Consider the following 54,383-nt stretch of genomic DNA (forward strand, 5'->3'; position numbering starts at 1 on the left):
GGGCCCTGGGGTCGGGGACTTGGGACAAGGCCTCGCGTAGGGTCATGCCCCCTCTTTACCCCAAGGCCGCACATCGGTCAAGTCTGTTCTAGCTCCTTGGGGTTGGGCGACCGAGGAGGGAGTATCATAGGTTCCTACTTTCTGCCATTATAGCAATCTATATGTGTCTTGCCAAGTTAGTTTCCTAGGGGTGGCCCCACCTCCAAGAGCCCTTCTGGACGTATGTGAAGGTAGTGGGTCCGGGTGTCGTGGCCCGAGAGGCGGCACCCGTCTATCCGCAGGAAGCGCACCACCTCCCCCAAGGGCACCCGGTAGAGCTTGGCCTGGGCGGGGTTCATCACCAGGAGCTTGGCCAGGACCACGGTGGCGTCCAAGATGTGGCTCACCGCATAGCCGCCGGCGGCCTCGGCGGAAAGCTCTTCGTGGCCGGAGCGTTTCTGACTGACCATGACGGCGGTGAGGTCGTGGCGTTTGCTGAAGGCGTACACCTGCCGCACCACCTGCCGGGCGGCGATCTCCTTGGCCTCGTAAAGCCCGGTGAGGGAGTCCACCACCAGGTGGCGGGCGTTTTGGGCAAGGCCTTCCTCGAGGGTGGCGAAAAGGGCCTGGAGGTCCTCGCGAAGGGCGGTATAGGTGGCGGCATCGGCGATGAGCACGTTCTCCAGGACCTTTTCCTTAAGCCCCATGGCCCTGGCCCGGAGCTTCAAGCCCTGAACCAAGAGAGGGGCTGGGGTTTCCGTGGTGACGAAGAGCACGGCCTCGCCCCGTTCCGCCTGTTTAAGGGCGAACTGTTCGGCCAAAAGGCTCTTCCCCGTGTCGGAAACCCCGGTGACGTGCACCGCCGCCCCTTGGGGAAAGCCCCCTAGGGGTTTGGGTTTGAGGGTGGTGGGGTCTAGGGTGAAGAAAAGCTCGTCCAGGCCCTTTACCCCCGTGGGCACCCCTTTGAGCGGGGGGGCTTTGGCGGCAAGCTCCGAGGCGCTTTGCAGTTTGGGCTTCTGCATGCCCTCATTTTCCCCCGAGATGGTGTGTAATGAGGGCATGGCCGAGGTGGAGAGCTTCGCCCTGGACCACACCAAGGTCCAGGCTCCTTATGTGCGCCTAGCGGGCAGGAAGCCCTTGGCAGGCGGGGTGGTGGAGAAGTACGACCTGCGGTTCGCTCAGCCCAACCGGGAAACCATTCCCACCGCCAGCCTCCACACCCTGGAGCACCTCCTGGCCGGGTACCTGCGGGACCACCTGGAAGGGGTCATTGACCTTTCCCCCATGGGGTGCCGGACGGGGTTTTACCTGGTGGCGGAAGGCCCCTTGGACGAGGAGCGGGTCTTGGTGGCCTTGGAGAGGGCCCTGCGCGACGTCTTGCTCCACCAGGGGCCCATTCCCGGGGCGAGCTTTAGGGAGTGCGGCAACTACCGGGACCACGACCTGGAAGGGGCTAAGGCTTGGGCGGAAAGGGTCCTGAAGGCGGGGCTTCGGGTGCAGCCCACGGTTCCCTTGGAGGGGCGGTGACGGCCTTCTTCGCCGCCGAGCCCGAGGAGGCGGGGGCCATCCGGGAGGCCCTGGGGGCGGGGGTGCTCCTGGAAGCCCCCTTTCCCCTTTACCGGGGCGAGGGGGTTTTGGTGGCGGAAACGGGCGTGGGCAAGGTGGCGGCGGCCATGGCCGTGGCCCACGTTCTCACCCGCTTCGCTCCCAAGGAGAGCTTCTTCCTGGGGGTGGCGGGGGCCTTGGACCCCGGGCTTAGGGCCCTGGACCTCCTTTTGGCGGAGCGGGCGGTGCAGTGGGATGTGGACCTCACCCCCTTTGGCCGGGCCCCGGGGGAGACCGCCCTGGGGGTGCGCTTTTTCCCCTCGGACCCCCACCTTTTAGAGCGGGCGGAAGGGGCGGCCTTGGCCCTGGGCCTGCCCTCGAGGCGGGGGGTGGTGGCTACGGGGGACCGGTTTCTGGCGGACCGGAAGGAGGCGGAAAGGCTTCGCGCCCTCCACGGGGCCCACGCCGTGGAGATGGAAGGGGCGGCTGCCCTCATGGTGGCCTACCGGTTCCGCCACCCCATGGCCTTGGTGCGGGCGGTGACGGACGGGGCGGGGGAGGGGGCGGAAGGGGACTTCCAGGCCTTTTTGCGGGAGGCCTCGAGGCGGCTCGGCCTCCTGGCCCGGGCCCTCGTATACTAAGAGGGGGGTTCCAATGCAAATCCGCCTCTTCACGGGTAACGCCCACCCGGGCTTGGCCCAAAGGATCGCCGAGGCCCTAGGCGTGCCTTTGGGCAAGGCCCTGGTGGACCGCTTCCCCGACGGGGAGATCCGGGTGCGGCTATTGGAGAGCGTCCGGGGGGACGACGTCTACCTCATCCAACCCACCTGTCCCCCGGTGAACGAGCACCTCATGGAACTCCTCCTCCTGGCGGACGCCGCAAGGCGGAGCTCCGCCGGCCGCATCAACGCCGTCATCCCCTACTTCGGCTACGCCCGCCAGGACAAGCAGACGGAAGGGCGCGAGCCCGTGAGCGCCAAGCTGGTGGCGGGGCTTTTGGAGCGGGTGGGGGTCCACCGGGTCATCGCCATAGACCTCCACGCCCCCCAGATCCAGGGCTTCTTTGACATCCCCGTGGACCACCTCTCCGCCGTGCGCCTCTTCGCCCGCTACCTGCAGGAAAAGGGGTATGCGGAAAACGCCGTGGTGGTCTCCCCCGACGCTGGCCGGGCGGAGGAGGCCAGGCGGCTTGCCGAGCGGCTTGGGCTACCCTTGGCCATGCTGGCCAAGCGCCGCCACGGGCCCAAGGAAACCTCCGTCACCTACGTCATCGGGGACGTGGAGGGGAAAAGGCCCCTCGTCATTGACGATATCGTCTCCACCGGCGGGACCATCCGGCGGGGGGTGGAGGCGCTTCTCCAGGCGGGGGCTTTGCCCGAGGTGGTGGTCATGGCCACCCACCCGGTCCTGGTGGGGGAGGCCCGGGAAAACCTAGCCCACCCCGCCATCCGGGAGGTGGTCTTCACGGACACCATCCCCCTCAGGGACGGGGGCTACACCGTGCTTTCCACCGCCGAGCTCCTCGCCCAAGCCATCCGCCACGTCCACACCAACCAATCGGTGAGTGCCCTCATCTAGGGGGATGTGGTAAGCTTTCCTTTGTGCGCCCCTTGGGGGGCAGGGTTTTGCGTGCGAGGAGGAGCCATGGAGTACCGCCTAAAGGCCTATTACCGGGAGGGGGAGAAGCCCGCCGCGCTAAGGCGCGCGGGGAAGCTCCCCGGGGTCATGTACAACAAGAGCCTGAACCAGAAGGTCTACGTGGAACTGGGGGAGTTTGACAAGGTCTTCCGTCAGGCCTCCATCCACCACGTGATTGTCCTGGAGCTTCCTGACGGCAAGGAGCTGCCCACCTTGGTGCGCCAGGTGAACCTGGACAAGCGCCGCCGCCGTCCGGAGCACGTGGACTTTTACGTCCTCTCCGACGAGCCCGTGGAGATGTACGTGCCCCTTCGCTTCGTGGGTACGCCCCAAGGGGTGCGGGAAGGCGGGGTGCTCCAGGAGGTGCACCGGGACATCCTGGTGCGGGTTTCCCCCCGCAACATCCCCGAGTACATTGAGGTGGACGTTTCCGGCCTCGGCATCGGGGATAGCCTTCACGCCGCCGATTTGAAGCTGCCCGAGGGGGTAAAGCTCGCCATCTCCCCCGAGGAGACCATCGCTGCCGTGGTGCCCCCCGAGGACGTGGAGCGCCTGGCGGCCAAGGCGGCGGAGGCCCCCGCCGAGCCCGAGGTCATCAAGAAGGGCAAGAAGGAGGAGGAGGAGGCCTAGCCTCCCCCCTTGGGGGCGGGGGGCTTGGGCTCCCCGCTTTCTTTTAGGGCCATGTTCTTGGTGGTGGGGCAGGGCAACCCGGGGGAGCGCTACGCCCATACCCGGCACAACGTGGGCTTCATGGTCTTGGACCGGCTGGGCCTATCCTTTCGCAAGAAGGGGGAGGCCCTTTTGGCCGAGGCGGAGGTGGGGGGAGAGCGGGGCTTTTTTCTGAAACCCCTCACCTACTACAACCTCACGGGCCAGGCGGTGGCCCCCTTGGCCCGCTTTTACAAAATCCCCCCAGAGCGCATCCTGGTGGTCCACGACGAGATGGACCTCCCGTTGGGCCGCCTGCGCCTAAAGGCGGGGGGAAGCCCCGCCGGGAACCGGGGGGTGGCCTCCATCGCCGAGGCCCTGGGCACCTTGGCCTTTCACCGCCTAAGGGTGGGCATCGGCAAGCCCCCCGCCAAGGAGCTAGGGGCGGCCTACGTGCTTTCCCCCTTCGCCCCCGAGGAGCTTCCCCTCTTGGAAAGGGTGCTGGAGGCGGCCAAGGAGGCGGTGCTCTGCTGGGCAGAGAGGGGGCTTCTCCCCTGCGCCGACCGCTTTAACGGCCTGGACCTGCGGGAAAACCGCTAAGCTTGGGGTATGGCCGAGCCCACCGTTTTGCTCCTCGCCGGGGGACAAAGCCCGGAGCACGAGGTTTCCCTGCTTTCCGCCGAGGGCGTCCTTCGCCACATGCCCTTTCCCACGGAGCTTGCCGTCATCGCCAAGGATGGGCGCTGGCTTTTGGGGAAGGAGGCGGAGGCCGCCCTGGAGGCTAAGGTGGCGCCCGAGGGCCGCTATCCCTTTCCGCCTCCCCTGGACTGGGACCGGTACCAGGTGGTCTTTCCCCTCCTCCACGGCCGCTTCGGGGAGGACGGGACGGTGCAGGGCTTTTTGGAGCTCTTGGGCAAGCCCTATGTGGGGGCGGGGGTGGCGGCGAGCGCCCTTTGCATGGATAAGGATTTGTCCAAGCGGGTCCTGGCCCAGGCGGGCATCCCTGTGGTCCCCTGGGTGGCCCTTTACCGGGGGGAGAGGCCTTTTATCCCCTTTGAGCCGCCCTTTTTCGTGAAGCCCGCCAACACCGGCTCCAGCATCGGCATCGCCCGGGTGGAGGACTACGCCCACCTGGAAGAGGCCTTGGCGGAAGCCTTCCGCCACGACGTCAAGGCGGTGGTGGAAAAGGCTCTGGAAGGGGTGCGGGAGCTGGAGGTGGGCGTTTTGGGGAACCTCCTGGGCGAGGCGAGCCCCGTGGGGGAGGTGCGCTACCAGGCCCCCTTTTACGACTACGAGACCAAGTACACCCCGGGCCGGGCGGAGCTTTTGATCCCCGCCCCTTTGGACCCGGGAACCCAGGAAACGGTGCAGGAGCTGGCCCTAAAGGCCTACCGCCTCCTCGGCATCCGGGGCATGGCCCGGGTGGACTTCTTCCTGGCGGATGGGGAGCTTTACCTGAACGAGGTGAACACCATTCCCGGCTTCACGCCCACCAGCATGTACCCCAGGCTCTTTGAGGCGGGCGGGTTGCCTTACCCCGAACTCCTTCGGCGGCTGGTGGCGCTGGCCTTGGCCTAAGCGTTTGCCCCCTTTCCTGTAAACTACGGGCATAAGGAAAGGGGGCGTTTCATGGACATTTTGGAGCGGCTTGGCCTAAAGGGGCGGCGGGTTCTCCTCTTGCACCACGACGACCTGGGGCTAACCCACGCCCAGAACGCCGCCTTTTTCGCCCTAGGCCTGCCCACGGGGAGCGTGATGGTTCCGGGGGCCTGGGCCTCCCAGGTGCGGGGGGTGGACCTAGGGGTCCACCTCACCCTCACCAGCGAGTGGGCGGCACCCCGCCTCCGCCCCCTGACGGGGGGGGAGAGCCTTAGGGACGAGGCGGGCTACTTTCCGGCCACCCTCGAGGACCTCTGGCGGCGGGCCCGGGCGGAGGAGGTGGAAAGGGAGCTTCGGGCGCAGATTGAAGCGGCCAAGAGGCTCTTTTCCCCCACCCACCTGGACAGCCACCAAGGGGCGGTGCTCCGGCCCGACCTGGCGGAGATCTACCTGCGCCTGGCCGAGGCGCATGGCCTGGTGCCCTTGGTGCCGGATGGCCTCGAGGGCCTTGGGGTACCTGAGGCTTTTCTCCCCGAGCTGGAGCGGCTTTTGGCGGAATCCCCCTACCCCAAGGTGCGCTTCCTGGACGCCTACGGCGCCCCCCCCGAGGAGCGCCTTGGTTTTTACCTGAACCTGGCCCACCTGCCTCCTGGGCTTTACTACCTGGTGCACCACAGCGCCCTTCCCACCCCCGAAGGCCGGGCCCTTCCCGACTGGCCTAGCCGGGAGGCGGACTACTTCGCCCTCGCCCACCCCGAGGTGCGGCGGGTCCTGGCGGAGTTTCATCCCCTTACCTGGGCGGCGGTGCGGGAGGTCTTATGAAGCCTTGGCGCTATGCGGCGGGGCAGCTCGGCCTTACCCTGGTTTCCGAGAGCTTCGGCACCTATTTGGCCTTCTTTTACCTGGAGCGGCTTGGGCTTTCCGCCGCCTTCTACGCCCTGGCCCGGGGGGTGTACGCCCTTTGGGATGCCATCAACGACCCCCTCTTTGGCCACCTTTCCGACCGGACCAAGACCCCCTGGGGCCGGCGGCGTCCTTGGCTTTGGGTGGGCGTTCCCCTCTTCCTGTTGGCCTACCTCTTGGTCTTTTGGGTGCCGGGCTGGGCCAAAAGCCCCGGGGTGCTCCCCTACTACTTCGCCTTCGCCATCTTTCTCTACGAAACGCTGGCCACCGTGGTCTGGACCAACTACGGGGCGCTTTTCCCCGAGGTGTTTCGGGGCTTGGGCGAGCGGGCCCAGGCCGCCGCCTGGAAGCGGGGGACGGAGCTTTTCGGCCTCATTTTCGGCATCGCCCTCGCCCCCTTGGTCTACGCCCAAGTGGGCTTTGGCGGCATGGCCCTCCTCTTCGCCCTCCTGGCGGCGCTGGCCTTTACCCTTTTCCTGAGGGGCGTGGAGGAAGACCCTAGGGCGGGGAGTCCCCTTGGGCTTTGGGCCTCCTTCCGCCTGGTTTTGGGGAACCGGGCTTTCTGGGTGGCGGCCTTGGTGGGCCTCCTCTTTGAGTTCGGGCGCACGGTGATCCAGACGGGGATGGCCTTTTACGCCAAGCACAGCCTGGGTCTGCCCGAGGCGGCCACCAGCCTCCTCTTCGCCGCCGTCTTCCTGGTGGCCTTGCCCTCCGTCTTCCTTTGGGGCTTACTGGCCAGGCGGCTAGGGGGGAAGCGGGCCTGGCGGCTTGCCCACTTGGTCATGGGGTTGGCCGCCCTGTTCCTTTTCCTGCCCCAGGGACTAGGGTCGGCCCTCCTGGTGGGGGCCCTGGTGGGGGTGGGCTTCGCCGGGGTGCGGGTCACGGGGGAGGTGGTCATGGCCAAGGTGATTGACCTGGACGCCGAGCGCACCGGTACCCGGCGGGAAGGGGCCTACTACAGCCTGGTGGGCCTTCTGGGGCGGGCCTCGGGGGCCTTGGTGGGCCTGGCCTTCGCCCTCCTGGGCCCCCTTTTCGGCTACGTGAGCGGGGAGAACCCAGGGCCGAACACGGGCCTTGCCTTCCGGTTTTTGGTTTCCGTGATCCCCGGGGTGGCCATCCTCCTCGCCTACCTGCTCGCCGCCCTTTTTCCCCACGAGGTGCGGGAATGAGGCTCAAAAGCGCCCTTTTCTTGGCCCACCCGGCAAGGGAACCGGAGGCGCTCCCCGAGGAGGGCTGGCGGGAGGTGGCCCTGCCCCACCAGTGGACCCTCGAGGGCCTGGAGGCGGAGGTGGGCTGGTACCGCCTCGCCCTGCCCGAGGGAGGTCCACGGCGGTTTCTGCGCTCCTTTGGCGACTACTACCAGGAGGCCTGGCTGGAGGGCCGCTTTTTGGGGAGGCACGAGGGCTACTTTTTCCCCTGGCTTCTGGAGCTTCCCCCAGGGAAGGAGCTCTACCTGCGGGTTTCCGCCCCCAAAGAGCCCTTGGGCCAGTGGCCCCGCTTTAAGCGGCAGATCAAGGGGGTTTTGGGCCAGCACGACTGCCGGCCCGGGGGGACTAGCCCCCGGGGGCAGGAACGGGGCACGGGGGGGCTATGGGGTGGGGTGGAGGTGGTTTTCCGGGAGGAGGTGGCCCTCCTCCACCTCACCCATCGGCTCCACCCCAGGCCCGGGGGCTGGCGGCTCCTCGTGCGGCTTCTTCTGGATGCCCCGAGGCTTTTTGCGGAGCGGGTTTTGCTCCGCCTTTTTCCGGAGAACTTCCCCGGGGAGGTGTGGACCAAGGAGGTGGAGCTGCGGGGGGATGCGGGGCGAGGGTACCGGGAGGTGGTGTGGGACCTGCCGGAGATGCCCCTTTGGGAGGTGTGGGAGCGGGGCTTTCCCCACCTCTTCCGCCTCGAGGCCGAACTGGCCCAGGCCCGGGTTTCCGCACCCTTGGGTTTCCGCACCCTGGCTTGGGATGGGGAGGGCTGGCTTCTCCTAAATGGGAGGCGGCTTTTCCTGCGGGGCACCAACCACATCCCCACCCAGTGGCTTGCCGCCTACTCCCAGGCCTTGGCGGAGAAGGACGTGGCCTTGATGAAGGAGGCGGGGCTCAACGCCGTTCGCGTCCACGCCCACCTCACCCACCCGGTCTTTTACGAGGTGTGCGACCGGGAAGGGGTTCTGGTCTGGCAGGACTTTCCCCTGCAGTGGGGCTATGCCCCGGACGAAGCCTTCGCCGAAGAGGCGGTGCGCCAGGTGCGGGCCATGGTGGAACACTACGGGGCGCACCCTTCCATCTACCTTTGGTGCGCCCAAAACGAGCCCACCCATAACCGCCACGCCTTGGGACCCCTTTTGGCGGCGGAGCTTCGGGCCCAGGACCCGAGCCGCTTGGTGAAGGAGGCCTCCGATTTCCGGGAGCACCCTTACCCCGGGTGGTACTGGGGGCACCTCAGGGACTTCTTGGCCCTGCCGGGGGCCCCGCTGCCCTCGGAGTTTGGGGCCCAGGCCCTTCCCCGGGCGGAGCTTTTGCGCCGGGTCTTGGGGGAGGCCGCCTGGCCCCCGAAGTGGGAGGTGTGGGCCTACCACAACTTTCAGCCCCACGAAACTTTCCGGGTGGCGGGGGTGGAGATGGGGACGTCCTTGGAAAGCTTCGTGGAAAACTCCCAGGCCTACCAAGCCCGGCTCCTTTCCTTCGCCATCCACGCCTACCGCCGGGCCAAGGGGAAGGTGGTGGGCTACTTCCAGTTCCTCTTCGCCGAGCCCTGGGAGGGGATTACCTGGGCGGTTTTGGATGTGGAGCGCATCCCCAAGAAGGGCTTTTACGCCCTTAAGGAGGCGAGTAGCCCTGTTCTCCTTTCCCTGGTGCCCTACCGTGAGCGGCTAGGGGTGGGCGGCGTGCCCCTGTGGGAGGCTTGGCTGGTGAACGACCTGGAGCGCTCCCTTACCCTGCGGGTGGTCCTGGCCCTGGAGGGGCCGGCGGCTTTGCCCCTTTGGGAGGGCGAGGTGGCGCTGGCGGGGGGAGAGGTGCGGCGGTTTTTCAGCCTGGGCGAGCTTTGGGAAAGCTCCTTGGAAGGGCAGGAGCGGCTTGCGAAGGTGGCCGAAGCCTTGCGAACGCTTCCCCCGGGGGCGTACCGCCTGGTGGGGGAGGCTTGGGAGGGCGAAAGGCTGTGGTCGCGGCAGGTGGTGGAGCTGGTTTACCTGGAGCCCTTGGTGCCGCCCGGAGTGGCTTGGTAGGACTTAGGCGATTTCCACCCGGAGCCCGGCTTGGCGAAGTGTTTCCAAGGTTTCCTTTCCCGCTTTGCGGTCCGTGATGAGGGCGGTGGCGGCCTCGAGGGGGGCAATGCGGGCTGCGGCCACCTGGAGGAGCTTGGAGTGGTCCGCTAGGAAATACACTTCCCTGGCAGCCCGGACCATGGCCTTCTTGACCTCCGCCTCCTCGAGGTTGGTATTGGTGAAGCCCCGCTCCGGGTGGACGCCGTTGCACCCCAGAAAGGCCTTGTCGGCGTTGAGCTCTTCCAGAAGGAGGGTGCCGAAGGGGTTTACCAGGGAATGTTGCAGGGGCCTAAGCCTTCCTCCGGTGACGATGACCGTTATGCCTGGATGGCTTTCCAGAAGCAGGGCGATGTTGAGGGCGCTTGTGATGACCACCACGTCCCGCAGGTTGGGAGAGAGGGCTTTGGCCATTTCCGTGGTAGTGGACCCCACATCCAGGAGGATGACGTCCCCATCTTTGACCAGGCTTGCCGCCTTTTTGCCAATGGCTTCCTTTTCCCGGGCGTGAAGGGTACGGGTGATCTCTAAGGGAAGCTCCGCACGACGGGCCTCCCAAAGGACCGCCCCACCCCGTAGCCGCCTGAGACGGCCGCTTCGTTCCAGGGCGTCCAGATCTGACCGGACCGTGACCTGGGAAACCCCCAGCAGTTTGGCCAGCTCGGCCACGCGCACCTGCCCCTTGTCCTTAAGGAGTTCTAGGATCTTTGCCCGACGGGCTTCGGCCTCGAGGGTGGGCATAGGCATATTCTGGCAGATTTCGTTTGCTTGCGCAGAGCATCTAAAACCCACACTTGACAAAAGAACATAGCTAATAGTAGGGTGAGAACACCCCTCTAGGGGTGAAAGGGAGGAGCCATGAGGGTGAGGTTAATGGCGTTGGCAACCCTTTTGGGGTTGGCTTTGGCGCAGAACCCTTCGTTGCGCGGCGAGATTACCGTATGGAGCTGGGACATTGCTGCCAAGGCTTTGGAAGCCACCATTCCGAGCTTCAACAAGCTTTATCCCAACGTGAAGGTGAAGGTGGTGGACCTGGGCAACCAGCAGGTCTTTGACCGGGGCTTGGCGGGGTGCGCCGCTGGTGGGGTGGATCTGCCCGATGTCTATTCGGTAGAAAACAACGAGGCGGAAGTGTTTTGGAGCCGTTTCCCCAACTGCTTCACGGACCTAGCTGGGCTTGGTGCGGCCAACTTGAGAAAGGAATTTCCCGAGTTCAAGTGGACCGAGCTCACCATGGGGAACCGGATCTACGCCATCCCCTGGGATTCTGGTCCCGTGGTAATCTTTTACCGCAGGGACCTTTACCAACAGGCTGGCGTTGACCCCAGCAAGATAGAGACTTGGGATGACTTTATTGTGGCTGGTAGGCGCATGCTTCAGGCCACCGGCGGCAAGGTGAAGATGGGCACCATCGCCAACGGCCAGGACGACGAGTGGTTCCGCATGCTGGCCAACCAGAATGGCTGCTTCTACTTCAACAACCAAGGCACTGCGGTTACAGTGAACCAGCCGGGGTGCGTGCGCGCCTTGGATACCATCAAGAAGCTGGTGGACGCAGGCGTAGTGGCCTTTGGGGGTTGGAACGAGCAAATTCAGTACATCAAGGCGGGAGCCGTGGCCAGCGCCATGTTTGGTGCTTGGTACGAGGGGACCATCCGTACGAATGCCCCTGATCAGAGCGGGAAGTGGGGTGTTTACTTGATGCCTGCCGCTACCAAAGGTGGGGTGCGGGCGGCCAACCTGGGCGGTTCCGCGTTGGCCATCCCCGCATCCAGCCGGAACAAGGAGGCCGCATGGGCTTTTGTCAAGCACGCTTTGGCCACTACAGAAGGCCAGATCACCATGCTCAAGGAGTACGGTTTAGTTCCCTCCTACCTTCCGGCGTTGAACGATCCCTACGTTAAGCAACCCCAACCCTACTGGGGCAACCAACCCATCTGGCAACTGATCTTGGGGACCCTTGGCAGGATCCCGCCCGCGAGGGGCACGCAGTACTTCCAGGAGGCGCGGCAGATCATGACCGCCATCCAAGCGGACTTCCTTGCTGGGAAGTACAAGACGGCTAAGGAGGCGTTGGACGAGGCAGCCAGGCAGATTAGCCGGGCCACGGGGTTGCCTGTAGCCCGATAAAAGCCGAAAGGGGCTATGGCCGCAGGCCATAGCCCCCTTTTTCTAAATCATGAGAATCGCTCCCTTACTTTTTCTGACGCCTTATACCCTTCTCTTCGCTGTTTTCTGGGCATGGCCCATCGCTTACTCCTTGTACCTCTCCTTTTTGAATACCCGGGTTTACCCCTGGCGCCTCGAGGCCGGCGTCAACTGGGGGCGTCTCCTGCAAGACCCTTTCTTCTGGATTGCCCTCAAAAACACCCTCTTCATTCTTCTCGTACAGGTACCTTTAATGCTGGCTTTGGCCCTTCTTCTCGCTTTGGCCTTGAACTCGGCTCTCTTGCGCGCCAAGGGTTTCTTCCGCTTCGCCTTCTTTGCCCCTGTGGTGGTGGGGGCTGTGGCGTACTCTGCGGTTTTTCGTCTCCTTTTTAACACGGAGTTTGGAGCGGTGAATGCGCTTCTCCGGGCGTTAGGGCACCCGGGGTATGACTGGCTCTATGCACCTGGCCCGGCCATGGCCGTAATCGTGATTGCTCTGACCTGGCGTTGGACGGGATATAACGCCATTATCCTTTTGGCCGGGTTGCAGAGCATTCCCAAGGAGCTTTACGAGGCGGCCGAGCTAGACGGGGCGGGTCCTTGGCAAAGGTTTTGGCACGTGACCTTGCCAGGTATACGGCCGGTCCTTCTCTTTGCCCTTGTGCTTTCCATTATCGGCACGCTTCAGCTTTTCACCGAGCCTTTCCTGATTACGGGGGGAGGGCCCGGCAACGCCACCATGACCTTGGGCGTGTACCTGTACCAGCAGGGCTTTCGGAGCTTTAACTTCGGCTACGCTTCGGCTATCGCTTACACGGTGGCCCTCTTGGCGGCGCTTTTCTCCTTTTTGCAGATGCGCCTGTGGAGGGAGCGATGAGAAGACAGCGGTTTTGGTTTGCCTTGGCCCTGCACGCTGGCCTTTTGCCCTTAGCCCTGTTGTGGTTGGCGCCTCTCTGGCTTATGGTGGTGTTCGCTACCCATCCCGAGCAGGAGATTTTCCGCGTGCCCGTACCGCTTCTGCCAGGGGATGCCTTTATGGAAAATTGGGCAAGCCTCCAGGCGGACACCAACTTCCTCCGGGCGCTTGCGAATAGCGTGGTGGTTTCTGGCCTCTACACCCTGGGAGGTCTCTTGCTCAGCGCCCTGGCGGGGTATGCCCTCGCCGTGTACGAGTTCCGGTTTAAAGCCCTGGTGTTCTCATTTATTGTAGCTACTTTAACTATTCCCTACTTCGTGGTGGTCATTCCCCAGTACATCTTGGTGGCTCGGGACCTTAAGCTCACCAACACATACTGGGGCGTTATCCTCCCGTTCCTAGCGAACGCCTTGGGGGTCTTCTACATGCGCCAGGTTTTCCTTTCCCTCCCTTCCTCCCTCCTGGACGCCGCCCGGGTGGATGGAGCGGGGGAAGGGCGCATCTTCTTCCAGATCGCTTTGCCCTTGGTGCGCCCTTCCTTGGCGGCGCTAGCCCTCATCCTCTTCCTAAATGCCTGGAACGATTACCTTTGGCCGCTCTTGATCCTTTCGCAAAAGGACATGTACACCGCCCCGGTGGCCCTAGGCACCCTGATCGGCCTTACCCGGGTTTCTTGGGGGGGGATTATGGTGGGTTCAGCCTTGATGACGGTGCCGTTTTTGGTGCTTTTCCTCTTTTTGCAGCGCTACTTTGTGGCGGGCATAACGGCAGGAGCCGTGAAGGAGTGAGGATATGCTCGGTGTCTGCTACTACCCCGAACACTGGCCCAAGGAGCGTTGGCCTGAGGACGCCAAGCGGATGCGCGAGCTTGGGCTCTCCTTTGTGCGGGTGGGAGAGTTTGCCTGGGCCCTTCTGGAGCCGGAGCCCGGTCGTCTGGACTGGGCCTGGCTGGACGAGGCGGTGGAGGTCTTGGCCCAGTCCGGGCTGAAGGTGGTCCTAGGCACGCCCACAGCCACGCCGCCCAAGTGGTTGGTGGACCGTTACCCAGAGATCCTTCCCGTGGACAAGGAGGGGCGTAGGCGCCGCTTCGGAGGGCGGCGTCACTACTGCTTCAGTAGCCCCGCCTACCGGGAGGAGACCCGCCGCATCGTCACGCTCTTGGCGGAGCGCTACGGCAAGCACCCTGCAGTGGCGGGCTTCCAGACGGATAACGAATATGGCTGCCACGGGACGGTGCGCTGCTATTGCGAGCGTTGCCAAGGCGCCTTTAGAAAGTGGCTTGAGGAGCGCTACGGGAACATAGACGCCCTTAACCAGGCCTGGGGGGCTGCCTTTTGGAGCCAACGCTACCGCACCTTCCAGGAGGTGGAACTCCCCAACCTCACCGTGGCCGAGGCCAACCCTAGCCATCTTCTGGACTATTACCGCTTCGCCTCGGAGCAGGTGCGGCGATACAACCGCCTCCAGGTGGAAATCCTTCGGGCCCATGCCCCGGGGAAGTTCATCACGCACAACTTCATGGGTTTTTTTACGGACCTAAATCCTTTTCCCTTGGGAGAGGACCTGGACTTCGCCAGCTGGGACAGTTATCCTCTGGGCTTCACCGACCTCATGCCCCTTCCCGAGGAGGAGAAGCTGCTCTACGCCAGGACCGGCCACCCGGACGTGGCGGCCTTCAACCATGACCTTTACCGGGCGGTGGGGCGAGGGCGGTTTTGGGTGATGGAGCAACAACCGGGCCCGGTAAACTGGGCACCCCACAACCCGAGCCCCGCGCCGGGCATGGTGCGCCTTTGGACCTGGGAGGCCTTGGCCCACGGGGCGGAGGTGGTTTCCTACTTCCGGTGGCGGCAGGTGCCTTTTGCCCAGGAGGAGATGCACGCCGGCCTGCACCGTCCAGACTATGCTCCGGATGTGGCTTTCTTTGAGGTGCGGCGGGTGGCGGAGGAGTTGGGGAGGCTTCCCTTGCCCCCGTACGAGCGGGCCCCCGTGGCCTTGGTCTATGACCCCGAAGCCCCTTGGGTTTACGAGATCCAGCCTCAAGGGGCCGAGTGGAACTACCTGGCCTTGGTGTTCCTCTTCTATAGCGCAGCCAGGCGGCTCGGGTTGGACGTGGATATCGTTCCGCCGGGAGCTGCCTTGCAGGGCTACCGGTTGGTGTTGGTACCGAGCCTGCCCATCGTGCGGGAGGAGGTTCTAAGTGCCTTTAGGGAAGCCGATGGCATCGTCCTTTGGGGTCCCAGAAGCGGGAGCAAGACGGCGAACTTCCACATTCCCCAAGCGCTTCCTCCAGGGCCTCTGCAGGCCCTTCTCCCCCTGAAGGTGGTGCGCGTGGAAAGCCTGCCGCCGGGGTTAAAGGAAGAGGCGGAAGGCCCTTTGGGGCGGTTTTCTTTGGGCCTATGGCGGGAGTGGGTGGAAACGGACCTAAGCCCCCTGTTGCGTTTTGCCGATGGCCGGGGGGCTTTGTTCCGTACCGGGCGCTACCTTTACCTCGCCGCTTGGCCCAGCCCCGAGCTCCTCGTTACCTTGCTGGCGAGCTTGGCCCAAGAGGGAGGGCTTTCGCCAAAGCCCCTTCCTCCTGGCCTGCGCTTGCGGCGGAGGGGTCATTTGGTGTTTGCCTTTAACTATGGCCCTGAGGAGGCGGCCCTTCCCACCCCTCCAGGGGTTCGTTTCCTCTTGGGAGGGCCGAAGCTCCCCCCGTATGAGGTGGCGGTGTGGGAGGAGGAGTAGGGATGCGGGTAAAGCTGGGGAGCCTCGAGGTGGCCCTGGAAGCGGAGGGGGTGACGGCGGTTCCGGGGGGGCTACGCCTCGAGGGCCGAGAGGTGCGGGTCTACCCCCCTTTTTGGGGGGAGGCTTTCTTCCGCCACGGCTGGCAGAGCTGGAGCCTGGCCGCCTGGGTTTCGCTTTCCCGGCCGCCGGTTCCTCTTCTTCCCCCAGAGCGCCAGCCCCAGGCCGATGATCCTTTCCTGCTTCGTGCCTCGGAGTGGTGGGGCAGTGGGCTCGGTGCCCTGCGCGGCCCCGAGGGGCAGGTGCTCCTTTTGGGGGCTCTGGGGGTAGGGGCTCGGGTTCTGGGCCGGCCGGACCTGCTCCTGGGCCGGCTGGAGGGGGACAAAGGGGAGTGGTTCTTGGCTTGGGGGTCTGAGGAGGAGGTCTTTTCCGCCTACGCCCGGCTCCTCCCCCGCCGCCTTTCTGGGGGGCCGCCTAGGGTCTGGTGCTCCTGGTACGCCTTTTATACGGACATAAGCGAGGCGCGCCTCCTTGAGGTTCTGGAAGAGGTGGCAGGCTACCCCTTTGAGGTCTTTCAGGTGGACGACGGTTGGCAGAGGGCTTTGGGCGACTGGGAGGCCAACGAGCGCTTTCCCCACGGCATGGCCTATTTGGCGGAGCGGATCAGGGCGAAGGGTCTGCGGCCAGGGCTTTGGCTTGCCCCTTTTTTGGTCACGGCGGACAGTCCCCTCGTGCGCGCCCATCCGGACTGGCTCCTCCGGGACCGGGAGGGCCGGCCCCTTCCTGCGGGCTTTAACTGGGGAAAACCTCTTTTGGCCCTGGATGCGGGTAAGGAGGAGGTTCTTTCCTGGGTGGAGGGCCTTATCCAGAAGGTGCGTTCCTGGGGCTACGATTACCTGAAGCTGGACTTCCTCTATGCAGCCTCCCTTCCCGGGGCGGAGGGCGAGGGGCGGTATCGTGTAGCTATGGAGCGGGTGCGCCAGGCGGCGGGGGACGCCTATTTGCTCTTTTGTGGGGCGCCCATCTTGGCCTCCTTGGGGTTAGCGGACGGGTTTAGGGTAGGCCCCGACGTGGCCCCCTACTGGGATAACGAGGACCGTTCCCTCTGGCTTGGCGACCCCACGGGCCCTGGGCTCAGAAACGCCCTGCGCGCCACTTTGCACCGGCTTTGGCTTCGGGAAAACGTTCAAGTAGATCCCGATGTGGTTTTCTTCCGTACCCGTTTTAACCTCCTCTCCCCGGAGGCCATGCGGCTACAAGAGGTTTTGGCGCGGTACACCGGCTTCAAGGCTACCTCGGACCCCCCCTCTTGGCTTCTGCCGGAAGAGGAGGCGCGCCTTCGGAGCTTTTTAGCGGACGAGGGAGGGGTGGAGCGGCTTGGTCCCTACCGTTTTCGTTGCGGGGAGGAGGTCCTGGACTATGCCTCCCTTCTTTAAACGCCACCACCGCAAGCGGGATGGCCGGGAGCTCATCCTCTACGGCCTAAGCCCTTTGGAGGAGGCGCCCTTGCCGGAGGGGGAGGAGGCCTTTCACGCCGCGCCCCACCTCCGCTACCACCCCTTGCGGAAGGAGTGGGTGGTCTACGCCGCCCACCGCCAGGAGCGCACCTTCCTTCCCCCCAAGGAGCACTGCCCCTTGTGCCCGAGCCGGGAAGGGGCCTTCCCCACGGAGATCCCTTTTGCCCGCTTCCAGGTGGCGGTCTTTGAGAACCGCTTCCCCGCCCTGGTCCCATCCCCGCCGCCCCCACCCTCGGGCCTCCCCGTGGCCACGGAGGCCGCCCGGGGCCGGTGCGAGGTGGTGGTCTACACGCCCCTGCACACGGGAAGCCTGGCCACCCTTTCCGAGGAGGAAAGGCTTCTTCTGGCCTGGGTGTGGCGGGACCGGTACCAGGCCCTCTATAGCCTCCCGGGGGTGCGCTTCGTCATGCCTTTTGAGAACCGGGGGGAGGCGGTGGGGGTGACCCTGCACCACCCCCACGGGCAGATCTACGCCTACCCCTTTGTGCCGCCCCTTTTGGAGCGGGAAAGCGCGGCTTTCCGCGAGCGGCCCGTGCTCCTAGAGCTTTTCCCGGGCCTCGAGGCCTACCGGGTGGACGAAGAGGAGGGCTTCTTGGCCTTTGTCCCTCCCTTCGCCCGCTACCCCTACGAGGTCTGGGTCGCCCCCCGGGAACGGCACCCAGGCCCCTGGACGTTTTCGGAGGCGGAGATGGCAGCCTTCGCCCGGCTTCTCGGCCGGGTGGTGGCCCGGTACGATGCCCTTTTCGGCGAACCCTTCCCTTACGTGATGGTCTTCCACGCTGCCCCCTTGGGGGAGGAGCGCACCTTCCACTTCCACGTGGAGTTCTACCCCCCCAAGCGCACCCAGGACAAGCTCAAGTTCCTGGCGGGCACGGAGCTTGGGGCGGGTACCTTCGTGGTGGACGCCCTTCCGGAGGAAACGGCGAAGCGGCTTAGGGAGGCGTTATGAAATACCTTTTGGCCCTAGACCAAGGCACCACGTCCAGCCGGGCCATTCTCTTCACCCTGGAGGGGGAGGTGGTGGCCCTGGCGCAGCGGGCTTTCGCCCAGCACTACCCGGAGCCGGGCTGGGTGGAGCACGACCCCTGGGAGATCTGGGAGAGCCAGCTTTGGGCGGCGAGGGAGGCCCTGCGCCGGGCGGGGGTGGGGCCTGAGGCGGTGCTGGCCTTGGGCATCGCCAACCAGCGGGAGACCACCTTGGTGTGGGAAAGGGATACGGGGCGGCCCCTCCACAACGCCATCGTCTGGCAGGACCGCAGGACCGCTTCCCTTTGCGAGGCCCTGCGGGGGCGGGGCCTGGAGGGGCTTTTCCGGGCGCGCACGGGGCTCCTTCTGGACCCCTACTTCTCCGCCACCAAGCTCCTTTGGCTTTTGGAGCACGTGCCTGGGCTGAGGGAGCGGGCGGAAAGGGGAGAGGTGTGCTTCGGCACCGTGGACACCTGGCTCCTTTGGAACCTCACGGGGGGCAGGGTGCACGCCACCGACCCCACCAACGCCAGCCGGACCCTCCTCTTTAACGTGGAAACCCTCACCTGGGACGAGGAGCTTCTCGCCGCCTTGGGCATCCCAAGGGCCCTCCTCCCCGAGGTGCGGCCCTCGGACGGGGACTTCGGGGAGACCCTTCCTGGGCTTTTGGGGGCCCCCATTCCCATCCGAGGGGTCCTTGGGGACCAGCAGGCGGCGCTTTTGGGGCAGGCGGCCTTGGGGGCGGGGGAGGGGAAGTGCACCTACGGCACGGGGGCCTTCCTCCTCCTGAACACGGGGGAAAAGCCGGTCTTGGCCGAGGGGGGCCTCCTCACCACCCTGGCCTGGCACCTGGAGGGCAAGGCGGCCTACGCCCTGGAGGGGAGCGTCTTCGTGGCGGGGGCGGCGGTGGGGTGGCTTAGGGAGGTGGGCCTCCTTGGGGAAAGCCACGAGGTGGAGAGCCTAGCCCGGCAGGTGGAGGATGCGGGCGGGGTCTACTTCGTCCCCGCCTTCACGGGGCTTGGGGCCCCTTACTGGGACCCCTACGCCCGGGGGGCCATCCTGGGGCTTACCCGGGGGACGGGGCGGGCCCACCTGGTGCGGGCGGCCCTGGAGGGGGTGGCCTTCTCCGTGGGGGAGGTGGCCTGGGCCATGGCCAAGGCGGCGGGGCTTAGCCTGAAGGCCCTGAAGGCGGACGGGGGTATGGCGCAGAACGGCCTCTTCCTGGAGATCCAAGCGGACCTCCTGGGGGTGCCGGTGCTCCGGCCGAAGACCACGGAGACCACCGCCTTGGGGGCGGCCTTTGCGGCGGGGATCGGGGCGGGGGCGCTTTCCCTGCGGGACCTCCCCGCCCTTTGGCGGGAGGAGGCCCGGTTCCTGCCCCGGATGCCGGAGGCGAGGCGGGAGGCCCTGTACCGGGGCTGGCGGCGGGCGGTGGAGCGGGCCAGGGGCTGGGCCCAGGAGGGGTAGGTGGACCGGGAAGCCCTGTGGGAACGGCTTAAGGAGCCGTGGGACCTCCTGGTCCTGGGGGGTGGGGCCACGGGGGCGGGGGTCCTGTGGGAGGCCACCCTGAGGGGGCTCAAGGCGGCCTTGGTGGAGGCCCGGGACTTCGCCTCGGGAACCAGCAGCCGCTCCACCAAGCTCCTCCACGGGGGGGTGCGCTACCTGGAACTCGCCCTGAGGCGCCTGGACGGACGGCAACTGAAGCTGGTGACGGAGGCCCTTCGGGAGCGCAAGGTGGTGATGGACCTGGCCCCCCACCTGGCCCACCCCCTCCCCCTCCTCACCCCCCTCTTCCGCCCCCTGGAGCTCCCCTACTACGGGACGGGCCTCCTCCTCTACGACCTCTTCTCGGGGAAGCGGCGCCTTGGGCCCACCCGCTACCTCCCCCCCAAGGAGGTGGCCGGGCTCTTCCCCGGCCTCCCCAAGACCCTGGGGGGGATCCTCTACTGGGACGGCCAGTTCCAGGACCACCGCCTCCTCCTCGCCCTCCTCCGCTCCGCCCTAAGGCGGGGTGCCCTGGCCCTGAACCACGCGGAGGCCCACGCCTTCCTCCTCAAGGGGGGCAGGGTGGCGGGGGCGGTGGTCAAGGACCGCCTCACGGGCAGGGAGGTGGAGGTCTACGCCAAGGCGGTGGTGAACGCCACGGGTCCCTTCACCGACGCTACCCGCCGCCTCCTGGACCCCCACCTGCCCCCCCTCCTCACCCCCTCCAGCGGGGCCCACCTGGTCCTGGACTACCCCCTCAAGACGGGCCTCCTCATCCCCAGGACCCGGGACGGCCGCGTCCTCTTCCTCCTGCCCTACCGGGGGAAGGCCCTCTTGGGCACCACCGACCTGCCCGCCGAGGCCACCTTCTGCCCCCTGCCCCGGGAGGAGGAGGTGGCCTACCTCCTGGAGGAGGTAAGGCCTTACCTGGGGGACCTCTCCCCCTATATCCGGGCGGTCTGGTCCGGGCTCAGGCCCCTGGTGGGGCGGGGGGAGACCCGGCTCTTGGTGCGGGACCACCTCATCGCCGAGGAGAGGGGGCTTTACACCCTCACGGGGGGCAAGTGGACCACCTTCCGCCTCATGGCCCAGGACCTCGTGGACCGGTTGGACTGGGACCTGGGCCTCGGGCTTCCCCCCTCCACCTCCCACGCCACCCCCCTCCTGGGGGCGGGGCCCAAGCCCTCCTTGGACCTCCCCGAGGGGGTGGCGGAACACCTCTACGCCACCTACGGCACAGAGGCGGGGGAGGTGGCGGCCTTGGGGGATAGGCCCCTCCTGCCTGGCCTCCCTTACCTGGAGGGGGAGGTGGTCCACGCCGTGCGCAAGGAGTTGGCCCAGAAGCCCCTGGACGTGCTCGCCCGGCGGATGGGCTTGGCCCTTTTGGACCAGGAGGCGGCGCAACAGGCCCTGCCCCGGGTGGTGGCCCTCATGGCCCCCCTCCTGGGCTGGGACGAAGGGAGGGCCCGGGCGGAGCTGGAGGAGGCCCGGGCCGCCCTCCCGGGGCTTTGCTAGCCCTCCTCCGCCCGTTGCACCGCCTGCGTTTCCCGCAGGATGGCCCGCACCCTTTCCCCGGGGATGGTCTCCTCCCGGAGGAGTTCTTCCGCCAGGCGGTGCATGGCCTCGGCGTGGGCCAGGAGGACCTCCCGGGCCCGGGCGTAGGCTTCGTCCAGGATCTTCCGGATGTCCTGGTCAATGAGGCGGGCGGTTTCCTCGGAGTGGTCTTTCTTTTTGGCGATCTCCTCGCCCAGGAAGATGGGGCCGGAGTCCGAGCCCCAGGCGATGTTCTTGAAGTGCTCCCCCATACCCCAGTCCAGGACCATGCGCTTGGCGATCTGGGTGGCCCGCTTGAAGTCGTCCTGGGCGCCGGTGGTCACGGTGCCGGTGAAAAGCTCCTCCGCCACCCGGCCCGCCATGAGGACGGAAAGCTCGTCCATGAGGTGCTCCCGAGAAACCAGGACCCGTTCTTCCGGCTTGCTCCACCGGGCTCCCAGGGCCATGCCCCGGGGGACGATGGACACCTTTTCCGTCTTGTCGGCGTGGGGCAGGACCTCGCCCACCACGGCGTGGCCCGCCTCGTGGTAGGCCACGGCCCGCTTCTCCTCGGGGGAAAGCTTGAGGGCGGGGCGCTCCAGGCCCAGGACGATCTTGTCCAGGGCCTTGAGGAAGTGCTCCTTGCGGATTTTCTTTTCCCCGTCCCGGGCGGCGAGGAGGGCCGCCTCGTTCACCAGGTTCTTGAGGTCGGCCCCGGAGAAGCCGGGGGTGAGGTGGGCGAGCTCCAGGGCGTCCACGTCCTCGGCGATGGGCTTGCCCCGCATGTGCACCAGGAGGATGTCCTTCCGCTCCTCCAAGGAGGGGAGGCCCACCACCACCTGGCGGTCAAAGCGCCCGGGGCGGAGGAGGGCGGGGTCCAGGATGTCGGGGCGGTTGGTGGCGGCGAGGACGATGACGGAGGTGTCCTTCTCAAAGCCGTCCATCTCGGAAAGGATTTGGTTCAGGGTCTGCTCCCTTTCGTCGTGGCCGCCCCCGATGCCGGCCCCCCGTTTGCGGCCGATGGAGTCTAGCTCGTCAATGAAGATGATGCTGGGGGCGTTGCGGCGGGCGTCCTCAAAGAGGCTCCGCACCCGGCTTGCCCCCACCCCCACGAACATCTCCATGAACTCGCTGGCGGAAACGGAGAAGAAGGGCACCCCTGCCTCCCCCGCCACCGCCCGGGCCAGAAGGGTTTTGCCCGTGCCCGGGGGGCCTACCAGGAGGACGCCTTTGGGGATCTCCGCCCCCAACTCCAGGTACTTCTTGGGGTTTTTGAGGAAGTCCACCACCTCCATCAGTTCGCGCTTGGCCTCCTCGTGCCCGGCCACGTCCTTGAAGGTGGTGTTGACCTTCCGCTCCTTGCCGTAGAGCTTGGCCCGGCTTTGGCCGAACTGCATCACCTGGCCGGCCCCGCCCTGGGCCCGCATGAAGAAGAACCAGAAGAAGAGGATGAGGAGGAGGGTGGGCCCCACGTAGAGGAGGAGCTGGGGCCAGAAGGAGGGGGTCTTGGTGACCACCCGGACCCCGTTTTCCTCCAGGAAGCGCAAGAGCTCGGGGTCCGCCACCTGGACGGGGGGCAGGGGCACCTGGAAGCGGCGGGCCACCTGGGTGCCTCCTTGGGGGGTGGGGAAGCGCTCGGGTTCTTTGAGTGTGCCCAGGAGGCGGGTTTCCTCCAGGGTGACCTCGGCCACCTTGCCCTGGCGCACCAGTTCCCGGAAGCCGGTGTAGGAGAGGGTGGGGGCGGGGGGGCCGGTGAAGGCGGTGTAGGCCAAGTAGCCTAAGAGGAGCAGGAAGATTAGGGTGAAAGGGTTCAAGCGTTGCGGCAACATCTACCTCCCTTGCCCTATGGTAGCGCCTTACCGGGTGAGAGGACTGAAGGCTGTGGTATCCTCTAGCGGCGATGAGGGGGGTCCTCGAGGCCCTGCACCAGGGGGACTACGACACCGCCATAGAGCGCCTTACCCGCAAGGCCCTCTTCGGCTCCAAGGAGGAGGCCCGGGAGGCCCTCCTGCTCCTCGCCGAGGTGCATAGCCTCTATGGGGAGGAGGGGCTGGAGCGGGCCCACCAGGCCCTGGAGGAGGCCTATGAGCTTGGGGGGTTGGAGTTTAACCCCCTCTACCGGGCCCTCTTGGCGGAGCTTTTGGCCCTGGAGGGCCGAAGCGAGCGGGAAGTCCTTCCCCTTCTCCTCCCCACGGGGGATCCCCGGGCCCTCTACCACCAGGCCCAGGCCCTCTTTTACCTAGGCCGCTTTGAGGAGGTTCTTGGGACGCTTAAGGAGGGGCTTCCCGCCTTTTTGGCCTGGCGGGCGGAGGCCCTTAAGGGGAGGGCTTTGGAGCGGCTTGGCCGCCACCGGGAGGCGGCCATGGCCTACGAGCGGGGGGCGGAGCTCGCCCTGGGGCTTGAGCGCTACTGGCTCCTCCTGGACGCCGCCGCCATGTGGGTGGAGGCGGGGGAGGGGGAAAGGGCCCTCCTCGCCTTGGAGGAAGCGAGGGAGGAGGTGGGGGAGATGGAAGGCGCCGAAGACGCCGCCACCCGCCACTACCTCCTGGCCCGGGCCCATCTCCTCCTGGAAAACCCCAACCGCGCCCTCGAGGAGGTGCAGGAGGCCCTGAGGAGGGAGGAGGAAAGCGGCCACAAGGCCTACGGCACCCCTCTCCTCCTCGGCCAGGCCCTCCTGCGCCTAGGCCGCTACCCGGAGGCCATGGCCGCCTTTCAGGAGGCCCTGGCGAGGGCCCAAGGGGAGGAGCGCCCCTATGTCCTCCACGAGATGGGGGTGGCGGCCTTGGACCAGGGGGCCTACCTGGAGGCGGAGGAGTACCTCCGGCGCTTGGTGGAAGAGGAGGGCTACCCTTACCGGGCCCAGGCCCTGGCGGACCTGGCGGAGGCCCTTTACCGCCAAGGGCGTTACCAGGAGGCGGAAAGCGTGGCCAAGGAGGCCATGGCCCAGGGGGCGGAGGCGGCGGGGGAGCTCATCCTGGGCCACGTGGCCTACGACCTCATGCACCTGGAGGAGGCCTTGGCCCACTACCGCAAGGCGGCGGAGCTTTCCGAGGAGGGAAGCCGGGAGTGGGTGGGGGCCCAGGAGATGGTGGTGGATACCCTGGCCCAGTTGGGCTACCGCTCCCCCGAGGAGATCCTGGCCCGCGCCGAGGCGGTGCTTCCCCATGTCCACCCTGCCGACGAGTGGCACCAGGCCCTCCTCGCCTACCGGGAGCGGGCGGAGGCCATCCTGCGCCAGGGCAGGCGGCCCAACTAGCCCCGCCGCAGGGGGCTTAGGGCCTTAAGCACCTCCTGGGCCCGAAGGGGCTTGGGCAGGTGGAGGACCCTTAGGGGGCGGAAGAGGAGGCCTGGGGGCGTTTCGCTCACCAGGTACAAGGAGGCCAGTTTCCCTTCGGGGTGGGCCCGGATTTTGCGGACCCACTCCAGGGCTTTCTCCCCTTGCAGGATGACGCCCTTGGGCCTTTCCTTGAGGAGCCTCAGGGCCATCTCCAGGTCCTTGGCCAGGAGGACGCGGAAGCGGTGGGCCTCGAGGAGGTACAAAAGGAGCCTCCGCACCACCCCGCTCTCCGAAAGGATGAGGACCAAGGGGTCCTCCGCCAGGAGGGTGGAGGGGCGGACCAGGCCCCGGCTTTTGAGCTCAAAGAGGAGGTGGTACACCGCTTCTTCCGGCAGGCCCGAAAGGAGGGCCACGCTCCGCGCCCGGCGCACCCCGTCCAGGTGCTCCAACACCGCCCAGGCCTCGGGGGAAAGGGGGTGGCGGGTGGGGTCTTCCACCAGGTGGAGCACCTCGTCCGGGTCCACCTGGCCCCGGCGCCACTCGTCCAGGCGCCTCGCCGCCTCCATGAGGGCGGCGTCCGTGTCCAGGGTGTGGGGCAGGGCCACCTGGCTCCCCTCCGTGAGGGGTTCGGCCAAGATCTCCCCCTCCCTTTCCCCCAGGAGGGTGGCCAAGGCCTCCAGGACCTGGGCCTCCAGGGCCTCCCGTAGCTCCTCCTCCCCGATGAGGCCAAGCTCCAGGGCCAAGGCCCCTAAGGGGGTGCCGGGGTTCTCCCGGCCCTGGCGCTCCACCAGGGCCTGCACCTCCTCCAGGCTCAGGTGGCCGAGGCGCACCAGGTACTCCCCCAGGTGGGGCCCGGGCTCCGTGCGGGCGTAGAGGATGCGCCCGCCTAGGAGGTGGACCCGGCCATAGATGCGCCCCTGGAAGGCCACCACGGCGCTTTTCCGCTGGGCGGCGAGGGCCTTTAGGAGCTCGCCCAGGTCCAGTTCCTCCAAGGTGGCCCGGATCATGCTAGAGAAGGGGTTCCGCCGGCGGCGGAAAGCCCAGGTGGCGGTAGGCCCTTTCCGTGGCCACCCGCCCCCTGGGGGTGCGCTTGAGGAGGCCCTGCTGGATGAGGTAGGGCTCGTGCACCTCCTCCAGGGTCCCGGGGTCCTCGGACACCGCCGTGGCCAGGGTGGCGAGGCCCACGGGGCCGCCGCCGAAGCGGAGGATGAGGGCCTCGAGGATCTCCCGGTCCCGCTTCTCCAGGCCGAGCTCGTCTAGCCCCAAGGTGGCCAGGGCCTCCTCGGCCCTTTCCCGGGTGATGACCCCTTCCCCCGCCACCTGGGCGAAGTCCCGCACCCTGCGGAAGAGCCGCTTGGCGATGCGCATGGTGCCCCGGCTCCGCTTGGCGATCTCTATGGCGGCCTCCTCGGCGATCTCCACCCCAAGGAGGCGGGCGTCCCGCTTGATCCCAAGGGCAAGCTCCTCCAGGCTGTAGTACTCCAGGTGCTCCACGATGCCGAAGCGGCTCCTAAGGGGCGGGGTGATGAGGCCGGGGCGGGTGGTGGCCCCGATGAGGGTGAAGCGGGGAAGCTCCAGGCGGATGGTCCTCGCCGCCGGCCCCTGGCCGATGACGATGTCCATCTTGAAGTCCTCCATGGCCGGGTAGAGGTGCTCCTCCGCCTGGCGGCTTAGGCGGTGGATCTCGTCAATGAAGAGGATATCCCCCTCCTCCAGGGAGTTGGCCAGGATGGCGGCCAGGTCCCCAGGCTTCTCAATGGCCGGCCCCGAGGTGATGCGCAGGTTCACCCCGAGCTCGTGGGCGATGACGTGGGCCAGGGTGGTTTTGCCGAGACCGGGGGGCCCAAAGAGGAGGAGGTGCTCCAGGGGCTCCCCCCGGGCCTTGGCGGCCTCGAGGTAGACCCTGAGCTTTCTCTTGAGCCTCTCCTGGCCGATGTATTCGTCCAGGGTCTTGGGCCTTAGGGCAAGGTCCGGGTAAACCTCCACGCCCTTTCATGATAGCCTTTTCCCGTGCGGCGCACGGTGAAGGAGTTTCGCCAGGCTAAGGGCAAGAGGCTCGTCTACCTCACGGCCTACGACTACCCCACGGCCCGGCTGGCTGAGGCCGCCGGGGTGGACGCCATCTTGGTGGGGGACTCCTTGGGCATGGTGGTGCTGGGCTACCCCTCCACCGTCCCCGTCACCTTGGAGGAGATGCTCCACCACACCAAGGCGGCCAGGCGGGGAGCCCCGGAGACCTTTTTGGTGGCGGACCTGCCCTACCTGAGCTACGCCACCCTGGACCGGGCCTTGAGGGCGGCGGAGCGCCTCCTCAAGGAGGGCGGGGCGGATGCGGTGAAGCTGGAGGGGGGCGAGGAGGTGGCGGAGATTGTCAAGGGCCTCACCCGGGCCGGGGTGCCGGTCCTGGGGCACGTGGGCCTCACCCCCCAGACGGCGAGCCAGCTTGGGGGCTACAGGCTCCAGGGTAAGGGCAAAGAGGAGGCCGAGCGCATCCTGAAAGGGGCCTTGGCCTTGGAGGAGGCGGGGGCCTATGGGGTGGTGCTGGAGATGGTGCCCGCCTCCTTGGCCAAGGAGATCACAGAGCGGCTTTCCATCCACACCGTGGGCATCGGGGCGGGGCCCCATACGGACGCCCAGGTCCTGGTCTTCCACGATGTGGTGGGGCTTTATGGGGAGTTCAAGCCCCGCTTTGTAAAGCGCTACCTGGAGGCGGGGAAGCTCATCCAAGAGGCCCTTGCAAAGTACGCCGAGGAGGTGCGGGAAGGGGTTTTCCCTGGCCCCGAGCACAGCTTCTAGCCCTACAATGGGGACCGTGGTGCGCTTTCAGGCGGAGGGGGTGCGCCTGGACCAGGCGGTGGCCGAGGCCTGCGGCGTGAGCCGGGCCCGGGCTCAGGCCTGGATTGCCGAGGGCCGGGTGCGGGTGGGGAATCGGGTGGTGGAAAAGCCCGCCTACCGCCTCAAGGGGGAAGAGGTCCAGGTGGAGCCCCCAGAGGAGCGCCCTATGGTGGTCCCGGAGGACCTTCCCATCCCCGTGCTTTACGAGGACGAGGACCTCCTGGTCCTGAACAAACCCCCGGGCCTCCTCACCCACCCGGCCCCCGGGGTCTACACGGGTACCGTGGTGAACGCCCTTTTGGGCCGGTACCTGGAGGTTCCGGAAGCCCTGCCGTCCGCACGGCCCGAGTGGGTGCGCCCGGGCATCGTCCACCGCCTGGACAAGGACACCAGCGGCGTTTTGGTGGTGGCCAAACACCCGGGAGCGGTGGAGGCCCTTTCCCGGGCCTTCCGCGACCGGCTGGTGATGAAGCGCTACCTGGCCCTCACCGAGGGGCACCCCAAGGAGGGAGCCCTCATCGCCCCCATTGGCCGCCACCCGGTGGAGCGGCACAAGATGCATGTGGGGGGCGTGGCTCCCCGGTACGCCGAGACGGAGTTTAGGGTCCTCGCCACCGCAGGGCCCTACGCCCTGGTGGAGGCCAGGCCCCACACGGGCCGCACCCACCAGATCCGGGTACACCTGAAGCACCTTAAGGCGCCTATCCTGGGGGATGAGGTTTACGGCAGGAAAAGCCCCCATATCCCCCGCCAAGCCCTGCACGCCTACGAGCTCAGAATCCCCCACCCCCGCACCGGGCGCATCCTGGAGTTCCTAGCCCCCGTGCCTTTGGATATGGTGCGGGCTTGGGAGGCGGTGGGGGGGGTGTGGCCGGAGGAAACCCGCTTGGAAGGATATACTGGGGTTCAATGAACGCTTTCCAGGCCCTTCCGGCGGCAGGGGTGGGAACGTCCAAAGGGCACACGCTCTACGTGGGGGATGCCCGGGAGGTGCTCAGCCGGTTGCCCGAGGCCTCCGTGCACCTGGTCATCACCTCTCCCCCCTACTGGACCCTGAAGCGCTACGAGGACGTGCCCGGCCAGCTCGGCCACGTGGAGGATTACGAGGCGTTCTTGGACGAGCTGGACCGGGTCTGGCGGGAGGTGTACCGCCTACTGGTGCCTGGGGGCAGGCTCATCGTGGTGGTGGGGGATGTGGCCGTGGCCCGGAAACGCTTCGGGCGGCACCTGGTCTTTCCCCTCCACGCCGACATCCAGGTGCGGTGCCGGAAGATGGGCTTCGACAACCTGAACCCCATCCTTTGGCACAAGCACACCAACGCCGCCCTAGAAGCGGACCGCCCCGGGTTCTTCCTGGGCAGGCCCTACGAGCCCGGGGCCATCATCAAGACCGAGGTGGAATACATCCTCATGCAAAGGAAGCCCGGGGGCTACCGCAAGCCCACCCCGGCGCAGCGGGAGGCCTCCCGCATCCCCAAAGAACTCTTTGCCCGCTGGTTCCGGCAAATCTGGGACGACATTCCCGGGGAAAGCACCAAGGCCCACCCGGCGCCCTTCCCCTTGGAGCTGGCGGAGAGGCTCGTGCGCATGTTCAGCTTCGTGGGGGATGTGGTGCTAGACCCCTTCGCCGGCACCGGCACCACCCTTATCGCCGCTGCCCGGTGGGGGAGGCGGGCTTTGGGGGTGGAGCTCGTGCCCAAGTACGCCGAGCTCGCCCAAAAGCGCTTCGCCCAGGAGCTCCCAGAGGCTCGGCTTGAACCCCTGGAGGTTTGGCGATGGAGCGAGACCTAGCCAGGGAGTTAGAGCGCCTTTTGCAAGGGGTGCTGGGTACCTCCTCCCAGGACAGCGGGCGTCAAGGCGGCCTGGCCAAGTACTTGGTAGAGCGGCTAAAGGACCGCCTTCCGTCCCGCCTTTGGCCCTATCTGGAAGCGGAGGTCCAGGTGCCAGGCTTGGCGCGGGAAAAAGCTTGGGACCTGGGCTTGGTCTACCCTGTGGAGCCCTCTCTCCCGAAAAAGCCCCGGCTCCTCCTTTCGCTCAAGTCCATTCTGCGAAACCCCTCGGGTTCGTGGCCTAACCGCCTGGATGACTTGGTGGGGGAGGTCTCCTCCGTTCAGATGCTTTTCCCGGAGGTGGTGGTGGGGTACGTCGTGGTTTTAGACCACGGCGCCCCTACCAAGCGGAAGGGCACCTACAAGCGGCCCGAAGGGGACGAACTCCTTTCCATCTATGCCCGCTTTAAGGAAGGCCTGGCCGCCTTAGCCCAAAGGCGGCCGCCCCTTTGGGCCCAAGGGCTTGTGGAGGCCCATTGGGTCTTGGAGATGGACAGCCGCAAGAAGCCGCTTCTGCGAAATCCCGAAGAAACGGTTCGTGCGGGCGAGGCTTTTTTAGATACTTTGGTGGAGGCCTTGCGCCAGCGGGAGCCCCTCCTTTTCCTAGACGAGGGCTAGAAGCCTCTTAAGCGCCCTTCCCAGGCGGCGCACGCCCTCTTCTATCCGGGCCCGGTCCATGGTGGCGTAGGAAAGCCTTAGGGTGTTCTCCCCACCCCCCTCGGCGAAGAAGGGGCTGCCGGGCACGAAGGCCACGTTTTCCTCTATGGCCCGTTGGAAGAGGCGCTCGGCGGAAAGCCCTTCGGGTAGGGTCATCCAGACGAACATGCCCCCCTTGGGCCGGGTGTAGCGCACCCCCGCGGGCATCTCCCGGTCCAGGGCGGAGAGCATGGCCTCCGCCTTCTCCCGGTAGGTTTGGCGGATGAGGGCGAGGCGCTCGGGGAAGCCCTCCTGTACCAAGGCGTGGACCAGCATCTGGTTGAGGACGGGGGAGTGGAGGTCCGCCCCCTGCTTGGCCTGGGTGAGCTTCAGGATGGCCTCGGGGTGGGCGGCCACGAAGGCCACCCTGAGGCCCGGGGCGAGGATTTTGGAGAAGCTGCTCAGGTAGATGACCCCGGGGTAACCCGCCTCCCGGGCGAGTTCAAAGAGGCTTGGAAGCCGGCTTTCCCCAAAGTAGAGCTCCCGGTAGGCGTCGTCCTCCACCACCACGAGGCCCCTTGCCATGGCCATCTCCAGGAGGCGCTTACGGGCGGGAAGGGGCATGAGACCCCCCGAGGGGTTTTGGAAGGAGGGGATGAGGTAGAGGAAGCGGGGGCGTTCCCCCTTCAGGGCTTCTTCCAGGGCCTCGAGGTCCGGCCCCTCTTCCCCGGCGGGCACGGTGAGGAAGCGGGGACCATAGGGCCGGAAGGCCTGGATGGCCCCCATGTAGCTGGGGGCCTCCAGGAGGAGGGGGCTTCCTTCGTCCAGGAAGACCTTCCCCAGGAGGTCCAAGACCTGCTGGCTTCCCGTGGTGATGAGGACCTCCTCTGGGCTTAGGCCAAGCCACTCCGCCACCCAGGCCCTTAGGGGGAAGTAGCCCTCCGTGGGCCCATACTGCAAGGCCACCTCGCCCTTATCCCGGAGGATGGCGGCCGCCTTTTCCGCCGCCAAGCCCTTGGGGAAAAGCTCGGGGGCGGGAAGCCCCCCGGCGAAGCTGATGACCCCAGGGCGCTGGGTGAGCTTGAGGAGCTCCCGGATGGTGGAGGCCTGGATGCGGCGCGCCCTTTCGCCAAAAAGGGTATTCCAGTCTAGGGTTTTCACTTACCCATTCTACGCCTTAGGGGAAGAGGCGGCGGTAGGCTTCCAGGGCGTAGCGGTCCGTCATGCCGGCGATGTAGTCGCACACCGCCCGCTCCAGGCCCTCCTCGGAAATCCTGGCCTGCACCTCTTTGGGTAGCGTTTCCGGATAGCGGGTGTAGGCGCGGAAAAGCCCTTCCAGCGCGGTTTCGGCCTTGAGCCTTTCCCGGAGCACCTCGGGGTGGCGGTAGAAGCGCTCCAGCAAAAACGCCTTGAGCTCCTTAAGTCCCCGTTCCGCCTCCTCCGTGAGGGCGGCGAGGCGGCTTGGGTGGTGGCGCACCGCTTCGGCGCTTTGCACCTGGGCCGCTTCCAGGCGGGCGTGGGTGGCCTCAATGGCGGCGGTGATGAAGTAGCCCAAAAGTTGCCGCACCAGAACCCGCCGCTCCAGCTCGGGAAGCCGCAGGAGGTCCAGCCCTTCCTCCTGGGCCAAGGCCTTGAGGAGGGGGACGTCCAGAAGCTCCTCCGGGCGCAGAAGCCCCGCCCTTAGCCCGTCGTCCAGGTCGTGGGCGGCGTAGGCGATGGCGTCGGAGAGGTCCACCACCTGGGCCTCAAGGGTGCCCTGCCCTTGGTACTGTTCCTTGAAGCCCGGGACATAGGCGGCCTCGTGGGTGGCGATGCCCTCCAGGACCTCGTGGGTAAGGTTGAGGCCGCGGAAGCCCGGGTAGCGCACCTCCAGGTGGGTGAGGATGCGCAGGGCCTGGGCGTTGTGCTCAAACCCCCCATGCGCCTTCATGAGCTCGTGCAGGACCTTTTCCCCCGTGTGGCCGAAGGGGGGGTGGCCCAGGTCGTGGGAGAGGGCGATGGCCTCGGTGAGGTCCTCGTTGAGGCCGAGGGCCCGGGCGATGGAGCGGGATACCTGGGCCACCTCCAGGGTGTGGGTGAGGCGGGTGCGGTAGTAGTCCCCCGCCCAGCCCGGAAGCACCTGGGTCTTGTACTCCAGGCGGCGGAAGGCGGTGGTGTGGAGGATGCGGTCCCGGTCCTTCTGGTAGGGGGTGCGGAAGGGGGACTCGGGCTCCGGGTGCATGCGCCCCCGGGTGTCCTTGGCTTTCTGGGCGTAGGGGGCGAGGCGGCTGGCCTCCAGTTCCAGAAGGGTTTCCCGAGGGAACAGCATCTAGACCCGCTTGAAGAGGAGGACGGCGTTGTGGCCGCCGAAGGCGAAGGAGTTGGAAAGGGCGTAGTCCACCCTGGCCTCCCGGGGTTCGGGCACGAAGTCCAGGTCCAGCTCGGGGTCGGGGTCCTCCAGGTTAAGGGTGGGGGGGATGACCCCGTGGTGGAGGGCCTGCACCGTGGCGATGGCCTCCACCGCCCCCGCCGCCCCCAGGAGGTGGCCGATCATGCTCTTGGTGCTGGAGACCATGAGGCGCTTGGCGTGCTCCCCGAAGACCCGCTTGATGGCTAACACCTCCGCCCTATCCCCCACGGGGGTGGAGGTGCCGTGGGCGTTGATGTAGCCCACGGCCTCCGGGGGCACTTTGCCGTCCTCCAGGGCCCGGCGCATGGCCAGGGCGGCCCCCTTCCCTTCGGGGTGGGGCTCGGTGATGTGGTGGGCGTCAGCGCTCCGGCCGAAGCCCACGATCTCGGCGTAGATCCTGGCTCCCCGCTTTTGGGCGTGCTCGTACGCTTCCAGGACCAGGACCCCGGCTCCTTCCCCCATGACGAACCCGTCCCGGCTTAGGGTGAAGGGGCGGCTCGCCTTATGGGGCTCCTCGTTCCGGGTGGAAAGGGCCCGCATCACGGCGAAGGCCCCGATGGCCATGGGGGTGATGGCCGCCTCCGTCCCCCCGGCAAGGACCACGTCCGCCTCCCCCAGCTGGATCATGCGGAAGGCCTGGCCGATGGCGTCCGAGCCGGTGGCGCAGGCGGTGACGGCGGTGGTGGAAGGCCCCATGAAGCCGTAGCGCATGGCGATGTGGGCCGAGGCCATGTTGGCGATCATCATGGGGATGAAGAAGGGGCTGATGCGGTTGGGGCCCCTTTCTAGGAAGACCTTGCTCTGCGCCTCCCAGGTTTCCATGCCCCCGATGCCCGTGCCCACCAAGGTGCCCACCCGTTCGGGGTCCAGGGCACCCGGTTCCAGCCCGGCATCTTGGAGGGCCAGCTCGGCGGCGATGAGGGCGTACTGGGCGAAGCGGTCCAGGCGCTTGATTTCCTTCTTGTCCAGGTAGGCCTCGGGGTCCACGTCCACCTCGGCGGCGATGCGCACGGGAAGCGCCGAGGCGTCAAAGCGGGTGATGGGGCGGACCCCGCTCTTGCCCTCCAGTTGGGCCTTGTGGAAGGCCTCCTGCCCCACCCCGATGGGGGTGAGGGCGCCGAGGCCGGTGACCACCACGCGTCGCATGGGGGTAGTATACCCCGTGGCCTTCCCAAAAGGCCGGGGAGCGGGGAAGCACCCCGCTCCCGGAGGCACGGATGGGTACTAACCCAGCTTGGCCTTGATGTACTCCACGGCGTCCTTCACGGTGCGGATCTTCTCGGCCTCCTCGTCGGAGATTTCCAGGCCGAACTCGTCCTCCAGGCCCATGATGAGCTCCACGGTGTCCAGGGAGTCCGCCCCCAGGTCCTCAATGAAGCGGGCCTCGAGGGTCACCTTCTCCGCCTCCACCTGGAGCTTGTCCGCGATAACCGCCTTGACCTTTTCAAAGATTTCCTGCTCCGTCATGGAAACCTCCCTGGGGGATTTTACCACCTAGTGGGGGGTAAGCCCCCCGTCCACGCAAAGGGTCTGGCCGGTGATGTACCCCGCCCTTTCCGAAACCAAAAAGGCCACCGCCTCGGCCACGTCCTCGGGGCGGCCGAAGCGGCCGGCGGGGATCTGCTTGAGGTAGGCTTCCCGCACCTCGGGGGGTAGCTTCTCCGTCATCTCCGTCTCAATGAACCCCGGGGCCACGGCGTTCACCGTGATGCCCCGGGCGGCGTACTCCTTGGCCACGGCCCGGGTGAAGCCGATGAGCCCCGCCTTGGAGGCCACGTAGTTGGCCTGCCCCGGGTTGCCGAGAATCCCCACCACGCTGGTGATGTTCACGATGCGCCCAAAGCGGGCCTTCATCATGAGCTTGATGGCCTCGCGGGTGGTGCGGAAGACGGCGGAGAGGTTGGCTTCCAAAACCAGCTCCCAGTCCTCGTCCTTCATGCGCACGAGGAGGGTGTCCCGGGTGATGCCGGCGTTGTTCACCAGGGTGTCTAGCCCGCCCAAAACCTCCGCCGCCTGGTGCACCAAGGCGCTTGCCGCCTCCGCCTCCAAGAGGTTCGCCCCCAGGATGCCCACCAAGGGGCTTCCTAGGCGGCGGGCTTCCTCCGCCACTTCCTCCGCCTTTTCCCGGTTTTGGCCGTAGTGGATGGCCAGGGCAAAGCCCTCCTGGGCCAGGCGGAGGGCGATGGCCCGGCCGATGCCCCGGCTCGCTCCGGTAATGAGCGCCTTACGCATCCTGCACCTCCAACGCCTTTTGCAAGGTTTCTGGGTCGGTGACGGAAAGGGCTTCCGCCCCTTCCAGGGTGCGGCCCACGAGCCCTTTGAGCACCTCCCCGCTCCCGAACTCCAAAAAGCGGCGCACCCCCCGCCTTTCCATATCCTTTAGGATCTCCACCCAGCGCACGGGGGCGGTGATCTGCTGAAGGAGGAGCGCCCTAATGGCCTCGGGGTCCTCCACCGGCTGGGCGGTGACGTTGGAGTAGACGGGGAAAAGGGGCTTCCGGAAGGGAACCCCTTCCAGCTCCTGGGCGAGCCTTTCCTGGGCGGGGGCCATGAGGGAGGAGTGGAAGGGGGCGGAAACGGGCAGGAAGACCACCCGGGCCCGCTTGGCCTTAAGCCTTTCCGCCGCCATCTCCACCGCCTCTTTTCGCCCGGAGATGACCGTCTGCTCGGGGGCGTTGAGGTTGGCGATCTCCACCCCCTCTAGCCCTTCCAGGGCGGCTTGGATCTCCGCCAGGGGAAGCTTCAGGATGGCGGCCATGGCCCCCTGGCCTTTGGGCACCGCCTCCTGCATGTACCGCCCCCGGAGGCGCACAAGCCTTAGGGCGTCCTCTAGCTCCAGGGTGCCGGCGGCCACGTGGGCCGTCCACTCCCCCAAGGAGTGCCCGGCGGCCAGGGCGGGGGGCTTGCCCCCTTGGCCCAGGTAGGCCCGGTAGGCGGCGTAGCCCACGGCGAGGAGGGCGGGTTGCTGGTTTTCCGTGAGGGTGAGGGCTTCTTCAGGGCCTTCCCACATGAGGGAGAGGAGGCCCGGCAGGACCGCCTCGGCCCGGTCCAGGACCTCCCGGGCCTCGAGGAAGGCCTCGTAGAGGGCCCTTCCCATGCCCACCCTCTGCGAGCCCTGCCCCGGGAAGAGGGCCGCCCACATCAGGCACCCCCCCAGGTGAGGACCGCCGCCGCCCAGGTGAGCCCGGCCCCGAAGGAAACCAGGAGCACGTGGTCCCCCTCCCGGATGCGCCCGGCGTCCACCGCCTCCTTGAGGGCCAGGGGGATGGAGGCGGTGGAGGTGTTCCCGTAGCGGTCCACGTTCACCACCACCCGCTCCCAAGGGAGGCCAAGCCGCTCCCGGGCGGCATCAATGATGCGGAGGTTGGCCTGGTGGGGTACGAAGGCCTTGATGTCCTCGGGGGTGAGGCCGGCCTTTTCTATGGCCTCGAGGGTGGCCGTGTTCATCACCCGCACGGCGAACTTGAAGACCTCCCGCCCGTTCATGTACAGGCGGTTTCGCATGGAGGTGCCGTCGGGTAGCCTCGGGGCCACGCAGGCGTGGTAGAGCTCCTTGGCCCCAGCGCCGTCCGCCCCCAGGACGAAGGATTTAAAGCCGAAGCCCTCCCGGACCTTCCCCACCACCGCCGCTCCCCCGGCGTCCCCGAAGAGAACGGCGGTGGCCCGGTCGTTCCAGTCCAGGATCTTGGAAAGGGCCTCGGCCCCCACCACCAGCACCTTGCGGGCGAGGCCTGCCTCCACCAGGGCGTGGGCTTGGGCCAGGCCATAGACCCACCCCGGGCAGCCCGCAAGGAGGTCGTAGGCGAAGGCCTGGAGGCCGAAGCGGGCTTGGACCAGGGCGGCGGTATCGGGGAAGAGGGCGTCCGGGGTGTTGGTGGCCACGATGACCCCGTCCACCCCTTCCAGGGCCCCCGGGTGGCGGGCCAGGAGGTCCTCCACCGCCTTAAAGGCCAGGTCCGAGGTGTACTCGTCCTCCGCGGCGATGCGCCGTTCCCGGATGCCCGTGCGGGTCACGATCCATTCGTCCGAGGTGTCCAGGTAGGCCTCAAACTCCTCGTTTTTCATGACCCTTTGGGGCGCATAGGCCCCCAGGGCCAGGATGCCGCTCATGCCCGACCTCCCGTCATGGGCTTTACTATACTCGCGCCCATGAAAAAAGTTGAGGCCCCGGAGAGCCGGGGCTTGGGGATTGAACGGGGTCTAAACCTCTAGGACCTTGCGCCCGTCGTAGTAGCCGCACTCCGGGCAAACGGTGTGCGGGGGCTTCATCGCCTTGCACTCGGGGCAGGGAACCAGGGTCGGGGGGGTTAGGGCGTGGTGGCTCCGACGCGCGTCCCGCCGGGCCTTGGAGGTTTTCTTCTTGGGTACCGGGTGCTTCGCCATCTCCAATCCTCCGTGGGGGGCCTTGGCCCCCGCTAAACCCCTGGTAGTATAGCAGACCCGCTAGAGTTCGGGAAGGAGGTCCTTAAGCCCCGTGAAGGGGTGGGAGAGCCCCACCTCGTGGCCGCAGTCCACCAGGTTGCGGTCGGCCCCGCACACCGGGCAAAGCCCCTTGCACCCCTCCTCGCACAGCACGGTGTAGGGCATCTCCGTGACGAAGGCCTCCGTGAGGAAGGGGAGGAGGTCCAGGTCGGGAAGGCCAAAGGTGTAGTACTCCTCCTCTTCCTCCTCGTGGAAGACCACCTCCTTCAGGCCCTCCTGGTAGCGGAGGAGGTGCTGGAAGTGGGCGTGGACGTGGGTGGGGGTGGGCTTGAGGCAACGGCGGCACTCCATGAGGACCACCCCTTCCACCTCGCCGGAAAGCCAGTACTCTTGGCCGCCCACGGCGGACACCGCCACCTTCCAGTTGGCCTCGCCCTGCAAGGGGAAGTGCTCCTCGCCCACATGGAAGGCCTCCCGCACCACGCCTGCGGCCCGGGCGGTGCCTCCTTCCTTCAAAAGGCGGGCTAGGTTAATGCTGGTCACCTCGCGCTGTTCCATCCTTACAAGTATAGCGCCTTTAGGGCGGATTTCCTAGCCTGACGGGCCAGGGGCTACCCGCGGCGATGGTCACTTGACACGATGGAAAGGGCGCGCCTTTCGCTTTCACATGGTATAGCGAGCCCTTGAAGGGCCCTCGTCCGTCTTTTTTGGACCGCGTCAAGCGTTACGGTGAAGTGCTAGAATGGGGGTACCGGCACCCGCCGGAGGGCATCTTGACAAACGGTTTTCCCCTTGCGCAAGGGCTTTATGCGCTTTGGCCCTCTCATCGCCCGTTCCCCATGCGCCTGCCTAACAGCATAAACCCCCAAAAATGGCCCTTATACGGCGTGTGCATATTCCAGACTTCATCTTTCTCAGAAAACCCCCTCCGGAGCATGCCCTCCAGGACGCTATTCCTAAGGGGTTGCCGTTGCAAGAGATGCTTCCCCGTAAGGGGATTGCGACAAGATTTTTCTAGAGGCGTAGGAGTAAATGAAAGCCAGGTTGCAAGAGATGCTTCCCCGTAAGGGGATTGCGACACTTCGGAGGACGCCCTTACCACGCGCCCGTTCGCCCCGAGTTGCAAGAGATGCTTCCCCGTAAGGGGATTGCGACAGGTAGGGCACCCCGTACCCACCCCATACCTCCTGATAAGTTGCAAGAGATGCTTCCCCGTAAGGGGATTGCGACTGTCCTCCCAGGGTAAAGGGTGTCTACCTAGCCGATAACCGGTTACAAGAGATGCTTCCCCGTAAGGGGATTGACGCTGTCTTGCCCTGCCCCCAGGCCCCTCGTGCCGCTTTGGGTGGCCCCGTGCGGGTCTGGGGCGGGGTGGTTTGGGCTTGCGGGCATAAACTTCCCGGGCAACGCATAGGGCTTTCTGCTACCATGCCCCCCATGGAACGGGTAGCGGTGGTTGGGGTGCCCATGGACCTGGGGGCGGGAAGGCGCGGGGTGGACATGGGGCCTTCCGCCCTGCGCTACGCCCGGCTTTTGGAGGAACTGGAAGCCTTGGGCTACCTGGTGGAGGACTTAGGGGACGTGCGGGTGCCCGTGGCGGAAACCCTTAGGGGGCGCAAGGGGCCCTACCTGGAGGAGATCCGCCAGGCGGCCCTGGACCTAAAGGAGAGGCTTCGCGCCTTGCCCGAAGGGGTTTTCCCCATCGTCCTTGGGGGGGACCACTCCCTTTCCATGGGCTCGGTTTCCGGCGTGGCCAAGGGGCGGCTTGGGGTTATCTGGGTGGACGCCCACGCCGACTTCAACACCCCGGAGACGAGCCCTTCCGGGAACATCCACGGCATGCCCCTGGCGGTGCTCTCCGGGCTAGGCTACACCCGGCTCACGGAGGTTTTCCAGGCGGTGGACCCCAGGGACGTGGTCCTCATCGGGGTGCGGAGCCTGGACCCCGGGGAGAGGCGGCTTCTGCGGGAGATGGGGGTCAGGGTCTACACCATGCACGAGGTGGACCGCCTGGGCATCGCCCGCATTGCCGAGGAGGCCTTGGCCTACCTGGACGGCCTACCCCTGCACGTTTCCCTGGATGCGGACGTCCTGGACCCCACCCTGGCCCCCGGGGTGGGCACCCCGGTGCCGGGAGGGCTTACCTACCGGGAGGCCCACCTCCTCATGGAAATCCTCGCCCAGACCGGGCGGGTGCGAAGCCTGGACCTGGTGGAGGTGAACCCCATCCTGGACGAGCGGAACCGCACGGCGGAGATGATGGTGGGCCTGGCTTTGAGCCTTTTGGGCAAGCGCATCCTCTAGGGGACCCTGGCCCGAAGGGCTTCCCCAAGGCGGCTTCCCTGGAGAAAGGCCTGGCGCAGGCGGGCGTAGCTGGGGCGGCGCTTGCGGTAAAGGAGGGGCTCGAGGGCGCCCCTCGCCCACTCGCTCACCAAAACGGGGAAGTCCAGGCCCGTGTCCAGGAAGTAGTTTTCCGCTTCCCGCCACGCCCCCTCCAGGCGGCGGAAGAGGGCGGCGAGGTCCTTAGGGGGCGGGGCCTCGGGCCAGAGGAAGCCGCTCGCCACGCCCAAAAGCCACGCCCCCCGGATGCCCTTGGGGAGGCCTTGGGCCAAAAGCCGCACCCCCGCTAAGGGGTCTTCCTCCCATAGCTCTGGGGACAAGGGGGCTAAGGGGTCCTCCACGTTTCCCTTCACTTTACCCAAGCCCCAAAAAGGGCACAAGGGGGGCCAAGGCCCCCCTTGGGATGCCGCATGGACCTAGCCCGCCGCCAGGGCGGGAAGAACGGTTCCCGGGAAAAGCCCGAGGAGGAGGAGGAAAAGGGCCACCAAAAGGGCCACGTTCCGGGCCAGGGGCCTGGGGGCGGCTTCCGCCTCGCCCTTTTGGAAGACCATGAGGGCCAGGCCCAGGTAGTAGTAGGCGCTCACGGCGCTCGTGAGGAGGGCCAGGACCAAAAGCCCCCACTGCCCCGCCTTGGCCGCCTCCGTGAAGACCAGGTACTTCCCCCAGAAGCCCGCCAAGGGGGGTAGGCCCAGGAGGGAGAGGGCGGCCACGAAGAGGCTTAGGCCCAGGAGGGGGTCCTTGTGGAAGAGGCCCTTGAGGCGCTCCAGGGGCACCTGGTCCGGGGAAACCTCCGAGAGCACGGCGAAGGCCAGGCCCGTGGCCAGGACGTAGGTGAGGAGGTAAAAGCCCAAGGCCTGGGCGTTCCCGGTATAAAGGGCCAGGGCCATGTACCCGGCGTGGGCGATGGAGGAGTAGGCGAGAAGCCTCTTGGCCTCCTTCTGGCTCAGGGCGGCCAGGTTGCCGATGAGCACGGAAAGGGCCACGAGGAGGGCCAAAGCGTCCCCCGCCCCTGGGGCCACCACCCGGAGGAGGGCGGCGAAGGCGGCGGCCTTCACCCCCGTGGCCATGAAGAGGACCACCGGGGTGGGGCTACCCTGGTAGACGTCCGGGGTCCAGAAGTGGAAGGGGGCCAGGGCCACCTTGAAGCCGAGCCCCACCAGGAGGAGGGCCAAGGCCAGGGCGTAGAGGGGGCCTTCCCCGGGGGTGCCCGCCAGGAGGCTTCCCGTGGCCCCGTAGAAGAGGGCGGTGCCGTAGAGGAAGAAGGCGGCGGCCAAGGCCCCCAGGAGGAAGTACTTGAGGGCCGCCTCGAGGCCCGCCCCCCGCCGCCAGGTGGCGAGGGCGTAGAGGGGAAGGGAGAGGGCCTCGAGGGCCACCAGCATCAGGACCAGGTTCTTGGTGGAGGCGAGGAGGTGCATCCCCGTGGCGGCGTAGAGGACGAGCAGGTAGAACTCAAAGCGCCGGGTGCGCACGAGCCCCACGGTCCAAAGGGCCCCCAGGAGGGCGAGGAGGGTGAAGGCCCGGGAAACGCCGTCCACCTGGTAAGGCCCAAAGGCCTCCGCCCGCCCCCAGGTGAGGAGGAGGGCAAATAGCCCCAGGGAAAGCCCCAGGATGGTGAGCCGCTTGAAGGCGGGGACGGAGACGAAAAAGCCTAGAAGGGTGAGGACCACCGAGAAGCCGGCCAGCACCAAAAGCGTCATGCGCCACCTCCGAGGATGCGGGCGAAGGCCTCCGCCAAGGGCCTAAGGCCCTGTAGGAAAAAGCCCGGGAAGACGCCCAGGAGGACCAAGGCCAAAACGGCCAGAAGGGCGAAGGGCCACTCTTCCCCCCCAAGGTCCGCCACCTGCCTCCCCTCCTCCTCCCAGAAGGTCTTCTGGAAGGCGGTGAGGGCGTAGGCGGCGGAGGCGATCACCGAGAGGAAGGCGAAACCCGCAAGCCAGGGGCTCGCCTTGTAGGCCCCAAGCAGGGTCATGAGCTCCCCGGGGAAGCCGGCGAGGCCGGGAAGCCCCACCATGGCGAGGAAGAGGAAGAGGGCCAAGGCGGCAAGCCCCGGGGCGCTATGGGAGAGGCCCCGGTAGCGCCCGATCTCCAGGGTGTGAAGCCTTTCATAAAGCCGCCCCGCCAAGAGGAAAAGCCCCCCCGTGTAGACGCCGCTCGCCGCCAGGAGGTAGAGCCCCCCTAGGGCCCCTTCCGGGGTCCCGGAGAAGACCCCTAAAGCCGCCACCCCCATGTGGGAAACCCCGGCGTAGGCGAGGAGGGTCTTGAAGTCCTTGGCGGAGAAGGCCACCCAGGCCCCATAGACCGCGGAAAGGGCCGCCAGGAAGAGGAGAAGCCCCTGGAGCTCGGCGAAGCCCTCGGGGGCTAGGGGGATGGCGTAGCGGAAGAAGGCGAAGACCCCCACCTTGTACAGGGTGCCCATGGCGTCCGCCAGGCCCGAGGGGTGGTTTTCCCGGTGGAAGAGGGGAAGCCAGGCGTGCACCGGGAAGAGGGGCGTCTTGATGGCGAAGGCCAAGGCGAAGCCCAGGAAGACCCAGAGGGCGGCCTCGCCCCGCACGGGGTGGGCGAGGAGGTCCTTTAGGAGGAAGGTGGGGCTTCCCCCCAAGGCCTTCACCGCCAGGATGGCGGCCAGCATGGGCAAGGAGCCCACCAGGGTGAAGAGGAGGAAGGTGTAGATGGCCCTGACCCTGCCTTCTCCCCCGTAGAAGAGGAGCATGAGGAGGGCGGGGATCAGGGCCGCCTCAAAGAAGAGGTAGAAGACCACCAGGTCCTGGGCGGAGAAGAGGCCCAGAAGGAGCCCTTCCATGAGGAGGGCGAGGCCCAAAAACCGCCCCTCCACCCGGGCCACGAGGGCCCCCAGGAGGACGGTGAGCCCCACCGTGAGGAAGAAGAGGGCGGAAAGCCCGTCCAGGGCGAAGGCCCAGTAGACCCCCGCCCCCGGCAGGAGGGGCAGGCTTACGGCGAAGCTTTCCCCGCCCCTTTGGGCCAGGAAAAGAGCCAGGTTCAGGGCGAAGGAGGCCAAGGCCCCCAGGACCCCCAAGGCCCTAGGGGCGCCCAAGAGGAGGAGCACCCCAAAGAGGATGGGTAGGAGGATGGCCAAGACTACCACCGCATCACCCCCAGGAGGACAAGGACGCCCAGCACGAAGAGGAGGGCGTACACCCTAAGGTAGCCCGCCTGGAGCCGGGCCACGCCCTGCCCCAGGTCCCGCACCGCACCCCCAAGGCCAAAGTACCCCTTGAGGAGCCCGAAATCCCCCTGAAGGAGGGCTTCGGCCAGGGCCTTCAGGGGGTTCACCAGGAGGGCGTTATAGATCTGGTCCACGTAGAAGCTTTCCCGGCTCGCCCGCTCAAAGGCCAGGTACCAGGCGGGGAAGGTTTTCCGTTGGAAGAAGGTGTAGCCGAGCCAAAGCCCCAGTAGGGCCACCAGGGCGGAGAGGGCGATGAGGCCCCACTCGGCCCCCAAGGAGAGGTGGTGGGCCTCCACCTCCGCCAAAGCCGGCTTCAGGAAGGGCTCCAGCACATTGGGCAGGGGATGGGGCAGGGCCAGGTAGCCCGCAAGCACCGAGCCCAGGGCCAGGAGGTGGTTGGGCCAAAGCATCACCGCCGGGGCCTCGTGGGGGTGGTGGTGGCCCCTTTCCTCCCCCAGGAAGACCAGGACGAACCAGCGCATGGCGTACATGGCGGTGAGGACCGCCACCAAGAGCGCCCCCACGTAGAAGCCCACCCCGCCGAAGGGGTAGGTGAGGGTGGCGGTGAGGATGGCGTCCTTGGACCAGAAGCCCGAAAGGAGGGGTAAGCCCCCCAGGGCTAGGGCGCCGATGAGCCCGTGCCAACGGGTCAGGGGCAGGTGCCGCCAGAGCCCGCCCATCCGGCGCACGTCCTGTTCCCCGCCCAGGGCGTGGATCACGCTCCCCGAGGCCAGGAAGAGGAGGGCCTTGAAGAAGGCGTGGGTGAAGACGTGGAAGAGCGCCACCCAGTAGGCCCCCACCCCCGCCGCCAGGAACATGTACCCGAGCTGGCTGATGGTGGAGTAGGCCACGATTTTCTTGATGTCGGTCTGCCCGAAGGCGGAAAGGGCCCCGTAGAAGGCGGTGAGGAGGCCGATGACGGCGATGGCGTAGGAAACGTCGGGCAGAACGCTATAGAGGAAGGAGCTCCGGGCGATGAGGTAAACCCCGGCGGTCACCATGGTGGCGGCGTGGATGAGGGCGGAAACCGGGGTGGGGCCGGCCATGGCGTCGGGAAGCCAGACCATGAGGGGCACCTGGGCGCTTTTCCCCACGGCCCCCAGGAAGAGGAAAAGCCCCGCCAGGGCCAGGAGGGAGGGGTTCTTCAGGGGGCCTTCCAAGGCCTCCTTGAGCTCGGAGATGGAGAGCGTCCCATAGAGGGCCCAGAGGATGGCCATGCCCAGGAGGAAGCCCAGGTCGCCGATGCGGTTCACGATGAAGGCCTTGCGGGCGCTATCGGCGTACTGGGCGTTCTTGTACCAGAAGCCGATGAGGAGGAAGCTCGCCAGGCCCACCCCTTCCCAGCCGATGAACATCACCGGGTAGCTATCCGCCAGGACCAGGGTGAGCATCATGGCGATGAAGAGGTTGAAGTAGGCGAAGAAGCGGCTATAGCCCGGGTCCCCGTGCATGTAGCCGATGGCGTAGACGTGGATGAGGAAGCCCACCCCGGTGACGATGAGGAGCATGAAGCCCGAGAGGTTGTCCAAAAGGAGGCTAAAGGGGATGCCGGGAAGCCACTCCGCCTCAAAGCGGGCCCCACCTCCAAGGAGGAGGCCCACGCCCACCAGGAAGGAGAGGAGCACGAGGGCGGAGGCGATGACCCCGGGAAGGGGTTCCCGCATCCGTTTGCCGAAAAGCCCCAGGAGGGCAAAGCCCAAAAGGGGCAGGAGGATGGTGGATAGAAGCGCCATGCTTACCCCCTAAGCTCCGATAGGTCGTCCACCGCGGTGCTTTCCCGGTGGCGGAAGATGGCCACGATGAGTCCGAGGCCCACCGCCACCTCCGCGGCGGCGATGGCGATGACCATGAGGGCGGCCACCTGCCCTTCCAGTCCATGGGCCTTGGCGAAGCCCACCAGGGAAAGGTTGGCGGCGTTCAGCATGAGCTCAATGGAGAGGAAGACCAGGATGGCGGTCCTGCGGGTGAGGACGCCATAGACCCCGAGGGCGAAGAGGAGGGCGGAGGCGAAAAGGTAGCTCATCGGAGCACCTCCTCCTTGCGCTCTTCGGGGCGCAGGGCGTCTAGGGGACGGCTGGGTTGCACCAAGGCCACCGCCACCACCGTGGCCGCCATGAGGAGGAAGCCCACGGCGAGGAGCACGAGGAGCCAGTCCCCGTAGAGGAGGGGGCCCAAGGCCTGGGGAAGCCCTCCCTGTAGGTCCTGGGTGAGGGCGAGCTTCAGGCCCAAGAGCCCGGAGAGGAGGACCCCCGCCACCCCGAGGGAGAGGAGGGCGGCCAGGGGCTTGGAGCGCACCAAGGGGTCAAAGCCCACCTCGCCTTGGGCGGCGAAGAGGAGCATGATGACGAAAAGGAAGAGGACCACGATGGCCCCGGCGTAGACGATGATCTGGATGAACCCGAGAAAGCGGGCGTCCAGGGCCACGTACACCCCGGCCAGGACCAGGAAGTTGGCGATGAGGGCCAAGGCAGCGTGGATGGCGTTTCTCAGGGTTACCACTAGAAACCCGGTGGCGAGGAGCAAAAGGATGGCCAAGGCTTCCCAGGGGCTCACTTTTTTCCTCCTTCCGTGGGGGCCTTGAAGCCCTCCAGCTCGGGCCGCACGTAGGGCACCACGTAGCCGGGCTTCACCGCCTTCCCGGTCATCTTGGCCTCGCGCCGCTGGGGTTTGGTGCCCACCACGTCCACCAGCATGTCCTCCTTGCCGTAGATGAGGTCGGAGTACTGGTAGTCCGCCATCTCAAAGTCGTAGCCGAGGACGATGGCCCCCGTGGGGCAGGCCTCCTCGCAGAGGCCGCAGAAGATGCACCGGAGCATGTTGATCTCGTAGACCTTGGCGTAGCGCTCCCCGGCGGAGACGGGGTTTTCCGGGTCGTTCTCGGCGGGTTCCACGTAGATGGCGTAGGCGGGGCAGGCGGCGGCGCAGAGGGAGCAGCCGATGCACTTCTCCAGGCCGTTGGGGTGGCGGGTGAGGACGTGCCGCCCGTGGAAGCGGGGCTTTAGGGCCACGGGGGCGTCGGGGTAGGGGACGGTCACCGGCTTGGAGAAGAGGTACTTCAGGGTGATGCCGAGGCTTTGCGCTAGGGCTTTTAGGGTCATGCGCCACCTCCTTTGCGCACGGGCTTGGGGCTATAGAAGAAGGCCCCGAGGAGGGCGAGGAAGCTTAGGGCGGAGAGGTAGACGAGGTAGACCCGGGGCAGGTCCAGGGCCACCACCAAGGCGGTGACCAGGAACCAGAAAAGGGCCACGGGGAAGAGGAACCCCCAGCCGAAGCGCAGAAGCTGGTCGTAGCGGAGGCGGAACCAGGTGGCCCGGATCCAGATGAAGAAGAAGAGGAAGAAGGCGATCTTGAGGAACATCCAGAGGTAGGGGACGTTGAAGAAGGGCATGGTCCAGCCCCCCAGGAAGAGGGTGGGGATGAGGGCGCTTGCGGTGATGAAGTGGATGTACTCCGTCATCTGGAAAAGCGCCCACTTGATGGAGCTATATTCCGTGTGGTAGCCGCCCACCAGCTCCTGTTCCGCCTCGGGGAGGTCAAAGGGGGTGCGGGCGGCCTCGGCCAGGGCGGCGATGGCGTAGACCAAGAAGGCGGGGAAGGCGTAGAGGAAAAGCCAGCCGTTTTCCTTTTGCCAGTTGACGATGTCGTTCAGGTTGAGGCTCCCCACCAAAAGCACCGGGGCGAGGAGGGCGATGCCGAGGCCGAGCTCGTAGGAGATGAGGCTTGCGGAGGAGCGCAAGGACCCCAGGAGGCTATACTTGCTCCCCGAGGCCCACCCCGCCAGGAAGATGCCGTAGATGGCCATCTCGCTCACGGCGAAGAGGTAGAGGATCCCCAGGTCCAGGTTGACCACCCAGGGGTGGAAGCCGAAGAAGCTCCCTGGCGGGCCGAAGGGGATGGCGCCGAAGGCCAGGAGGGCGAAGACCACCCCGAGGAGGGGCGCGAGGACGAAGAGGACCTTGTCGGCGCGCTCCACCACCAGGTCTTCCTTGAAGATGCTCTTGATGGCGTCGGCGATGGGCTGGAAGAGGCCGAGGGGTCCCACCCGGTTCGGGCCCATGCGGATCTGGAAGCGGGCGAGGAGCCTCCTTTCAATGAGGGTCATGAAGGCGAAGGCGGTGAGGAGGCCCACCACCACCAAAAGGGCCTTTAGGGCCACCATCCAGTAGGGGTCCAGGGGGTAGTTCACGCTTCACCTCCTGTGGGGACCAGGATTTTGGCCTCCAACCTTCTAGCGGCGAAGGGACCCAGGGCGGAGAGGTAGTAAAGGCCCTTGGGCACGTCCTCCCGGTGGACCACCCGGGCCTTTTGCGGGCCTAGGGGGGTTTCCACCTCCACCAAGGCCCCGTCTAAGAGGGCCTCGAGGCGGGCCGTTTCCGGGTGGACCCAAAGCTCGGGGGAGGCGGCCTCCTTCGCCTTGCCCACGGCCTGGTGGGCCTTCCACATGGTGGGGCGCAGGTAGAGGTTGCCCTTTTCCTCCTTGGGCCTGAGGGCTTTGGTGCGGAAGGGGTAAAGGCCCATGGCCTCGGGCACCTTCTTGGCCTTAAGCTCCCGCTCGGCCTCCAGGTGGAGCCGGAAGGGAGGCCGCACCCCCAGGGCCTCCGCCAGGAGGGCGAGGACCTGGAGGGCCCCTTCCGCCTCCCCGTTCTCCATGGGGGCGGGGGAGAGGGGAAGGACGCGGCCTTCCAGGTTCAGGATGTGCCCCCGCTTCTCGTAGAAGGTGGGGGCGGGCAGGACCACGTGGGCGTAGCGCTCGGCCAGGGGGTGGAGGTGGCTTAGGTGCAGGACCACGAAGCGCTTCCCCTTGAGGGCCTCCTCCGGGGGCACGAAGCCGTAGTAGGCGTAGGGGGCCCCGGGCTCGTCCCAGGCGGCCCCCTTCTCCTTGGGCCAGACCCCCATGGCCTCGAGGCCCCGGGCGTTGGCGGCGGGGGTCATGGCGAGGACCTTGGCCCCCTTGCGCTCGGCGAGGAGCCTGGCCCGTTCCGCCGCCACCGCGTCCTGCAGGACCCCCGCCCCCAGGATGAGCACGGGGCGCTCGGCCCGCTCAAAGGCCTCCTTGGCTTGCCGCACCGCCTCGCTTCCCTCCTTCTCCCCCAGGAGGGCGAGGAGGATCTCCCGCTCCTCCCCGGGGGCGTGCACCTCCTGGATGGCGGCCCAGCGCATGAGGGGGGCGCGGTAGGGGGCGAAGAGGGCCATCTTGTCCTTCCTGCGGGGCATCCTTTCCTTGATCTGCAGGTCGGCGAAGGGGGTGCCGTGGCTAAAGCGGTAGGGGGGCTTGAGGTCCCGCACGAACTCGGAGAGGCGGAGGTGGAGGATGGGGGCCTCCTCCGTGGGGTCCCCGAGGACCAGGGCGAAGTCCGCCCGGAGAAGGTCCTCCAGGGTGGCGGCGGGGTAGAGGCTTGCCGGGGCGGCGGTGCGGCCCTGGAAGTCCAGGTGGGGCGTGGAGAGGACCCGGGCCAGCTCGGCGGCCATGAGGCCCTCCTCGAGGGTGGCGTCCCCCGCGAGGTAAAGCCCCACCTCCTCCCCCTTGGCCCCTTTCAGGCCCTCCTTCAGGGCGAGGAAGGCCTCCTCCCAGGTGGCCTCCACAAGCCTCCCCTCCTTGCGCACCAGGGGGGTCTTGAGGCGGCGGGTGTCCGCCCACTCGTGGCCGAACCGGCCCGCATCGCAGAGCCAGATCTCGTTGACCTCGGGCACCTCCCGGGCGCGGATGCGCAAAAGCTCCCCGCTCCGGGTATCCGCCGTGATGCCGCACCCCACGGGGCAGAGGGCGCAGGTGGTGGGGGTTTCCTCCATCTCCCAGTTGCGGGCGCGGAAGCGGGCGGTGAGGTCCAAAAGGGCCCCCACGGGGCAGATGTCCGTGATGTTCCCGGAAAAGCCCGAGGGGAGGCCGAAGTCCAGGGTGCCGATGAAGGTGTGCACCCCCCGCTCAATGAAGTCCAGGACCTCGTCCCCGGGGACCTCCTCAAAGTAGCGCACGCACCGCTTGCAGTGGATGCACCGCTCCCGGTCCAGGATCACGAAGGGGGAGAGGGGGTGGTGCTTGTCCTCGTGGCGGCGGGTGAACTCAAAGCGGGTGTAGACGGGAAGCTCCAAGGGGTCTTTTTGGTAGTACTTCTCGTAGAGCCCGTACTCCACCGTGCGGTCCTGGAGCTCGCAGGCCCCTCCCTTGTCGCAGGTGGGGCAGTCCAGGGGGTGGTTGAGGAGGGTAAACTCCACCATCCCCGCCTGGGCCTCCCGCACCACCTCGGAAAGGGTGTCCACCACCATGCCCTCGGCCACGGCGGTGACGCAGCTTGCCGCCAGTTTGGGTTGCCACTGGATCTCGGGCTCGCCCTTTTCGTTCAAGAGGGGCTTCCCGTCGGGGCCCCGCTTGGGCAGGCCGATGCGCACCAGGCACATGCGGCAGGCCCCGATGGGGGAGAGGTGCTTTTCCGAGCAGAAAAGGGGGACGTCGTACCCCGCATGGAAGACAGCGTCCATAACGCTCGTCCCCGGGGGCACTTCCACCACGCGGTCGTTGACCTTGACCCTAACCACCTTCACCTCCAAAGGCTCGGCCTAGGCACGGGGCGTTTCTCCCGGGCCAGGGCGAGGTACTGGTCCTTGAAGTGCTTCAAGGAGCCTTTCACCGGCCAGACGGCGGCGTCCGCCAAGGGGCAGAAGCTCCGGCCCTCAATGAGGGGAAGGAGGGCTTCCAGGGTTTCCACGTCCTTCTCCTCCCCTTGCCCCGTGCCGATTTTGGCGAAGAGGTTCACCATGAACCCCGCCACCCCTTCCCGGCACGGCGTGCACTTGCCGCAGGACTCGTGGGCGTAGAAGCGGGTCACGTTCCACATGGCGTCCACCATGCTCACCCGCTCGGGGATGAGGATCACCCCCCCGGTGCCCAGCATGGAGCCCTTGGCCTGCAGGTGCTCGTAGCTCATGGGGGTATCCAGAACCTCGTCCGTGAAGGGCAAGGGTGGGGTGGAGGACCCGCCGGGGATGAGGGCCTGGATGGGCTCCAAGGGTCCCCCCGCCCACTCGTAGATGAGCTCCCGCAGGGTGGTGCCCATGGGAAGCTCGTAGACCCCGGGGCGCCGCACGGGGCCGGAGATCTGGTAGAGCTTCATCCCCTTGGACTGCTCCGTGCCCATCTGGGCGAACCAGTCCGCCCCCCGTTCCAGGATGGGGACCACCGAGGCCAGGGTTTCCACGTTGTTGATGGTGGTGGGTTTGCCCCAAAGCCCCGCCTGGGCGGGGAAGGGGGGCTTGAGGCGGGGGTTGGCCCGAAGGCCTTCCAAGGAGTTCATGAGGGCGGTCTCCTCCCCGCAGATGTAGGCCCCCGCCCCGCGGTGCACGTGGACGTCAAAGGAGAAGTCCGTGCCGAAGAGGTTTGGCCCCAGATAGCCCCGGGCCCTGGCCTCCCGGATGGCGGCCTCGAGGCGGTCCGCCGCCCGCCGGTACTCCCCCCGCACGTAGATGTAGCCCACCGTGGCCCGGATGGCGTAGCCGGCGATGATCATCCCCTCTAGGAGGAGGTGGGGGACGTCCTCCAGGATGTAGCGGTCCTTGAAGCTACCGGGCTCGGACTCGTCGGCGTTGCAGATGAGGTAGTGCTGTTGCCCGTCCTTGGGCATGAAGCTCCACTTAAGCCCCGTGGGAAAGCCCGCCCCGCCCCGGCCCCGTAGCCCCGAGCGCTTCACCTCCTCTATGACCTCTTCCGGGGTCTTCTCCTTTAGGACCCGCTTGGCCGTCTCGTATCCCCCGTGCTTCAGGTAGTAGTCCAGGGTCCAGCTGCCCTCCTTGCCCACGTGGGCGTAGAGGGTGCGTTCAAACCGGGGGTCTTTTCCGGAAACGATGGGCCCGGTCATACCTCCACCTCGTGCACGTGGTGGCCGCACCGGCCGGGAAGCTCAATCTCCTCAAGCCGCTTCCCCGCCTTCAGGCCCTCCAAAAGGGCCTGAAGCCTGGCCCGGGTCACGCACTCCACGTAGGGCTCGTCGTTCACCTGGACCACGGGGGCGGTGTGGCAGCTTCCCAGGCACTCCACCTTCTGCACGCTAAAGAGCCCGTCCGGGGTCACCTCCCCGGGGCCGATGCCCAGGGTTTCCGTGAGGTAGTCCCAAAGCTCGTCCGCCCCGGCGAGCTTGCAGCTTAGCGTGGCGCAGACCTGCAGGTGGTACCGCCCCGTGGGCACGAACTGGTAGTAGGAGTAGAAGCTCGCCACCCCCATGACCTCCGTGGGGGTGGTGCCCACCAGGCGGGCGATCTCCTCTACCCGTTCGGGGCGGATCCAGCCCTCCTCCTGCTGCACCCGCCTTAAAAGGGGCATGATGGCCGCCCGCCGCCCCTCGGGCGGGTACTTGGCGAAGGTTTCCTCCAGGAAGTCCTGCTTGTCGTCAAAGAAGCCCATCTTCCCTCCTTAGCGGTCCACGTCGCCCATGACCGGGTCCAGGCTGGCGATGATGGCCACCAGGTCCGGCACCTGCTCGCCTTTGGAGGCGTAGGGCAGGCTTTGCAGGTTGACAAAGCTGGGGGCCCGCACCTTCACCCGGTAGGGCATGCTTCCGCCGTCGGAAACGATGTAGTAGCCGAGCTCCCCCCGGGCCGACTCCGTGGGGACGTACACCTCGCCCTTGGGGGGGTGGAAGCCTTCGGTGTAGTGCTTGAAGTGGTAGATGACCGCCTCCATGGAGGTTTCCAGGAGGTGGCGGGGGGGTGGGGTGATCTGGGGGTTGGGGTCGCGGACGGGCCCGGGCTCGAGGCGCTCCAGGGCCTGCCGGATGATCTTCACCGACTCCCGCATCTCCCGGATGCGGATGATCATCCGGTCAAACACGTCCCCATGCTCGCCCAGGGGCACGTCAAACTGGTAGGTCTCGTACCCGGCGTAGGGGTAGGCCTTCCGCACGTCGTAGTTCACCCCGCTCGCCCGCAAGGAGCCCCCGGTGAGGCCCAGGTTGATGGCCACCTCGGGGGGGATCACCCCCACGCCCCGCGCCCTTTCGTAGAAGATGGGGCTTTCGGCGAAGAGGGCCTCGTACTCGTCAATGCGGTGGGGCATGACCTCCAGGAACTTCTTGAGCTCGGGGACGAACTCCTCGGGCAGGTCCTCCTTGACCCCGCCGATGCGGATGTAGTTGTGGTGGAAGCGTTGGCCCGTGACCCACTCAAAGAGGTCCAGGATGGTTTCCCGCTCGCGGAAGGCGTAGAAGAAGGGGGTGAGGGCCCCGAGGTCCAAAAGGCCCGTGCCCAGGAAGACCAAGTGGCTCGCCAGGCGGGAAAGCTCGTTGAGGATGATGCGGATGGTCTGGGCCCGAGGGGGGACCACCGCCCCCACCAGCTTCTCCGCCGCCAGGGCGTAGGCCAGGTCGTGGGCAAAGGAGTGGAGGTAGTCCATCCGGGGCGTATACGTGATGACCTGCGTATACGTCCGGTTCTCCATGTTCTTCTCAAAGCCCGTGTGGAGGTAGCCGATGTGGGGGACGAGGTCCAAGACCTCCTCGCCCGAGAGCGTCACCACCACCCGCAAGACCCCGTGGGTGGAGGGGTGCTGCGGGCCCACGTTCAGGGTCATGACCTCGGTGCGGAGCTCTTTGGGCTCCTCCAGGGTTTCCACCGGGTCCAGGTAGTCCTTCATTTGACCTCCTTGGCCTTGGTCAGGTCGGCCCAAAGGGACCGGTAGCCCTTGCGGCTACCCCCCTTGTAGAGGGTGAGGCCGGGGTTCTTGCCGGTGATGGCCGCCCGGAACTCGCTCGGCACGATGAAGCGCCCCTCGCGGAAGAGGGTGGGGGTTTCCCCCAGGGGGAAGTCCTTGCGCAAGGGGTGGCCCTCGAGGTCCTCCGGGGTGAGGATCTTGCGCAGGTCGGGGTGCCCCTCAAAGACGATGCCGAACATGTCGTAGACCTCCCTTTCCAGGAAGTTGGCGCTCCCCCAGAGGTCGGTCACCGTGGGCAGCCTGGGGTCCTTCTCCGGCACGTAGACCCGGACGAAGAAGCGGCTCCCATCCCCGTCCTTCCACCCCGGCAGGGAGACGAGCTCGTAGACCACGGCGAAGCGCTCGGGGCGGGGGTCGGGGTATTCCAGGTAGTCTATGCCCACGATGTCCGCCAGGTAGTTGAAGCCCATCTCCTTGTACCGGGCCATCTCCCCTTTGAAGGCCTCGCGGGGCAGGACCACCCAGAGGTTGCCGAGGCCGTTGTCCTCCACGGGGTAGCCCTTGGCCCGGGCATCGTCTAAAACGCTATGAAGCCGCACGCTTCACCCCCTTGCCCGCTGCCAAGCGGCCACGGGCGGAAGCTTCCGCCCCTTCTCGTCGTAGGCCTGGCCGCGGACCTTCTTCTGGAGTTGCATCACGGCGTAGATGAGGGCCTCGGGGCGCGGGGGGCAACCCGGCACGTACACGTCCACGGGCACCACGGAGTCCACGTTCTGCACGATGGCGTAGTTGTTGAACATCCCCCCAGAGCTGGCGCAGGCTCCCATGGAGATCACCCACTTGGGGTCGGGCATCTGCTCCCAGACCCGGCGCATCACCGGGGCCATCTTCTTGGATAGCCGCCCGGCCACGATCATCACGTCCGCCTGGCGGGGGCTTGCCCGGAAGACCTCGCTGCCGAAGCGGGCGAGGTCGTTGCGGGCGTCGGTGGAGGCCATCATCTCAATGGCGCAACAGGCGAGGCCGAAGGTGGCGGGCCACAGGGAGTTGGACCTCCCCCAGGCCACCAGCTTCTCCAAGGTGGTGAAGAGGATCCCCTCCCGCTCTAACTCCTGGACGTCCCGTTCAAACAGGTCCTTCAATGCCACCGCATCACCCCCTTCCACCACTCGTAGAGGAAGCCCACGAAGAGGAGCAGGGTGAAGGCCAAGACCCCCAGGAAGCCCCACAGCCCAAGCCCCCCAGCGCTCACGGCGTAGGGCCAGAGGAAGGCCACCTCCACGTCAAAGAGGATGAAGAGCATGGCCACCACGTAGAAGTGGATGGGAAAGCGCTTCACCTCTCCCGCAGGGTCGTTCCCCGACTCGTAGGGCATGAGCTTGGCCCTGCCCGGCTTCTTGGGGCCAAGAAGAGCCCCCACCACCAGGGCCGCCACCCCGATGAAGAGGGCCACCCCTAGGTAGATGAGGACGTTCACGTACTCCGCGATCGGCGCCAAGGTCCCCTCCTTTCGTGCATCTCTTCACGAGGCGGGGACCCAAAACCCCACGAAGCCCCGCCTCATTTCCCGCCCATCTTACCACCCCTTGACCGGGGCAAGAGGGAGGAGCTACACCAAGGGTAGATTAAACAGTGTAATGTCCTTCCATATCCCTTTGGGAAAACTACTCCGCGGTGTAGAGAAGATTGCGGAGCTCGCGGAACTGCTCCAGGTCCAGGGTTTCGCCCCGCGCCTCCGGGGGGAGGCCCAGGGCCTCTAGGGCCCTTTCCACCCTCTCCTTGGGGTAGCCCGCCGCCACCAGGGCGTTTTTCAGGGTCTTCCGGCGTTTGCTAAAGGCGGCCTCCACCAGGCGGAAAAGCCCGGGGTCGTCGGGCACCCCCAGGGGCGTGAGGCGCACCAGGCTGCTTTGGACCTTGGGCGGGGGGAAGAAGGCCCCAGGGGGAAGGTCAAAGAGCCTTTCCGCCCGGGCGTGGTGGGCCACCCTTAGGGAGAGCACCCCGTAGGCGGGGCTTCCGGGCCCCGCCGTCATGCGCTCCGCCACCTCCTTCTGCACCAGGAAGACCAACCGGGCGAAGCGGCCCGTTTTGAGGAGGTGGGTGACCAGGGGGGTGGCGATGTTGTAGGGGAGGTTGGCCACGAGGAGGCTTCCTTCCGGCACCTCTTCCCAAGGGAAGCGGAGGGCGTCTTGGAAGAGGAGGCGCACGGGGAGGCCCTTAAGGGTTTCCTCCAGAACGGGTTTTAGCCGGGGGTCCTTCTCTATGGCCGTCACCTCGGCCCCCGCCTCCGCCAGGGCCCGGGTGAGGACGCCAAGCCCAGGCCCCACCTCAAAGACCGGCCCCGTGAAGGGCTTGGCCGCCTCCACGATGCGCCTGAGGTGGGCTTCGGAGACCAGGAAGTTCTGGCCGAGGCGCTTGTCGGCGAAAAGGCCGTGTCGGGAAAGGATGGCGCGCACCGCTTTGGGCGAGGTGAGGGGGTTAGGCATGGGCAAGGCGCTTGATCCGGGGCGTGAGGGGTTCCTCCTCTGGGGCAAGCTCCAGGTACTCCCCCAGGTCCAGGGCGTCAATGAGGGCGAAGCGTTCCTTGAGAAGGATACCCTCCCGCATGGGCACGTGGCCGTAGACGCCAAAGCGATAGCCCATCCGTTCCACGTAGTCGGGGGTGCGGAACCACCAGGTCTTGGGCTCGCTTTGGGCGTAGAAGAGCTCATCGTATTCCTGGAGCCAGGGCACGGGGCCCACGTGGGCGAAGTGGACGCCCTCGAGGAGGAGCTCCTTGGGGAAGCCCGCCATCCAGGCCTTTAGGGCCTCGGGCAGGGGTTTACCGCCCTTTTCGGGGTGGAACTCCAGGTGCCGCAGGTGGCGGTTCCCCAGGATGGGCTCGCCCTTTAGCGCGGCCTCGTCGTGGTTGCCCAGGAGGATGACCAGGTTGCCCTCCGCCTCTTCCTGGAACGCCTTCAACCGGAAAAGCTCCCGGATCTGG

54 protein-coding genes and 1 CRISPR repeat array (1 of these 55 running past the window's edge) are annotated in these 54,383 nt (G+C 66.8%); of the genes, 23 read left to right on the top strand and 31 right to left on the bottom strand.

Annotated features, from left to right (window positions below; translation table 11 throughout):
* Window positions 1-176: 176 nt before the first annotated feature.
* The gene (locus LXN00_RS10935) at window positions 177-1,001 is read right to left on the bottom strand and encodes a KaiC domain-containing protein (RefSeq protein WP_071677335.1); all 825 of its coding nucleotides are present in this window, start codon (window positions 999-1,001) and stop codon (window positions 177-179) included.
* A gap of 37 nt (window positions 1,002-1,038) precedes the next feature.
* On the opposite strand from LXN00_RS10935, the gene LXN00_RS10940 reads away from it, so the two are divergent.
* The 9 genes from LXN00_RS10940 to LXN00_RS10980 all read left to right on the top strand — a co-directional run bounded on the left by LXN00_RS10940 (window position 1,039) and on the right by LXN00_RS10980 (window position 9,526).
* Entirely contained in the window at window positions 1,039-1,506 is a 468-nt protein-coding gene (locus LXN00_RS10940) for an S-ribosylhomocysteine lyase (RefSeq protein ID WP_071677336.1), read from the top strand.
* Window positions 1,503-2,165, top strand: coding sequence for a 5'-methylthioadenosine/S-adenosylhomocysteine nucleosidase (mtnN, locus tag LXN00_RS10945; RefSeq protein ID WP_071677337.1), 663 nt, complete (start codon window positions 1,503-1,505; stop codon window positions 2,163-2,165). The genes LXN00_RS10940 and mtnN overlap by 4 nt, the downstream gene beginning before the upstream one ends.
* A 13-nt stretch (window positions 2,166-2,178) precedes the next feature.
* Window positions 2,179-3,102, top strand: coding sequence for a ribose-phosphate diphosphokinase (locus LXN00_RS10950; protein ID WP_234508188.1), 924 nt, complete (start codon window positions 2,179-2,181; stop codon window positions 3,100-3,102).
* 66 nt (window positions 3,103-3,168) lie between these two features.
* Complete coding sequence (locus tag LXN00_RS10955) at window positions 3,169-3,792, top strand: 50S ribosomal protein L25 (RefSeq protein WP_234508190.1); 624 nt, start codon at window positions 3,169-3,171, stop codon at window positions 3,790-3,792.
* Between the two features lie 51 nt (window positions 3,793-3,843).
* Entirely contained in the window at window positions 3,844-4,410 is a 567-nt protein-coding gene (pth, locus tag LXN00_RS10960) for an aminoacyl-tRNA hydrolase (RefSeq protein ID WP_234508192.1), read from the top strand.
* Window positions 4,411-4,419: 9 nt separating this feature from the next.
* Window positions 4,420-5,388 carry a D-alanine--D-alanine ligase gene (ddl, locus tag LXN00_RS10965; protein WP_234508194.1) on the top strand — a complete coding sequence of 323 codons (969 nt, stop codon included), beginning with the start codon at window positions 4,420-4,422 and terminating at the stop codon, window positions 5,386-5,388.
* 51 nt (window positions 5,389-5,439) lie between these two features.
* On the top strand, window positions 5,440-6,231 hold the full coding sequence (locus LXN00_RS10970; RefSeq protein WP_234508196.1) for a ChbG/HpnK family deacetylase: 792 nt from the start codon (window positions 5,440-5,442) through the stop codon (window positions 6,229-6,231).
* Window positions 6,228-7,481 carry an MFS transporter gene (locus LXN00_RS10975; RefSeq protein WP_234508198.1) on the top strand — a complete coding sequence of 418 codons (1,254 nt, stop codon included), beginning with the start codon at window positions 6,228-6,230 and terminating at the stop codon, window positions 7,479-7,481. The genes LXN00_RS10970 and LXN00_RS10975 overlap by 4 nt, the downstream gene beginning before the upstream one ends.
* Window positions 7,478-9,526: a glycoside hydrolase family 2 TIM barrel-domain containing protein gene (locus LXN00_RS10980; protein ID WP_234508200.1), complete on the top strand. Its 2,049-nt coding sequence runs from the start codon at window positions 7,478-7,480 to the stop codon at window positions 9,524-9,526. The genes LXN00_RS10975 and LXN00_RS10980 overlap by 4 nt, the downstream gene beginning before the upstream one ends.
* 3 nt (window positions 9,527-9,529) lie before the next feature.
* Here LXN00_RS10980 and LXN00_RS10985 read toward each other — a convergent pair whose 3' ends face one another.
* Window positions 9,530-10,303 (bottom strand): DeoR/GlpR family DNA-binding transcription regulator, encoded by a 774-nt coding sequence (locus LXN00_RS10985; protein ID WP_234508202.1) that lies wholly within the window; start codon window positions 10,301-10,303, stop codon window positions 9,530-9,532.
* 132 nt (window positions 10,304-10,435) lie between these two features.
* On the opposite strand from LXN00_RS10985, the gene LXN00_RS10990 reads away from it, so the two are divergent.
* The 8 genes from LXN00_RS10990 to LXN00_RS11025 all read left to right on the top strand — a co-directional run bounded on the left by LXN00_RS10990 (window position 10,436) and on the right by LXN00_RS11025 (window position 20,836).
* Window positions 10,436-11,692 carry an ABC transporter substrate-binding protein gene (locus LXN00_RS10990; RefSeq protein WP_234508204.1) on the top strand — a complete coding sequence of 419 codons (1,257 nt, stop codon included), beginning with the start codon at window positions 10,436-10,438 and terminating at the stop codon, window positions 11,690-11,692.
* Between the two features lie 145 nt (window positions 11,693-11,837).
* Window positions 11,838-12,587 (top strand): carbohydrate ABC transporter permease, encoded by a 750-nt coding sequence (locus LXN00_RS10995; protein WP_234508206.1) that lies wholly within the window; start codon window positions 11,838-11,840, stop codon window positions 12,585-12,587.
* Window positions 12,584-13,414 carry a carbohydrate ABC transporter permease gene (locus LXN00_RS11000; protein WP_234508207.1) on the top strand — a complete coding sequence of 277 codons (831 nt, stop codon included), beginning with the start codon at window positions 12,584-12,586 and terminating at the stop codon, window positions 13,412-13,414. The genes LXN00_RS10995 and LXN00_RS11000 overlap by 4 nt, the downstream gene beginning before the upstream one ends.
* A 4-nt stretch (window positions 13,415-13,418) precedes the next feature.
* On the top strand, window positions 13,419-15,356 hold the full coding sequence (locus LXN00_RS11005) for a beta-galactosidase (RefSeq protein ID WP_234508209.1): 1,938 nt from the start codon (window positions 13,419-13,421) through the stop codon (window positions 15,354-15,356).
* Window positions 15,357-15,358: 2 nt separating this feature from the next.
* Window positions 15,359-16,789, top strand: coding sequence for a glycoside hydrolase family 36 protein (locus tag LXN00_RS11010; protein ID WP_234508211.1), 1,431 nt, complete (start codon window positions 15,359-15,361; stop codon window positions 16,787-16,789).
* Window positions 16,773-17,819 carry a galactose-1-phosphate uridylyltransferase gene (gene galT / locus LXN00_RS11015; protein ID WP_234508213.1) on the top strand — a complete coding sequence of 349 codons (1,047 nt, stop codon included), beginning with the start codon at window positions 16,773-16,775 and terminating at the stop codon, window positions 17,817-17,819. The genes LXN00_RS11010 and galT overlap by 17 nt, the downstream gene beginning before the upstream one ends.
* Window positions 17,816-19,303: a glycerol kinase GlpK gene (gene glpK, locus LXN00_RS11020; RefSeq protein WP_234508215.1), complete on the top strand. Its 1,488-nt coding sequence runs from the start codon at window positions 17,816-17,818 to the stop codon at window positions 19,301-19,303. The genes galT and glpK overlap by 4 nt, the downstream gene beginning before the upstream one ends.
* Entirely contained in the window at window positions 19,304-20,836 is a 1,533-nt protein-coding gene (locus tag LXN00_RS11025; RefSeq protein ID WP_234508217.1) for an FAD-dependent oxidoreductase, read from the top strand.
* Here the strand turns inward: LXN00_RS11025 and ftsH are convergent.
* On the bottom strand, window positions 20,833-22,680 hold the full coding sequence (ftsH, locus tag LXN00_RS11030) for an ATP-dependent zinc metalloprotease FtsH (protein WP_234508311.1): 1,848 nt from the start codon (window positions 22,678-22,680) through the stop codon (window positions 20,833-20,835). The two genes, LXN00_RS11025 and ftsH, sit on opposite strands and share 4 nt — an antisense overlap.
* Window positions 22,681-22,754: 74 nt before the next feature.
* Between ftsH and LXN00_RS11035 the strand changes: the two genes are divergently transcribed.
* Window positions 22,755-24,110, top strand: coding sequence for a tetratricopeptide repeat protein (locus LXN00_RS11035; protein WP_071677352.1), 1,356 nt, complete (start codon window positions 22,755-22,757; stop codon window positions 24,108-24,110).
* Here LXN00_RS11035 and LXN00_RS11040 read toward each other — a convergent pair.
* Both LXN00_RS11040 and ruvB read right to left on the bottom strand, forming a co-directional pair.
* Window positions 24,107-25,138, bottom strand: coding sequence for a response regulator (locus LXN00_RS11040; RefSeq protein WP_071677353.1), 1,032 nt, complete (start codon window positions 25,136-25,138; stop codon window positions 24,107-24,109). The two genes, LXN00_RS11035 and LXN00_RS11040, sit on opposite strands and share 4 nt — an antisense overlap.
* Before the next feature lies 1 nt (window position 25,139).
* Window positions 25,140-26,117 carry a Holliday junction branch migration DNA helicase RuvB gene (gene ruvB / locus LXN00_RS11045; protein ID WP_071677354.1) on the bottom strand — a complete coding sequence of 326 codons (978 nt, stop codon included), beginning with the start codon at window positions 26,115-26,117 and terminating at the stop codon, window positions 25,140-25,142.
* A gap of 24 nt (window positions 26,118-26,141) precedes the next feature.
* Between ruvB and panB the strand changes: the two genes are divergently transcribed.
* Genes panB through LXN00_RS11065 form a run of 4 tightly spaced genes read left to right on the top strand, consistent with a single transcriptional unit; the run spans window position 26,142 to window position 29,413 of the window.
* A complete protein-coding gene (gene panB / locus LXN00_RS11050; RefSeq protein ID WP_071677355.1) occupies window positions 26,142-26,927 on the top strand; it encodes a 3-methyl-2-oxobutanoate hydroxymethyltransferase in 786 nt (261 codons plus the stop codon).
* Between the two features lie 16 nt (window positions 26,928-26,943).
* Window positions 26,944-27,879: an RluA family pseudouridine synthase gene (locus tag LXN00_RS11055; protein ID WP_234508218.1), complete on the top strand. Its 936-nt coding sequence runs from the start codon at window positions 26,944-26,946 to the stop codon at window positions 27,877-27,879.
* The gene (locus LXN00_RS11060; protein ID WP_234508220.1) at window positions 27,876-28,757 is read left to right on the top strand and encodes a DNA-methyltransferase; all 882 of its coding nucleotides are present in this window, start codon (window positions 27,876-27,878) and stop codon (window positions 28,755-28,757) included. Before LXN00_RS11055 ends, LXN00_RS11060 begins: the two co-directional genes overlap by 4 nt.
* A complete protein-coding gene (locus LXN00_RS11065; protein ID WP_071677357.1) occupies window positions 28,742-29,413 on the top strand; it encodes a hypothetical protein in 672 nt (223 codons plus the stop codon). Before LXN00_RS11060 ends, LXN00_RS11065 begins: the two co-directional genes overlap by 16 nt.
* Here the strand turns inward: LXN00_RS11065 and lysN are convergent.
* From lysN to LXN00_RS11110, 9 genes are all read right to left on the bottom strand, one after another.
* A complete protein-coding gene (lysN, locus tag LXN00_RS11070) occupies window positions 29,399-30,592 on the bottom strand; it encodes a 2-aminoadipate transaminase (protein WP_234508222.1) in 1,194 nt (397 codons plus the stop codon). The two genes, LXN00_RS11065 and lysN, sit on opposite strands and share 15 nt — an antisense overlap.
* A gap of 16 nt (window positions 30,593-30,608) precedes the next feature.
* Window positions 30,609-31,739, bottom strand: a complete 1,131-nt coding sequence (locus tag LXN00_RS11075; RefSeq protein ID WP_234508224.1) for a deoxyguanosinetriphosphate triphosphohydrolase — start codon at window positions 31,737-31,739, stop codon at window positions 30,609-30,611.
* Window positions 31,740-32,966, bottom strand: coding sequence for a beta-ketoacyl-ACP synthase II (gene fabF, locus LXN00_RS11080; RefSeq protein ID WP_234508226.1), 1,227 nt, complete (start codon window positions 32,964-32,966; stop codon window positions 31,740-31,742).
* A 78-nt stretch (window positions 32,967-33,044) separates the two neighbouring features.
* On the bottom strand, window positions 33,045-33,287 hold the full coding sequence (acpP, locus tag LXN00_RS11085; RefSeq protein ID WP_071677360.1) for an acyl carrier protein: 243 nt from the start codon (window positions 33,285-33,287) through the stop codon (window positions 33,045-33,047).
* 27 nt (window positions 33,288-33,314) lie between these two features.
* Window positions 33,315-34,052 carry a 3-oxoacyl-[acyl-carrier-protein] reductase gene (gene fabG, locus LXN00_RS11090; protein WP_234508228.1) on the bottom strand — a complete coding sequence of 246 codons (738 nt, stop codon included), beginning with the start codon at window positions 34,050-34,052 and terminating at the stop codon, window positions 33,315-33,317.
* On the bottom strand, window positions 34,045-34,962 hold the full coding sequence (fabD, locus tag LXN00_RS11095; protein WP_234508230.1) for an ACP S-malonyltransferase: 918 nt from the start codon (window positions 34,960-34,962) through the stop codon (window positions 34,045-34,047). The genes fabG and fabD overlap by 8 nt, the downstream gene beginning before the upstream one ends.
* Window positions 34,962-35,930: a beta-ketoacyl-ACP synthase III gene (locus LXN00_RS11100; protein WP_071677363.1), complete on the bottom strand. Its 969-nt coding sequence runs from the start codon at window positions 35,928-35,930 to the stop codon at window positions 34,962-34,964. Before LXN00_RS11100 ends, fabD begins: the two co-directional genes overlap by 1 nt.
* Window positions 35,931-36,020: 90 nt before the next feature.
* Entirely contained in the window at window positions 36,021-36,203 is a 183-nt protein-coding gene (gene rpmF / locus LXN00_RS11105; protein WP_015716502.1) for a 50S ribosomal protein L32, read from the bottom strand.
* 60 nt (window positions 36,204-36,263) lie between these two features.
* Window positions 36,264-36,800: a DUF177 domain-containing protein gene (locus LXN00_RS11110; RefSeq protein ID WP_234508232.1), complete on the bottom strand. Its 537-nt coding sequence runs from the start codon at window positions 36,798-36,800 to the stop codon at window positions 36,264-36,266.
* 411 nt (window positions 36,801-37,211) lie between these two features.
* Window positions 37,212-37,550: a CRISPR direct-repeat array (repeat unit 37 nt; unit sequence GTTGCAAGAGATGCTTCCCCGTAAGGGGATTGCGACA).
* A gap of 120 nt (window positions 37,551-37,670) precedes the next feature.
* On the opposite strand from LXN00_RS11110, the gene rocF reads away from it, so the two are divergent.
* Window positions 37,671-38,546: an arginase gene (gene rocF / locus LXN00_RS11115; RefSeq protein WP_071677365.1), complete on the top strand. Its 876-nt coding sequence runs from the start codon at window positions 37,671-37,673 to the stop codon at window positions 38,544-38,546.
* On the opposite strand, the gene LXN00_RS11120 is transcribed toward rocF, so the two are convergent.
* From LXN00_RS11120 to LXN00_RS11200, 17 genes are all read right to left on the bottom strand, one after another.
* Window positions 38,543-38,923 (bottom strand): hypothetical protein, encoded by a 381-nt coding sequence (locus LXN00_RS11120; RefSeq protein WP_234508234.1) that lies wholly within the window; start codon window positions 38,921-38,923, stop codon window positions 38,543-38,545. The genes rocF and LXN00_RS11120 overlap by 4 nt on opposite strands.
* A gap of 75 nt (window positions 38,924-38,998) precedes the next feature.
* Complete coding sequence (locus LXN00_RS11125; protein WP_234508235.1) at window positions 38,999-40,279, bottom strand: NADH-quinone oxidoreductase subunit N; 1,281 nt, start codon at window positions 40,277-40,279, stop codon at window positions 38,999-39,001.
* Window positions 40,276-41,685 (bottom strand): complex I subunit 4 family protein, encoded by a 1,410-nt coding sequence (locus LXN00_RS11130; protein WP_234508237.1) that lies wholly within the window; start codon window positions 41,683-41,685, stop codon window positions 40,276-40,278. The genes LXN00_RS11125 and LXN00_RS11130 overlap by 4 nt, the downstream gene beginning before the upstream one ends.
* A complete protein-coding gene (gene nuoL / locus LXN00_RS11135) occupies window positions 41,679-43,499 on the bottom strand; it encodes an NADH-quinone oxidoreductase subunit L (RefSeq protein WP_234508239.1) in 1,821 nt (606 codons plus the stop codon). Before nuoL ends, LXN00_RS11130 begins: the two co-directional genes overlap by 7 nt.
* Before the next feature lie 2 nt (window positions 43,500-43,501).
* The gene (gene nuoK / locus LXN00_RS11140; protein WP_071677369.1) at window positions 43,502-43,789 is read right to left on the bottom strand and encodes an NADH-quinone oxidoreductase subunit NuoK; all 288 of its coding nucleotides are present in this window, start codon (window positions 43,787-43,789) and stop codon (window positions 43,502-43,504) included.
* Window positions 43,786-44,319, bottom strand: coding sequence for an NADH-quinone oxidoreductase subunit J (locus LXN00_RS11145; RefSeq protein WP_234508241.1), 534 nt, complete (start codon window positions 44,317-44,319; stop codon window positions 43,786-43,788). Before LXN00_RS11145 ends, nuoK begins: the two co-directional genes overlap by 4 nt.
* Complete coding sequence (gene nuoI, locus LXN00_RS11150) at window positions 44,316-44,864, bottom strand: NADH-quinone oxidoreductase subunit NuoI (protein WP_039455593.1); 549 nt, start codon at window positions 44,862-44,864, stop codon at window positions 44,316-44,318. The genes LXN00_RS11145 and nuoI overlap by 4 nt, the downstream gene beginning before the upstream one ends.
* The gene (gene nuoH, locus LXN00_RS11155; RefSeq protein ID WP_234508313.1) at window positions 44,861-45,925 is read right to left on the bottom strand and encodes an NADH-quinone oxidoreductase subunit NuoH; all 1,065 of its coding nucleotides are present in this window, start codon (window positions 45,923-45,925) and stop codon (window positions 44,861-44,863) included. The genes nuoI and nuoH overlap by 4 nt, the downstream gene beginning before the upstream one ends.
* 23 nt (window positions 45,926-45,948) lie before the next feature.
* Window positions 45,949-48,300 (bottom strand): NADH-quinone oxidoreductase subunit NuoG, encoded by a 2,352-nt coding sequence (gene nuoG, locus LXN00_RS11160; RefSeq protein ID WP_234508243.1) that lies wholly within the window; start codon window positions 48,298-48,300, stop codon window positions 45,949-45,951.
* Window positions 48,301-48,302: 2 nt separating this feature from the next.
* Window positions 48,303-49,616 (bottom strand): NADH-quinone oxidoreductase subunit NuoF, encoded by a 1,314-nt coding sequence (gene nuoF, locus LXN00_RS11165; protein ID WP_234508244.1) that lies wholly within the window; start codon window positions 49,614-49,616, stop codon window positions 48,303-48,305.
* Entirely contained in the window at window positions 49,613-50,158 is a 546-nt protein-coding gene (gene nuoE, locus LXN00_RS11170) for an NADH-quinone oxidoreductase subunit NuoE (RefSeq protein WP_234508246.1), read from the bottom strand. Before nuoE ends, nuoF begins: the two co-directional genes overlap by 4 nt.
* 9 nt (window positions 50,159-50,167) lie before the next feature.
* The gene (gene nuoD / locus LXN00_RS11175) at window positions 50,168-51,385 is read right to left on the bottom strand and encodes an NADH dehydrogenase (quinone) subunit D (RefSeq protein ID WP_234508248.1); all 1,218 of its coding nucleotides are present in this window, start codon (window positions 51,383-51,385) and stop codon (window positions 50,168-50,170) included.
* Entirely contained in the window at window positions 51,382-52,002 is a 621-nt protein-coding gene (locus LXN00_RS11180; RefSeq protein ID WP_234508250.1) for an NADH-quinone oxidoreductase subunit C, read from the bottom strand. The genes nuoD and LXN00_RS11180 overlap by 4 nt, the downstream gene beginning before the upstream one ends.
* Before the next feature lie 3 nt (window positions 52,003-52,005).
* Complete coding sequence (locus tag LXN00_RS11185) at window positions 52,006-52,551, bottom strand: NuoB/complex I 20 kDa subunit family protein (RefSeq protein ID WP_071677376.1); 546 nt, start codon at window positions 52,549-52,551, stop codon at window positions 52,006-52,008.
* On the bottom strand, window positions 52,542-52,901 hold the full coding sequence (locus LXN00_RS11190; protein WP_234508252.1) for an NADH-quinone oxidoreductase subunit A: 360 nt from the start codon (window positions 52,899-52,901) through the stop codon (window positions 52,542-52,544). The genes LXN00_RS11185 and LXN00_RS11190 overlap by 10 nt, the downstream gene beginning before the upstream one ends.
* A 166-nt stretch (window positions 52,902-53,067) precedes the next feature.
* Window positions 53,068-53,886 (bottom strand): 16S rRNA (adenine(1518)-N(6)/adenine(1519)-N(6))-dimethyltransferase RsmA, encoded by an 819-nt coding sequence (gene rsmA / locus LXN00_RS11195; RefSeq protein WP_234508255.1) that lies wholly within the window; start codon window positions 53,884-53,886, stop codon window positions 53,068-53,070.
* A protein-coding gene (locus tag LXN00_RS11200) for a metallophosphoesterase (RefSeq protein ID WP_234508257.1) crosses the window boundary here: on the bottom strand, window positions 53,879-54,383 show its 3' portion. 242 nt of this gene lie beyond the right edge of the window; the window shows 505 of its 747 coding nt (coding positions 243-747); its start codon lies beyond the right edge, outside the window; its stop codon occupies window positions 53,879-53,881. The genes rsmA and LXN00_RS11200 overlap by 8 nt, the downstream gene beginning before the upstream one ends.

The sequence above is a fragment of the Thermus brockianus genome, from assembly GCF_021462505.1.
In the GTDB taxonomy this organism is placed as follows: Bacteria; Deinococcota; Deinococci; order Deinococcales; family Thermaceae; genus Thermus; species Thermus hydrothermalis.

Bases quoted from the DNA above. Each gene is read 5' to 3' on its own strand.
- nuoI (WP_039455593.1), bottom strand. From the start codon at position 44,864: ATGACCCTAAAAGCCCTAGCGCAAAGCCTCGGCATCACCCTGAAGTAC.
- nuoD (WP_234508248.1), bottom strand. From the start codon at position 51,385: ATGAAGGACTACCTGGACCCGGTGGAAACCCTGGAGGAGCCCAAAGAG.
- nuoL (WP_234508239.1), bottom strand. From the start codon at position 43,499: ATGGCGCTTCTATCCACCATCCTCCTGCCCCTTTTGGGCTTTGCCCTC.
- nuoE (WP_234508246.1), bottom strand. From the start codon at position 50,158: ATGGGCTTCTTTGACGACAAGCAGGACTTCCTGGAGGAAACCTTCGCC.
- galT (WP_234508213.1), top strand. From the start codon at position 16,773: ATGCCTCCCTTCTTTAAACGCCACCACCGCAAGCGGGATGGCCGGGAG.
- LXN00_RS10955 (WP_234508190.1), top strand. From the start codon at position 3,169: ATGGAGTACCGCCTAAAGGCCTATTACCGGGAGGGGGAGAAGCCCGCC.
- fabF (WP_234508226.1), bottom strand. From the start codon at position 32,966: ATGCGACGCGTGGTGGTCACCGGCCTCGGCGCCCTCACCCCCATCGGG.
- LXN00_RS11005 (WP_234508209.1), top strand. From the start codon at position 13,419: ATGCTCGGTGTCTGCTACTACCCCGAACACTGGCCCAAGGAGCGTTGG.
- nuoK (WP_071677369.1), bottom strand. From the start codon at position 43,789: ATGAGCTACCTTTTCGCCTCCGCCCTCCTCTTCGCCCTCGGGGTCTAT.
- LXN00_RS10970 (WP_234508196.1), top strand. From the start codon at position 5,440: ATGGACATTTTGGAGCGGCTTGGCCTAAAGGGGCGGCGGGTTCTCCTC.
- LXN00_RS10985 (WP_234508202.1), bottom strand. From the start codon at position 10,303: ATGCCCACCCTCGAGGCCGAAGCCCGTCGGGCAAAGATCCTAGAACTC.
- nuoH (WP_234508313.1), bottom strand. From the start codon at position 45,925: ATGGTGGCCCTAAAGGCCCTTTTGGTGGTGGTGGGCCTCCTCACCGCC.
- LXN00_RS11100 (WP_071677363.1), bottom strand. From the start codon at position 35,930: ATGAGCGGCATCCTGGCCCTGGGGGCCTATGCGCCCCAAAGGGTCATG.
- LXN00_RS11125 (WP_234508235.1), bottom strand. From the start codon at position 40,279: ATGACGCTTTTGGTGCTGGCCGGCTTCTCGGTGGTCCTCACCCTTCTA.
- rocF (WP_071677365.1), top strand. From the start codon at position 37,671: ATGCCCCCCATGGAACGGGTAGCGGTGGTTGGGGTGCCCATGGACCTG.
- LXN00_RS11010 (WP_234508211.1), top strand. From the start codon at position 15,359: ATGCGGGTAAAGCTGGGGAGCCTCGAGGTGGCCCTGGAAGCGGAGGGG.
- glpK (WP_234508215.1), top strand. From the start codon at position 17,816: ATGAAATACCTTTTGGCCCTAGACCAAGGCACCACGTCCAGCCGGGCC.
- LXN00_RS11035 (WP_071677352.1), top strand. From the start codon at position 22,755: ATGAGGGGGGTCCTCGAGGCCCTGCACCAGGGGGACTACGACACCGCC.
- LXN00_RS11065 (WP_071677357.1), top strand. From the start codon at position 28,742: ATGGAGCGAGACCTAGCCAGGGAGTTAGAGCGCCTTTTGCAAGGGGTG.
- rpmF (WP_015716502.1), bottom strand. From the start codon at position 36,203: ATGGCGAAGCACCCGGTACCCAAGAAGAAAACCTCCAAGGCCCGGCGG.
- fabD (WP_234508230.1), bottom strand. From the start codon at position 34,962: ATGTGGGCGGCCCTCTTCCCGGGGCAGGGCTCGCAGAGGGTGGGCATG.
- LXN00_RS10990 (WP_234508204.1), top strand. From the start codon at position 10,436: ATGGCGTTGGCAACCCTTTTGGGGTTGGCTTTGGCGCAGAACCCTTCG.
- nuoF (WP_234508244.1), bottom strand. From the start codon at position 49,616: ATGACCGGGCCCATCGTTTCCGGAAAAGACCCCCGGTTTGAACGCACC.
- acpP (WP_071677360.1), bottom strand. From the start codon at position 33,287: ATGACGGAGCAGGAAATCTTTGAAAAGGTCAAGGCGGTTATCGCGGAC.
- LXN00_RS11075 (WP_234508224.1), bottom strand. From the start codon at position 31,739: ATGCTGTTCCCTCGGGAAACCCTTCTGGAACTGGAGGCCAGCCGCCTC.
- LXN00_RS11110 (WP_234508232.1), bottom strand. From the start codon at position 36,800: ATGGAACAGCGCGAGGTGACCAGCATTAACCTAGCCCGCCTTTTGAAG.
- LXN00_RS10950 (WP_234508188.1), top strand. From the start codon at position 2,179: ATGCAAATCCGCCTCTTCACGGGTAACGCCCACCCGGGCTTGGCCCAA.
- fabG (WP_234508228.1), bottom strand. From the start codon at position 34,052: ATGCGTAAGGCGCTCATTACCGGAGCGAGCCGGGGCATCGGCCGGGCC.
- pth (WP_234508192.1), top strand. From the start codon at position 3,844: ATGTTCTTGGTGGTGGGGCAGGGCAACCCGGGGGAGCGCTACGCCCAT.
- LXN00_RS10940 (WP_071677336.1), top strand. From the start codon at position 1,039: ATGGCCGAGGTGGAGAGCTTCGCCCTGGACCACACCAAGGTCCAGGCT.
- ddl (WP_234508194.1), top strand. From the start codon at position 4,420: ATGGCCGAGCCCACCGTTTTGCTCCTCGCCGGGGGACAAAGCCCGGAG.
- LXN00_RS11040 (WP_071677353.1), bottom strand. From the start codon at position 25,138: ATGATCCGGGCCACCTTGGAGGAACTGGACCTGGGCGAGCTCCTAAAG.
- LXN00_RS10975 (WP_234508198.1), top strand. From the start codon at position 6,228: ATGAAGCCTTGGCGCTATGCGGCGGGGCAGCTCGGCCTTACCCTGGTT.
- LXN00_RS10980 (WP_234508200.1), top strand. From the start codon at position 7,478: ATGAGGCTCAAAAGCGCCCTTTTCTTGGCCCACCCGGCAAGGGAACCG.
- LXN00_RS11060 (WP_234508220.1), top strand. From the start codon at position 27,876: ATGAACGCTTTCCAGGCCCTTCCGGCGGCAGGGGTGGGAACGTCCAAA.
- LXN00_RS11000 (WP_234508207.1), top strand. From the start codon at position 12,584: ATGAGAAGACAGCGGTTTTGGTTTGCCTTGGCCCTGCACGCTGGCCTT.
- rsmA (WP_234508255.1), bottom strand. From the start codon at position 53,886: ATGCCTAACCCCCTCACCTCGCCCAAAGCGGTGCGCGCCATCCTTTCC.
- LXN00_RS10935 (WP_071677335.1), bottom strand. From the start codon at position 1,001: ATGCAGAAGCCCAAACTGCAAAGCGCCTCGGAGCTTGCCGCCAAAGCC.